This is a genomic window from Pacificimonas aurantium, from assembly GCF_020092905.1.
In the GTDB taxonomy this organism is placed as follows: Bacteria; Pseudomonadota; Alphaproteobacteria; order Sphingomonadales; family Sphingomonadaceae; genus Pacificimonas; species Pacificimonas aurantium.
The window spans coordinates 172,585-226,945 of the sequence record NZ_JAGSGB010000003.1; the positions used below are offsets into that span (position 1 = coordinate 172,585).

59 protein-coding genes and 1 riboswitch (2 of these 60 running past the window's edge) are annotated in these 54,361 nt (G+C 65.8%); of the genes, 32 read left to right on the forward strand and 27 right to left on the reverse strand.

What is annotated here, in order from left to right:
* Positions 1 to 638: the 5' portion of a DnaJ C-terminal domain-containing protein gene (locus tag KCN53_RS13915; protein ID WP_088713621.1), read on the reverse strand. 367 nt of this gene lie to the left of the window's left edge; 638 of the gene's 1,005 nt are visible here — the first part of the coding sequence; its start codon is at positions 636 to 638; the stop codon falls past the left edge of the window.
* A gap of 169 nt (positions 639 to 807) precedes the next feature.
* On the opposite strand from KCN53_RS13915, the gene pdxH reads away from it, so the two are divergent.
* Genes pdxH through KCN53_RS13935 form a run of 4 tightly spaced genes read left to right on the forward strand, consistent with a single transcriptional unit; the run spans position 808 to position 3,824 of the window.
* Positions 808 to 1,398: a pyridoxamine 5'-phosphate oxidase gene (gene pdxH / locus KCN53_RS13920; RefSeq protein ID WP_088713620.1), complete on the forward strand. Its 591-nt coding sequence runs from the start codon at positions 808 to 810 to the stop codon at positions 1,396 to 1,398.
* Positions 1,395 to 2,327 (forward strand): cation diffusion facilitator family transporter, encoded by a 933-nt coding sequence (locus tag KCN53_RS13925; protein ID WP_088713619.1) that lies wholly within the window; start codon positions 1,395 to 1,397, stop codon positions 2,325 to 2,327. Before pdxH ends, KCN53_RS13925 begins: the two co-directional genes overlap by 4 nt.
* Entirely contained in the window at positions 2,297 to 3,121 is an 825-nt protein-coding gene (locus tag KCN53_RS13930; RefSeq protein ID WP_088713618.1) for a PhzF family phenazine biosynthesis protein, read from the forward strand. Before KCN53_RS13925 ends, KCN53_RS13930 begins: the two co-directional genes overlap by 31 nt.
* A gap of 13 nt (positions 3,122 to 3,134) precedes the next feature.
* Positions 3,135 to 3,824 (forward strand): endonuclease/exonuclease/phosphatase family protein, encoded by a 690-nt coding sequence (locus tag KCN53_RS13935; protein WP_088713617.1) that lies wholly within the window; start codon positions 3,135 to 3,137, stop codon positions 3,822 to 3,824.
* A 9-nt stretch (positions 3,825 to 3,833) separates the two neighbouring features.
* Here KCN53_RS13935 and mnmA read toward each other — a convergent pair whose 3' ends face one another.
* Positions 3,834 to 4,952, reverse strand: a complete 1,119-nt coding sequence (gene mnmA, locus KCN53_RS13940) for a tRNA 2-thiouridine(34) synthase MnmA (protein ID WP_088713616.1) — start codon at positions 4,950 to 4,952, stop codon at positions 3,834 to 3,836.
* Between the two features lie 178 nt (positions 4,953 to 5,130).
* On the opposite strand from mnmA, the gene sciP reads away from it, so the two are divergent.
* Both sciP and aroC read left to right on the forward strand, forming a co-directional pair.
* Positions 5,131 to 5,427, forward strand: a complete 297-nt coding sequence (gene sciP / locus KCN53_RS13945; RefSeq protein ID WP_088713615.1) for a CtrA inhibitor SciP — start codon at positions 5,131 to 5,133, stop codon at positions 5,425 to 5,427.
* An 88-nt stretch (positions 5,428 to 5,515) separates the two neighbouring features.
* A complete protein-coding gene (gene aroC / locus KCN53_RS13950) occupies positions 5,516 to 6,586 on the forward strand; it encodes a chorismate synthase (RefSeq protein ID WP_088713754.1) in 1,071 nt (356 codons plus the stop codon).
* On the opposite strand, the gene KCN53_RS13955 is transcribed toward aroC, so the two are convergent.
* The gene (locus KCN53_RS13955) at positions 6,583 to 7,239 is read right to left on the reverse strand and encodes a hypothetical protein (RefSeq protein ID WP_088713614.1); all 657 of its coding nucleotides are present in this window, start codon (positions 7,237 to 7,239) and stop codon (positions 6,583 to 6,585) included. The genes aroC and KCN53_RS13955 overlap by 4 nt on opposite strands.
* Positions 7,240 to 7,350: 111 nt before the next feature.
* On the opposite strand from KCN53_RS13955, the gene KCN53_RS13960 reads away from it, so the two are divergent.
* The 3 genes from KCN53_RS13960 to KCN53_RS13970 all read left to right on the forward strand — a co-directional run bounded on the left by KCN53_RS13960 (position 7,351) and on the right by KCN53_RS13970 (position 11,862).
* Positions 7,351 to 10,062, forward strand: a complete 2,712-nt coding sequence (locus KCN53_RS13960; protein ID WP_088713613.1) for a valine--tRNA ligase — start codon at positions 7,351 to 7,353, stop codon at positions 10,060 to 10,062.
* On the forward strand, positions 10,059 to 10,436 hold the full coding sequence (locus KCN53_RS13965; protein ID WP_088713612.1) for a VOC family protein: 378 nt from the start codon (positions 10,059 to 10,061) through the stop codon (positions 10,434 to 10,436). Before KCN53_RS13960 ends, KCN53_RS13965 begins: the two co-directional genes overlap by 4 nt.
* Before the next feature lie 343 nt (positions 10,437 to 10,779).
* Positions 10,780 to 11,862 carry a collagen-binding domain-containing protein gene (locus KCN53_RS13970; RefSeq protein ID WP_172406323.1) on the forward strand — a complete coding sequence of 361 codons (1,083 nt, stop codon included), beginning with the start codon at positions 10,780 to 10,782 and terminating at the stop codon, positions 11,860 to 11,862.
* An 85-nt stretch (positions 11,863 to 11,947) separates the two neighbouring features.
* On the opposite strand, the gene KCN53_RS13975 is transcribed toward KCN53_RS13970, so the two are convergent.
* Positions 11,948 to 12,238: a hypothetical protein gene (locus KCN53_RS13975; protein WP_088713611.1), complete on the reverse strand. Its 291-nt coding sequence runs from the start codon at positions 12,236 to 12,238 to the stop codon at positions 11,948 to 11,950.
* On the reverse strand, positions 12,235 to 13,077 hold the full coding sequence (gene ygfZ / locus KCN53_RS13980; protein ID WP_088713610.1) for a CAF17-like 4Fe-4S cluster assembly/insertion protein YgfZ: 843 nt from the start codon (positions 13,075 to 13,077) through the stop codon (positions 12,235 to 12,237). The genes KCN53_RS13975 and ygfZ overlap by 4 nt, the downstream gene beginning before the upstream one ends.
* A 293-nt stretch (positions 13,078 to 13,370) precedes the next feature.
* Between ygfZ and KCN53_RS13985 the strand changes: the two genes are divergently transcribed.
* Positions 13,371 to 13,859, forward strand: coding sequence for a YaiI/YqxD family protein (locus tag KCN53_RS13985; protein WP_088713609.1), 489 nt, complete (start codon positions 13,371 to 13,373; stop codon positions 13,857 to 13,859).
* 64 nt (positions 13,860 to 13,923) lie between these two features.
* On the opposite strand, the gene pyrC is transcribed toward KCN53_RS13985, so the two are convergent.
* Positions 13,924 to 15,024, reverse strand: coding sequence for a dihydroorotase (gene pyrC / locus KCN53_RS13990; protein WP_088713608.1), 1,101 nt, complete (start codon positions 15,022 to 15,024; stop codon positions 13,924 to 13,926).
* Between the two features lie 186 nt (positions 15,025 to 15,210).
* On the opposite strand from pyrC, the gene KCN53_RS13995 reads away from it, so the two are divergent.
* The 8 genes from KCN53_RS13995 to KCN53_RS14030 all read left to right on the forward strand — a co-directional run bounded on the left by KCN53_RS13995 (position 15,211) and on the right by KCN53_RS14030 (position 22,290).
* The gene (locus KCN53_RS13995; RefSeq protein ID WP_088713607.1) at positions 15,211 to 16,815 is read left to right on the forward strand and encodes an MFS transporter; all 1,605 of its coding nucleotides are present in this window, start codon (positions 15,211 to 15,213) and stop codon (positions 16,813 to 16,815) included.
* A gap of 274 nt (positions 16,816 to 17,089) precedes the next feature.
* Positions 17,090 to 18,238, forward strand: coding sequence for a CaiB/BaiF CoA transferase family protein (locus tag KCN53_RS14000; RefSeq protein ID WP_088713606.1), 1,149 nt, complete (start codon positions 17,090 to 17,092; stop codon positions 18,236 to 18,238).
* A complete protein-coding gene (locus KCN53_RS14005; protein WP_088713605.1) occupies positions 18,228 to 18,557 on the forward strand; it encodes a hypothetical protein in 330 nt (109 codons plus the stop codon). Before KCN53_RS14000 ends, KCN53_RS14005 begins: the two co-directional genes overlap by 11 nt.
* A gap of 2 nt (positions 18,558 to 18,559) precedes the next feature.
* Positions 18,560 to 19,183, forward strand: coding sequence for a class I SAM-dependent methyltransferase (locus KCN53_RS14010; protein ID WP_088713604.1), 624 nt, complete (start codon positions 18,560 to 18,562; stop codon positions 19,181 to 19,183).
* A gap of 138 nt (positions 19,184 to 19,321) precedes the next feature.
* Positions 19,322 to 20,005, forward strand: coding sequence for a guanitoxin biosynthesis heme-dependent pre-guanitoxin N-hydroxylase GntA (gntA, locus tag KCN53_RS14015; protein WP_088713603.1), 684 nt, complete (start codon positions 19,322 to 19,324; stop codon positions 20,003 to 20,005).
* Entirely contained in the window at positions 19,960 to 20,583 is a 624-nt protein-coding gene (locus KCN53_RS14020; RefSeq protein WP_224199746.1) for a DUF1989 domain-containing protein, read from the forward strand. Before gntA ends, KCN53_RS14020 begins: the two co-directional genes overlap by 46 nt.
* Before the next feature lie 36 nt (positions 20,584 to 20,619).
* A complete protein-coding gene (locus KCN53_RS14025; protein ID WP_088713602.1) occupies positions 20,620 to 21,792 on the forward strand; it encodes an acyl-CoA dehydrogenase family protein in 1,173 nt (390 codons plus the stop codon).
* A 60-nt stretch (positions 21,793 to 21,852) separates the two neighbouring features.
* Entirely contained in the window at positions 21,853 to 22,290 is a 438-nt protein-coding gene (locus KCN53_RS14030; protein WP_088713601.1) for an ABA4-like family protein, read from the forward strand.
* Between the two features lie 29 nt (positions 22,291 to 22,319).
* Here the strand turns inward: KCN53_RS14030 and KCN53_RS14035 are convergent, their stop codons facing one another.
* From KCN53_RS14035 to KCN53_RS14045, 3 genes are all read right to left on the reverse strand, one after another.
* Positions 22,320 to 24,431, reverse strand: coding sequence for a TonB-dependent receptor plug domain-containing protein (locus KCN53_RS14035; protein WP_143712283.1), 2,112 nt, complete (start codon positions 24,429 to 24,431; stop codon positions 22,320 to 22,322).
* Between the two features lie 155 nt (positions 24,432 to 24,586).
* Positions 24,587 to 25,459, reverse strand: coding sequence for a hypothetical protein (locus KCN53_RS14040; protein WP_088713599.1), 873 nt, complete (start codon positions 25,457 to 25,459; stop codon positions 24,587 to 24,589).
* Between the two features lie 195 nt (positions 25,460 to 25,654).
* Positions 25,655 to 25,912 (reverse strand): SWIB/MDM2 domain-containing protein, encoded by a 258-nt coding sequence (locus KCN53_RS14045; RefSeq protein WP_088713598.1) that lies wholly within the window; start codon positions 25,910 to 25,912, stop codon positions 25,655 to 25,657.
* Between the two features lie 180 nt (positions 25,913 to 26,092).
* Between KCN53_RS14045 and KCN53_RS14050 the strand changes: the two genes are divergently transcribed.
* The 4 genes from KCN53_RS14050 to KCN53_RS14065 are packed head-to-tail and all read left to right on the forward strand — an operon-like array spanning position 26,093 to position 29,994.
* Positions 26,093 to 27,325: a threonine synthase gene (locus tag KCN53_RS14050; RefSeq protein WP_088713597.1), complete on the forward strand. Its 1,233-nt coding sequence runs from the start codon at positions 26,093 to 26,095 to the stop codon at positions 27,323 to 27,325.
* On the forward strand, positions 27,322 to 27,750 hold the full coding sequence (locus KCN53_RS14055; protein WP_088713596.1) for a cupin domain-containing protein: 429 nt from the start codon (positions 27,322 to 27,324) through the stop codon (positions 27,748 to 27,750). Before KCN53_RS14050 ends, KCN53_RS14055 begins: the two co-directional genes overlap by 4 nt.
* Positions 27,743 to 28,777 carry a sodium:calcium antiporter gene (locus KCN53_RS14060; protein WP_224199748.1) on the forward strand — a complete coding sequence of 345 codons (1,035 nt, stop codon included), beginning with the start codon at positions 27,743 to 27,745 and terminating at the stop codon, positions 28,775 to 28,777. Before KCN53_RS14055 ends, KCN53_RS14060 begins: the two co-directional genes overlap by 8 nt.
* Positions 28,774 to 29,994, forward strand: a complete 1,221-nt coding sequence (locus KCN53_RS14065) for an Nramp family divalent metal transporter (RefSeq protein ID WP_088713595.1) — start codon at positions 28,774 to 28,776, stop codon at positions 29,992 to 29,994. Before KCN53_RS14060 ends, KCN53_RS14065 begins: the two co-directional genes overlap by 4 nt.
* An 8-nt stretch (positions 29,995 to 30,002) precedes the next feature.
* On the opposite strand, the gene KCN53_RS14070 is transcribed toward KCN53_RS14065, so the two are convergent.
* Together KCN53_RS14070 and KCN53_RS14075 are read right to left on the reverse strand one after the other, a co-directional pair.
* Positions 30,003 to 30,791 carry a DUF72 domain-containing protein gene (locus KCN53_RS14070; protein WP_088713594.1) on the reverse strand — a complete coding sequence of 263 codons (789 nt, stop codon included), beginning with the start codon at positions 30,789 to 30,791 and terminating at the stop codon, positions 30,003 to 30,005.
* Complete coding sequence (locus KCN53_RS14075) at positions 30,788 to 31,117, reverse strand: antibiotic biosynthesis monooxygenase family protein (protein ID WP_088713593.1); 330 nt, start codon at positions 31,115 to 31,117, stop codon at positions 30,788 to 30,790. The genes KCN53_RS14070 and KCN53_RS14075 overlap by 4 nt, the downstream gene beginning before the upstream one ends.
* Before the next feature lie 93 nt (positions 31,118 to 31,210).
* On the opposite strand from KCN53_RS14075, the gene KCN53_RS14080 reads away from it, so the two are divergent.
* Entirely contained in the window at positions 31,211 to 31,816 is a 606-nt protein-coding gene (locus tag KCN53_RS14080; protein WP_172406322.1) for a pyroglutamyl-peptidase I family protein, read from the forward strand.
* 56 nt (positions 31,817 to 31,872) lie between these two features.
* Positions 31,873 to 32,328, forward strand: a complete 456-nt coding sequence (locus KCN53_RS14085; RefSeq protein WP_088713591.1) for a hypothetical protein — start codon at positions 31,873 to 31,875, stop codon at positions 32,326 to 32,328.
* Here KCN53_RS14085 and KCN53_RS14090 read toward each other — a convergent pair.
* Positions 32,325 to 33,002, reverse strand: coding sequence for a hypothetical protein (locus KCN53_RS14090; protein ID WP_088713590.1), 678 nt, complete (start codon positions 33,000 to 33,002; stop codon positions 32,325 to 32,327). The genes KCN53_RS14085 and KCN53_RS14090 overlap by 4 nt on opposite strands.
* Before the next feature lie 189 nt (positions 33,003 to 33,191).
* Here KCN53_RS14090 and KCN53_RS14095 point away from each other — a divergent pair, with 189 nt between their 5' ends.
* Together KCN53_RS14095 and KCN53_RS14100 are read left to right on the forward strand one after the other, a co-directional pair.
* A complete protein-coding gene (locus KCN53_RS14095) occupies positions 33,192 to 34,670 on the forward strand; it encodes a S41 family peptidase (RefSeq protein WP_088713589.1) in 1,479 nt (492 codons plus the stop codon).
* Positions 34,671 to 34,777: 107 nt separating this feature from the next.
* Complete coding sequence (locus tag KCN53_RS14100) at positions 34,778 to 35,476, forward strand: glutathione S-transferase (protein ID WP_088713588.1); 699 nt, start codon at positions 34,778 to 34,780, stop codon at positions 35,474 to 35,476.
* Between the two features lie 124 nt (positions 35,477 to 35,600).
* Here the strand turns inward: KCN53_RS14100 and KCN53_RS14105 are convergent, their stop codons facing one another.
* Both KCN53_RS14105 and KCN53_RS14110 read right to left on the reverse strand, forming a co-directional pair.
* Positions 35,601 to 35,993 carry a hypothetical protein gene (locus tag KCN53_RS14105; RefSeq protein ID WP_088713587.1) on the reverse strand — a complete coding sequence of 131 codons (393 nt, stop codon included), beginning with the start codon at positions 35,991 to 35,993 and terminating at the stop codon, positions 35,601 to 35,603.
* Positions 35,990 to 36,448 (reverse strand): PaaI family thioesterase, encoded by a 459-nt coding sequence (locus KCN53_RS14110; protein WP_172406321.1) that lies wholly within the window; start codon positions 36,446 to 36,448, stop codon positions 35,990 to 35,992. The genes KCN53_RS14105 and KCN53_RS14110 overlap by 4 nt, the downstream gene beginning before the upstream one ends.
* A gap of 180 nt (positions 36,449 to 36,628) precedes the next feature.
* Between KCN53_RS14110 and KCN53_RS14115 the strand changes: the two genes are divergently transcribed.
* Positions 36,629 to 37,018, forward strand: a complete 390-nt coding sequence (locus KCN53_RS14115) for a hypothetical protein (protein WP_088713585.1) — start codon at positions 36,629 to 36,631, stop codon at positions 37,016 to 37,018.
* A gap of 98 nt (positions 37,019 to 37,116) precedes the next feature.
* The gene (locus KCN53_RS14120) at positions 37,117 to 38,355 is read left to right on the forward strand and encodes a GGDEF domain-containing protein (protein ID WP_172406320.1); all 1,239 of its coding nucleotides are present in this window, start codon (positions 37,117 to 37,119) and stop codon (positions 38,353 to 38,355) included.
* A 116-nt stretch (positions 38,356 to 38,471) separates the two neighbouring features.
* On the opposite strand, the gene KCN53_RS14125 is transcribed toward KCN53_RS14120, so the two are convergent.
* The 12 genes from KCN53_RS14125 to KCN53_RS14180 all read right to left on the reverse strand — a co-directional run bounded on the left by KCN53_RS14125 (position 38,472) and on the right by KCN53_RS14180 (position 49,344).
* Positions 38,472 to 39,476 carry a terminase small subunit-like protein gene (locus tag KCN53_RS14125; RefSeq protein WP_143712282.1) on the reverse strand — a complete coding sequence of 335 codons (1,005 nt, stop codon included), beginning with the start codon at positions 39,474 to 39,476 and terminating at the stop codon, positions 38,472 to 38,474.
* Between the two features lie 340 nt (positions 39,477 to 39,816).
* Positions 39,817 to 40,779 (reverse strand): hypothetical protein, encoded by a 963-nt coding sequence (locus tag KCN53_RS14130; protein ID WP_143712281.1) that lies wholly within the window; start codon positions 40,777 to 40,779, stop codon positions 39,817 to 39,819.
* 6 nt (positions 40,780 to 40,785) lie between these two features.
* Entirely contained in the window at positions 40,786 to 41,790 is a 1,005-nt protein-coding gene (locus KCN53_RS14135; protein ID WP_207790655.1) for a DGQHR domain-containing protein, read from the reverse strand.
* Positions 41,791 to 41,874: 84 nt separating this feature from the next.
* Positions 41,875 to 42,270, reverse strand: coding sequence for an EthD domain-containing protein (locus KCN53_RS14140; RefSeq protein WP_088713581.1), 396 nt, complete (start codon positions 42,268 to 42,270; stop codon positions 41,875 to 41,877).
* Between the two features lie 82 nt (positions 42,271 to 42,352).
* Positions 42,353 to 42,709 (reverse strand): hypothetical protein, encoded by a 357-nt coding sequence (locus tag KCN53_RS14145; protein WP_224199750.1) that lies wholly within the window; start codon positions 42,707 to 42,709, stop codon positions 42,353 to 42,355.
* A gap of 66 nt (positions 42,710 to 42,775) precedes the next feature.
* Entirely contained in the window at positions 42,776 to 43,177 is a 402-nt protein-coding gene (locus KCN53_RS14150; protein WP_172406319.1) for a nuclear transport factor 2 family protein, read from the reverse strand.
* 13 nt (positions 43,178 to 43,190) lie between these two features.
* Positions 43,191 to 45,083: a phosphomethylpyrimidine synthase ThiC gene (thiC, locus tag KCN53_RS14155; RefSeq protein WP_088713579.1), complete on the reverse strand. Its 1,893-nt coding sequence runs from the start codon at positions 45,081 to 45,083 to the stop codon at positions 43,191 to 43,193.
* Between the two features lie 45 nt (positions 45,084 to 45,128).
* A riboswitch (TPP riboswitch) is annotated at positions 45,129 to 45,244 on the reverse strand.
* A gap of 114 nt (positions 45,245 to 45,358) precedes the next feature.
* Complete coding sequence (locus tag KCN53_RS14160; protein ID WP_088713578.1) at positions 45,359 to 46,876, reverse strand: flavin-containing monooxygenase; 1,518 nt, start codon at positions 46,874 to 46,876, stop codon at positions 45,359 to 45,361.
* Positions 46,877 to 47,072: 196 nt separating this feature from the next.
* On the reverse strand, positions 47,073 to 47,681 hold the full coding sequence (locus KCN53_RS14165) for a hypothetical protein (RefSeq protein ID WP_088713577.1): 609 nt from the start codon (positions 47,679 to 47,681) through the stop codon (positions 47,073 to 47,075).
* Positions 47,682 to 47,801: 120 nt separating this feature from the next.
* Positions 47,802 to 48,236: a DUF2141 domain-containing protein gene (locus tag KCN53_RS14170; RefSeq protein ID WP_088713576.1), complete on the reverse strand. Its 435-nt coding sequence runs from the start codon at positions 48,234 to 48,236 to the stop codon at positions 47,802 to 47,804.
* Entirely contained in the window at positions 48,184 to 49,023 is an 840-nt protein-coding gene (locus tag KCN53_RS14175) for a sterol desaturase family protein (RefSeq protein ID WP_088713575.1), read from the reverse strand. Before KCN53_RS14175 ends, KCN53_RS14170 begins: the two co-directional genes overlap by 53 nt.
* Positions 49,024 to 49,026: 3 nt before the next feature.
* Positions 49,027 to 49,344 (reverse strand): hypothetical protein, encoded by a 318-nt coding sequence (locus KCN53_RS14180; protein ID WP_088713574.1) that lies wholly within the window; start codon positions 49,342 to 49,344, stop codon positions 49,027 to 49,029.
* 101 nt (positions 49,345 to 49,445) lie between these two features.
* On the opposite strand from KCN53_RS14180, the gene crtY reads away from it, so the two are divergent.
* The 4 genes from crtY to KCN53_RS14200 all read left to right on the forward strand — a co-directional run bounded on the left by crtY (position 49,446) and on the right by KCN53_RS14200 (position 54,019).
* A complete protein-coding gene (gene crtY / locus KCN53_RS14185) occupies positions 49,446 to 50,639 on the forward strand; it encodes a lycopene beta-cyclase CrtY (RefSeq protein WP_088713573.1) in 1,194 nt (397 codons plus the stop codon).
* Positions 50,640 to 50,641: 2 nt separating this feature from the next.
* Complete coding sequence (locus tag KCN53_RS14190) at positions 50,642 to 52,120, forward strand: phytoene desaturase (protein WP_088713751.1); 1,479 nt, start codon at positions 50,642 to 50,644, stop codon at positions 52,118 to 52,120.
* A gap of 103 nt (positions 52,121 to 52,223) precedes the next feature.
* Complete coding sequence (locus KCN53_RS14195; RefSeq protein ID WP_088713572.1) at positions 52,224 to 53,249, forward strand: phytoene/squalene synthase family protein; 1,026 nt, start codon at positions 52,224 to 52,226, stop codon at positions 53,247 to 53,249.
* A complete protein-coding gene (locus KCN53_RS14200; RefSeq protein ID WP_224199752.1) occupies positions 53,246 to 54,019 on the forward strand; it encodes a fatty acid desaturase in 774 nt (257 codons plus the stop codon). Before KCN53_RS14195 ends, KCN53_RS14200 begins: the two co-directional genes overlap by 4 nt.
* Here KCN53_RS14200 and KCN53_RS14205 read toward each other — a convergent pair.
* Positions 53,956 to 54,361 carry the 3' portion of a sulfotransferase family protein gene (locus tag KCN53_RS14205; protein ID WP_143712280.1) on the reverse strand. It continues 821 nt past the right edge of the window, so only the last 406 of its 1,227 coding nucleotides appear in the window; its start codon lies off the right edge, out of view; its stop codon occupies positions 53,956 to 53,958. The two genes, KCN53_RS14200 and KCN53_RS14205, sit on opposite strands and share 64 nt — an antisense overlap.

Below are 54,361 nucleotides of genomic sequence, written 5' to 3' on the forward strand. Positions count from 1 at the left end.
TCGCCCTGGCCGGTGAGGCGAATGGTCTGGCCGTCTTCGAAGCCCTGAGGCAGCTTCACCTCGATCGTCTTGCCGCTGCGCAGCGTTACGCGCTGGGGTCTCAATTCGGCGGCATCGGTGAAGTCGACTGCCAGCCGGTATTTGACGTCGGTGCCCTTTTGCGGGCGCGCCTGCGTCTGCTGAAAGCCCGACGGTCCGCCTCCCGGCCCGGAGCCGGGCCGCGTGCGCGCCCGGCCGCCGCCGAAAAGTTCGTTCAGCAGGTCTTCGGGATCGAAGCCGCCGTCGCCGCCAAAGGGGCGGCTGCCGCCATAATTGCCGCCGCCGAAGTCGCGACTGGAAAAGCCGCCACCGCCGCCCCCGCGAAATGGATTACCCGCTTTTCCGGACCCGCCGCCAAAGCCGAAAGGCGACTTGGGGTCGCCCTTTTCGTCGATCTCTCCGCGGTCATACTGGGCGCGTTTATCCTTGTCGGCGAGGATATCGTAGGCCTGTGTGACTTCCGAGAAGCGGTCGGCCGCCTTCGGATTGTCCTTGTTGCGGTCGGGATGCAGTTCCTTCGCCAGCGTGCGGTAGGCGCGTTTGATCGCCGCCTCGTCGGCGCCGCGCTTCAACCCAAGCCGCTCGTAAAGATCCGCCATTATCTCGTTTCCGTCACACAATTAGGTTGGGGAATCCACTGTTGCACTAGGGCAACACACCGGGGATGTAGGACTTGCCGGAGCCCGCTGCAAGCGGTCGCGTGGCTTCGGACCTGCCCAGCGAGAAGTCGGTTGAGGGACGCCTGCCGCGCGCATACATGCTGATGGCATGACCAGCGACAGCCTGCCGACCGATCCGTTTCGCCTGTTCGATGAGTGGATGAGGGAGGCGGAAGACGGTGAACCGCACGATCCCAACGCCATGGCGCTCGCGACGACAGGACCTTCCGGTCCCTCGGTCCGGATGGTGCTGCTGAAGGATGTCAGCGAGGGCGGCTTCGTTTTCTATACCAACGCCGAAAGCCGCAAGGGCGAGGAGCTGAAGGCGGGGAGCAAGGCGGCCCTGCTGTTCTACTGGAAATCTCTGCGCCGGCAGATCCGTATCGAAGGACCGGTAACGCGCGTTTCGGAGGCCGAGTCCGATGCCTATTTCGACAGCCGTCCGCGCGCCTCGCAGATCGGCGCCTGGGCGAGCCTGCAGTCCCGTCCGCTGACCGAGCGTCAAGAACTTGAGCGGCGCGTCGACCTGATCGAGCGGGAATATGAAGACGCCGCGGTGCCGCGCCCGCCGCACTGGTTCGGCTGGCGCGTGACGCCGCGTCACTTCGAGTTCTGGATCGACCGCCGCGACCGGCTGCACGAACGCTATACCTTCGACGCGGCCGAAGAAGGCTGGCGGCGCGGCATGCTCTACCCGTGAGCAAGGATGCCGCCTCGCTTGCCCGCCGGGCTGCGCTGGCGTCGGTTGCGGCCGCGATCCTTCTGGCAGGCGCGAAGATCTGGGCGGTGGCCGCGACCGGATCGATTTCCATGCTCGGCTCGCTGGCGGATACCGGGCTCGACCTGCTCGCCTCGCTCATTACTCTTTTCGCGGTGAGGGTCGCTGCCGAGCCCGCCGACCAGGAGCATCGCTTCGGTCATGGCAAGGCGGAGGCCGTCGCCGCGCTGATCCAGACCGTGCTGATTGTGATCAGCGGCCTTTACATCGCGCTTCAGGGCCTGCTTCGCCTGCTGGAAGGGGGCGGGGTAGCCGACCCGGAATATGGCGTCGTGGTGTCCGTGTTCGCGCTGATGGTGACGGCGGCGCTGGTTCTCTACCAGCGCAGTGTCATCGCGCGCACCGAATCGATTGCGATCCAGACCGACAGCCTGCACTATCAGAGCGACCTGCTCCTCAACCTCGCGGTCATCTCGGCGCTGCTGATCGAGGGGCTGTCGCGCTTTACCGGCGCCGATGCCGTCTTCGGGCTCGGGATCGCGGCATGGCTGCTGTGGAACGCGTACCGCGCCGGCCGGCGGGCGGTCGACATGCTGATGGACCGGGAGTGGCCCGAACTGAAGCGCCAGCAACTGCTCAACCTGGTGTCGCAGCTTCCGGATGTGGACGGCGTCCACGACCTGCGGACACGCCGCGCCGGACACCAGGATTTCGTCCAGTTCCACATCTGGGTCGATCCAGAACTCAGCGTCGCGTCCGCACATGACATCGCCGAACGGGCCGAAATCGCCGTTCGAGAGCGCTTTCCGGCAGCCGAGGTCTTGATCCATGTGGACCCGCGTGGCCATCTGGACGACTTACCCGTGAAGGAGGATCATTTTTGTCCCATCGAGCCCGGTTCAGGCACATAGACGCGTTCGCGAAGGTTCCGTTCGAAGGCAACAGCGCGGCGATCTACCGAGTGGAGGCATTCCCCGACGATGCGCTGATGCAGCGGATCGCGCGCGAACATAATCTCTCCGAAACCGCCTGGTACGTACCGGACGAGACCGGCGAAGCCGACTATGTCCTGCGCTGGTTCACGCCCGCCGTGGAAGTCGAGCTGTGCGGCCATGCCACCCTTGCTGCCGGCCATCACTGCCTGACCGACGAGCCCGAGCGAGACGCTGTACGCTTTCGCACCCTGAAGGGCGCGGGAGTCCTCGAAGTGCGGCGCGCCGACGATGGGCGTTACGTGATGAGCCTGCCGGCCTGGGTGTCGGTGAAGCAGATGAAAACCGACCTGGTCGCCGCGCTCGGCCGCATTCCGGAAGAAGTGCGGGTGACCACCGACGCGGCGGAGGACAGTTTCATGGCCGTCTTCGGCGATGAAGAGACGGTTCGCGCTCTCGCACCCGATTTCAAGGCCTTGGCGGCCATCGGCAATGTCCTCGTCATCGCGACGGCACCGGCGGCCGGTGGCAGCGAAGTGGACGTCGTCAGCCGCGTATTCGTGCCGGGGGCCGGGGTCGACGAGGATCCGGTCACCGGTTCCGCCCACGCCATGCTCACTCCCTACTGGGCCGAAAGACTGGGGCGCGACTCGTTCGAGGCCTTTCAGGCCAGCGAGCGCGGCGGGCGCCTGTCCTGCCGGCTCGAGGGCGACCGGGTGATCCTTGGCGGCAGCTGCGTCGACGTGATCGAGGGGGACCTTCTTCTCCCGTGACCGTTGTCACCTCGTGAAGGTTGCCAGCTACAATATTCACAAGGGCATCGGCCTCGACCGCCGCCGCGACCCCGACCGGATCCTGCACGTTCTGGACGAGGTCGGGGCGGACGTGGTCGCCCTGCAGGAGGCTGACCGGAGATTCTTCAGCCGCCGCGCAGTGATTACGCCCGAGCGGCTGGAAGCGTCGGGCTGGCGCCACGTTCCGTTCCATATGAAGCCCGAGTCGCTGGGATGGCACGGCAACGCCATTCTTGTGCGGGACGGGATCGGAGTTCGGCATGCGGAGCCGCTTTGGCTGGAAGGGCTCGAACCGCGCGGGGCGGTGCTGGCCGAACTCGATACGGCCCTTGGGCCGTTCCGGGTCGTGGGCATGCATCTCGACCTTTCCGGCCTCTACCGCGTGCGGCAGGTGCTGCGCCTTGTCGAGGTGATCGACGTGCGCAGCCCGCTACCGACCATCATCATGGGCGACACCAACGACTGGAACCGGGGCAGGCTCGCGGCGATGGACCGGGTGCCGAGCCATTTCCGCAGCGCGCCGTGCGGACCCAGTTTTCACACCCGCCGGCCCGTCCTTGCCCTCGATCGGATCCTCTACGACCGCGACCTCGAACTGGTGAATTGCGGCGTGCACCGAACCGCCCTGTCGCGGCGGGCAAGCGATCACTTGCCGATCTGGGCGGAGCTGAAGCTCGCCTGACGGGCGGCGTTAGGCTGCCGCGGCGAGGGCCGGCTGCGTGTCGGCGATCCATCCCCCGCCCATTACGCGGTCGCCATCATAAAGGACCGCTGCCTGCCCGGGCGAAACGCCATATTCAGGCGCGGCGAAGATAACCGACGTGCCGTCGAACCGGGCGGGGGCCGGCTTCGCCATCGAGCGGATCTTGGCCGTCAGCGGCCGCGCCGGATCGGGCCCGGCCGGGCCGAGCCAGTTCACGTCCGACAACCGGCAGGAGGCGACGCCGAGCGCCTCGCGCGGGCCGACAACCAAGGTCTTCGTGTCAGGGTCGAGCCGGACGACATAAAGCGGCTCCTTCTGGCCGCCGATATCGATGCCGCGGCGCTGTCCGACGGTATAGTGAACGAGGCCGCGGTGCTGCCCGAGGACATTGCCGTTCAGGTCGACGATATTCCCCGGCGCTTCCGTCTCGGGCCGCAATTTCTTCACAAGTCCGGCATAGTCGCCGCTCGGCACGAAACAGATGTCCTGGCTGTCGGGCTTCGTCGCGACGCCGAGGTTGAAGCGCGCGGCATGATCGCGCACGGCCGCCTTGTCCATGGCGCCCAGTGGAAAGCGCAGGAAGTCGAGCTGCTCGCGCGTGGTTGCGAACAGGAAATAGCTCTGGTCCCGCGCCGGGTCGGTACCGCGCAACAGCCGCGGCCCATCCTCGCTGTGGACGCGCCGCACATAATGCCCCGTCGCCAGCGCGTCTGCGCCGAGGTCCTTCGCCACCGAGAGGAGATCGCGAAACTTCACCGTCTGGTTACAGCGCACGCAGGGAATGGGGGTTTCGCCGCGCGCATAGCTGTCCGCGAAGTCGTCGATCACGCTTTCCCGGAACGAGCTTTCATAATCGAGGACATAGTGCGGGATGCCGAGCCCATCGGCGACTCGGCGGGCATCGCGGATATCGCTTCCCGCGCAGCAGGTGCCGGGGGTCTGTACCGCGGCCCCATGGTCGTAGAGCTGGAGCGTGATGCCGACCGTCTCATAGCCGGCTTCGCTGACCAGGGCGGCGACGACGGAACTGTCCACTCCGCCGGACATGGCGACGACGACGCGCCGGGAGGCGGCGGGTCCGGGAAGATTCAGGTCGATCTGGGACATCGTCCGACAAATAGGCGCGCCCGCCCCGGATTCCAAAGGGTCGTTATTTATGTCGTGACGTCGCAGGGGGTTAGCCGACGCGAGTGGATTTTTTAGCGGCCGGGTTAGGGCTTCCTTAGGTGATGGGGCTCTACAAGCGCTGGACCGGGGAAGTCAGTACGGACCGAACGAGAAGAGTATGCTTGAGAACCAGAGTTTCAGACCAGAATCCGTGATCGGCCCGCTGGGCGAGCCGCTGACGATGGAAACGCTTCCGTCGCCGAACACCCGCCGGTGGGTGGTCCGGCGGAAGGCTGAAGTCGTGGCGGCCGTAAAGGGCGGACTGCTGACCACGGACGAGGCCTGCGAACGTTACAGCCTCAGCCTTGAGGAGTTTACCAGCTGGCAGCGGGCGGTCGAGCGCGCCGGGCTGGCGGGGCTCCGCGTGACGCGCACGCAGCATTATCGGGCCCTCTTCGAACGCGGCAATGACTGAACGGCAGGTCCTTTAGGGAACGCAGCAAAGCCTCCGCCCGCAACGGCAGGCATTGCGCCGCCCGCGCGGGCGCGCCATCAGGGCGGTCATGTCCTGGAACAGTTTCGGCCGCATGTTTCGCTTCACGACCTGGGGGGAGTCGCACGGCCCCGCCCTGGGCGTGGTCGTCGACGGGTGTCCGCCCGGAATCGCGTTGGAGGAGGGCGACATCCAGCCCTTCCTCGATGCGCGCAGGCCGGGCCAGAACCGCTTCACCACGCAGCGCCGAGAGCCCGATCAGGTGCGCATCCTGTCGGGCGTTTTCGAGGGGCGAACGACGGGGACCTCCATCAGCCTGATGATCGAGAATGTCGACCAGCGCTCGAAGGACTATTCAGAGATCGCCGCCAAATACCGGCCGGGCCATGCTGATTATGCCTATGATGCGAAATACGGCTTTCGCGATTATCGCGGCGGGGGGCGCTCCTCTGCCCGCGAGACGGCGGCGCGTGTCGCGGCGGGAGCGATCGCGCGAAAAGTGATCCCCGGAGTCGGGCTGCTGGGTCATGTCGTCGAACTGGGCGGCGACCGGGCCGAGCGGTTTGCCGCCCAGCATCTGGAATCGAGCGAGTTGTGGTGCGCGGATCCGGAGGCGGAGGTGCGCTGGAAATCCCGGCTCGACGAGGTGCGCAAGGCCGGCTCCTCGGTCGGCGCGGTGGTCGAGGTTCTCGCCGACGGTGTCCCGGCAGGCTGGGGAAGTCCCATCTATGCCAAGCTCGACAGCGAGCTTGCCGCCGCCATGATGTCGATCAACGCTGCAAAGGGCGTCGAGATCGGCGATGGCTTTGCCGCGGCGCGCCTGACCGGCGAGGAAAATGCCGACCCGATGCGGCCCGGTCCGGCGCCCGGCGATCCACCCGTATTCACCGCCAACCATGCCGGCGGGACGGCGGGCGGCATTTCGACGGGGCAGCAGGTTGTGTGCCGCGTCGCCCTGAAACCGACGAGTTCGATCCTCAGCGAAGTCGAGAGCGTCACCCGCGACGGGGAAGCCACGACGGTCAGGACGAAGGGGCGTCACGACCCCTGTGTCGGTATTCGCGCGGTCCCGGTGGCCGAGGCCATGATGGCGCTGGTGCTGGCCGATGCGTTCCTGATGCACCGGGCGCAGTGCGGTTAGCGAACTGAAAACTCCAGAAGCGTGAACCGGGCCGGGCCGGTCGTGTAGACGCCGTGCCCGCGTGCCCCGGCCGAGCCGAATAGCAGGCCGAGCCGATCCGCTTCCCGCAGCGCCGAATCGAACGCATCCGGATGATCTTCCGCCGGCTTGCCAAGGACCGATATCCACCGCGGATCGTCCAGTGCGACGCGAACTTCGAACAGGCCGGCCTCGAGCTGCCGCACCGTCTCCGCCGGTGCGAACCAGCGATAGAACTCATAGTCGCCCTCTGCCGTCCAGTCGTCGCCGGATCGCTGCAGGTACAGCGAGACCGTCGCGGGCTTGCCCGGCCGTTCCTGCGGGGCGAAGCGGGTCCCGGGCGCCGCGTGGATGCGGTAACGAACCACTAGCTCGCGCGCATGGTTGAGAGGCTCGGCCTCGCGCGTGACATAATGGACATGGCCATCCTCCCGTGTCGGTCCGGGAAAGGTGAAGCGCCATCCCTCCTTCCACGCTTCGGGATGGAGCGGCATGCCGCGAGAGCTATTCTCACCGCGAACCACCGGACCGATCCGCCAGTCCACCGCCGGACCGGCGGTCGCAGCGGTTTCGACCAGGCACAGGGCGATGGGGAGTGCGATAAGTGCGGCAAGGGAAGGGCGTCCGGAACTCATGTGGCTCACCTAACGTCCCGCAGCTTGCTGTGCATTGAACGGGTGAAGTGCGGCCATTGGCCGAGCATTCGTCTTGCCGCCTTCGTGGACCGCTGGCATTGAGCCGCCCCTATGAGCGACCAGCAGATTCCGAAGACGTTCGATCCGGCCGACATCGAGGGCCGGTGGTATCCCCATTGGGAAGAGAAGGGCCTGTTCCGTCCGGAACGGCCGAACGCCGACCCGTGGACGCTGGTCAATCCGCCGCCCAACGTCACCGGCAGCCTGCATATCGGCCATGCGCTCGACAATACGTTGCAGGACGTTCTCGTCCGCTACGAGCGGCTACGCGGCAAGGATGCCAAATGGGTTGTCGGCGTCGACCATGCGGGCATCGCGACGCAGATGGTCGTGGAGCGGCAGCTGGGCCAGAAGGGGCAGAAGCGCACCGATTTCAGCCGTGAGGAGTTCGTCGCCAAGGTCTGGGAATGGAAAGAGGAATCGGGCGGCCAGATCACCGGCCAGCTCCGCCGCCTCGGCTGTTCGATGGACTGGTCGAACGAGCAGTTCACCATGGACCCGCACTTCGTGAAGGCGGTGACGAAGGTCTTCGTCGATCTTCACAAGGACGGGCTGATCTACCGCGACAAGCGCTTGGTGAACTGGGATCCGGGGCTGAAGACGGCCATTTCCGACCTTGAGGTCGAGCAGGCGGAAATAAAGGGCCACTTCTGGCATTTCCGCTATCCGCTCGCGGACGGGGCGACGCTGGCCGACGGGCGCGACTATATCGAGGTGGCGACCACACGCCCCGAGACCATGCTCGCCGACATGGCGGTCGCGGTGCATCCCGATGACGAGCGCTACAGCTCGGTCGTCGGGAAGATGGTCGAGCTGCCCATCACCGGGCGCCGTATTCCGGTGGTCGCCGACGAGCATGCCGATCCCGAACTCGGCTCCGGCGCGGTCAAGATCACGCCGGGCCACGACTTCAACGACTTCGAGGTCGGCAAGCGCGCCGGCATCGCCCCGGCGGACATGCTCAATATGCTCGATGCCGATGCCCATGTCGTGCAGACTGCGGACGGCCTGATCCCGGACGAATTTCTCGGCCTCGAACGCTTCTCGGCGCGCGAGGCTGTGGTGGCGAAGATGAAGGAACTGGGCTTCCTGATCCCTCACAGCGTGACAACGAAGGAGGGCGAGACAGAAGAGCTCGACGCCGAGCCGCGGAAGATCATGACGCCCTACGGCGACCGCTCCAACGCGGTCATCGAGCCCTGGCTGACCGACCAATGGTATGTCGATGCGGAAAAGCTGGCCGAGGCCCCGATCGCGGCGGTGAAGAACGGCGATATCGGCATCGTCCCGGAAACCTGGAAGAAGACCTTCTTCAACTGGATGGAGAACATCCAGCCCTGGTGTGTCTCGCGCCAGCTGTGGTGGGGACACCGGATTCCGGCCTGGTATGACGACAACGGCAATGCCTATGTCGCGATGACCGAACAGGAAGCATCCGAGCAGGCTGGCGGCGTTCCCCTGACCCGCGACGAGGACGTCCTCGACACCTGGTTCTCCTCCGCCCTCTGGCCCTTTGCGACGCAGGGCTGGCCCGACACCGATGTGAAGGGCGAGGGGCGCTACCCCAACGACGTGCTCGTGTCGGGCTTCGATATTCTGTTCTTCTGGGATGCCCGCATGATGATGATGGGCATGCACCTCCTTGGCGACGTGCCCTTCCGCGATCTCTATCTCCACGGCCTCGTCCGCGCGGCCGACGGCCAGAAGATGTCGAAGTCGAAGGGGAATACGGTCGACCCGCTGGGCCTGATCGACATGTACGGCGCCGACGCGCTGCGCTTCTTCATGACGGCGATGGAAAGCCAGGGCCGCGACATCAAGATGGACGAAGGGCGGATCGAGGGATACCGCAATTTCGCCACCAAGCTGTGGAACGCCGCCCGCTTCGCCCAGGGCTATGGCATCGGTGCCTCGGAGAGCGTCGCACCGCCCGCCGCGACGACGGCGGTCAACAAGTGGATCGTCGGCGAGACGATCCGGACGGCGCAGGCGCTCGACCTCGCCATGGCGGACTACCGCTTCGACGCCTACGCCGCGGCCATCTACCAGTTCACCTGGAACCGGTTCTGCGACTGGTATCTGGAGCTGATCAAGCCGGTCCTGCAGGAAGAGGGCCATACCGACGCGGCCGAAACCAAGGCTGTCGCGGGCTGGGTGCTCGATCAGATTCTCGTCATGCTGCACCCGGTCATGCCGTTCATCACCGAGGAACTGTGGCATAAGCTCGGCGCGCGGCCCTACGACCTGATTGTCTCAAAATGGGTCAGTTCCGACAGTCGCTCGCTCGATCCCGAGGCCGCAGCCGAAGTCGACTGGCTGATCGAACTGGTTACTGCGATCCGGTCGAGCCGCAGCGAACTCAACGTTCCGGCAGGTGCGCGGCTGCCTCTATATGTCCGCGACGCCTCCACCGAGACAACCGCACGCCTCGACCGCAACGAGGCCGCGCTCGAGCGGCTGGCCCGGGTCGACGGCATCTCCGCCTCTCCAGCGCCGGAAGGCGGGTCCGCCCAGATCGTCGTCGGCGAGGCGACCTTCGTTATCCCGCTGGAAGGCGTGATCGACCTCGACGCCGAGCGCGCTCGCCTCAAGAAGAATGCCGATGCGGCAGGCAAGGAAGTTCGTGCGCTCGAAGGGCGCCTCTCAAACGAAAACTTCCTCGCCAAGGCCCCCGAGGCTGCCGTCGAGGAAGCCAGGCAGAAGCTTGCGGACCGCAAGGCCGAGAAGCAGCGCCTCGACGCCGCGCTGGAACGGCTGGGGTGAGCGCGGGCGTAAAGCTCGACCACGCCGTCGTCCTCGTGCGGTCGCTGGCGGAAAGCCTGCCCTGGTACGAAGTCCTCCTTGGCGGTTGCGGCTTCGAGAAAATGCGGGACCATGTCTTCGCGGGACCGGGCGGGTTCGCCATCGACATCAAGCAGGCGAAGGCGACGGCTCCCGATTATGACCGGTACGCCCCCGGGTTGAATCATCTGGGCCTCGCCGCTGACCGCGAGACCCATGAAGCGGTGCGTTCGGCCATGCGCGCTGCCCGCTTCGACGTGCCGGAACCGCAGCATTTCGACGGCGAGGTCGCGACATTCTTCAAGGATCCGGACGGACTGCGGATCGAAATCATCACCTACGATGCGGAAGCCTGACCGCGCTGGCCGCTCGGCGCGAATGACGCCGACCGTGGAGCCCTACACCGAGATATAGATCATGAAGCCCAGCAAGAGGATGGTCGCCAGGCCCAGCATCATGAGCAGGCGCCGGTCGTTCTTCGGCTTTATCGGACGTTTCGGAATGGTAACCCTCCCTTAGGACCCGGCCATGTATTGCCTGAAACGACCGGGCCCGGCCATGCGTTCTTTGTGTCGGAATAATTTACAACAGCCCCGGGCAAGTACCAGTTTCCGCTCGGGAATTGAATTGGCACGCATCGTGCTTACATTTTAACAAAGAGGGAGCATCTCGCTCCCGCCGATGCAAAGACGAGGTAATATGCTGTCCCTTCGCAAGTCCATAGTTTCGCGTACTGCCGTTGCGGCTGCGGTTGCTGCCGCGTTCGCGGCGCCTGCCGCCGCGACGCCGATCGAGGGCCTGCAGATCATGCGCGAACTGAACCTCGTTGCGCTGGGCAATGCGAGCACGAACCATGATGTCGAGGGCCGCACCTATGTTGGCGGCAACCTGACCGGCGGCGGCACCTTCAACAAGGGCGGCCAGGGGAATGAGACGGCCTCGAACCGTCCGGTCCTTCAGGTCGGCGGCAACATCACCGGCATGAAGAATATCCAGTCGAACGGCCTGTCCAACCCGGTCGTCGAAGCGGGCGGCCATGTCGGCAACATGAACCTGAACGGTACCTTCACCGTTCGCGCCGGCGGATCGATCGGCATCCAGAACAAGAACCAGAGCACCTTCGAGGAAGGCGCGCAGGTCAGCATCCCCTATTTCGGCGATACGTTTAACGATCTCTCCTTCCAGCTCGCCCAGCTCTCCGACACCGGCGGCAGCTATCATCTGGACGGCCAGACGCTGGTGGTCGATCCGGTCGCCGACATGAGCGGCGTTGCCGTCATGGATCTGGGCGACGTCAATTCGATGCTGCAGAGCGGCGGTTCCTATTTCTCGTCGATCGCCTTCAACGACGATGCCGAGGCGATGGACACGATCGTGATGAATGTGGGCGGCAGCAGCTTCTCGTTCGACGACAATTTCCTCGGCGGCGGCATCTACGCCGACCTGATGTCGCTGTCCTCCAACGTCATCTGGAATTTCTACGAAGCCGTCACGCTCGATTTCAACCGCGAGTTCTTCGGCTCGATCCTGGCCCCGCTCGCGACCATCACGAACCAGAACGCGCTGAACGGTTCGGTCGTCGTCAACACCGCCCAGCTGAACGGCGAGGTTCACCTGTCGACCTATGGCGGCCAGAACCTGACCTTCTCCGATCCGCCCGGCCCCATCGGCGGCAACCCCGGTGGCGGCAGCGAATCCGTTCCGGCGCCCGCCGCGCTCGGCCTGCTGGCCTTCGGTCTTGCCGGCGCCGGCATTGCGCGCCGCCGCCGCAAGGCCGGCTGAACTTGCCTCCCGGGCTAAAAGCTCCCTTGATTTAAAGGCTCCGGACTTGATTCGGAGCGCTCGGGGCGCAGACACGGCCGCCCGGTCAACCGATCCCGGAGGCCGGGTCGTTCGCCTTCAGGTGATCGGCGACGGCCTTCGACTCCTTTAGACCGAGTCCCGTTCGCTGGCGGATTTCCTTCACGGCCTCGGCCGACCGTCCCTGTTTCAGGCATGTCGCGGCGGCGAGCCGGTCTTCGGTCGACATCTGCGCCGCCAGCTTCGCCGGCCGTTCGGGGTCGAGCGGCGCCCGGTCGACCTTCGGTGCGCTCAGCCGTCCGATGACGATGCCGATGGCGAGCGCCGCGAGGGCAAGGACCAGCGCACCGGTCGTCATGCCTCCGCCTCGCCTGTCTCTCCAAGCGCCGTTTCCCGCGGGAACCAGTGCGGCCAGGCGATTTCGCACGCCGCGCCGCCCACGCGCAGCGGCTCGTCGGCATATTCCAGCCTGAGCTGCGCCATGCCGCGCACGCCGTCCTCGGTCTCCGCGACGCTGACCAGCGTTCCGGCGCTCTTGCCGCCTGCGGTGACGACATCGGTAGCCTCGCCCGGTCCGGTCGAGAGCGAGACGGGAAGGACGCGCTTTCTCACCTTCCCGCGATAATTCATGCGCGCGGTATTCTCCTGACCAACGAAACAGCCCTTGGTGAAGCTGACGCCGTTCAGGCGGTCGGCGTTCGATTCCAGCCACATCAGCTTTTCCGGCTCGAAGTCGGGCGAATCGGGCACGCCCAGCCGGATGCGCCGGGCATGGAAGTCGGCAAGGTCGCCGGTCACATGCGCCGTTGCGGCGAGCCAGCGCTGGCCCAGGGCGGGATCGCGCGGATCGTCGGGTGCCACGACCAGCGGCTCGTCCCACGCGGCGAAGACGCGCTGTTCGACCTCGGCGATGTCGAGCGGGCGGCGCAGGCGATAGCGCTTCAGCGCAGCCAGCAGCGGCTCGGTGCGGTCCGCCGGGACGTCGAGCAGCAACTCCTCATTCCCGTCGCCCCCGGTCCCGCCCTGCCAGACGATCATGTCGGCGATCAGCTTGCCCTGCGCTGTAAGCAGCGCGGCCCAGGCCGGTGCCCCTTCCGCGACGGCACCGATGTCGTTGGTAAGGAGGTTGTTCAGGAAGTCGCGGGCGTCCTCGCCGTGGACGCGGATGACGGAGCGGTCGCTGAGGTGAATGATCATGGGGCCTGTCTAGCGGATCGGGCGGAGTGAAGGAAACGGAGAGCGGAAGAGGCTGTAGGTCACAGTAGGTCACACCTCAGCGCGCGCGTGCGCGCATGTACGCGTGCGCGAGGCGCGCGTCCTAGCTTCCGATCGCGGATCGGGGGGCAAGAATTGAGCGGACGGATCGGGCGTTTGTCGGGCAGGAGTGTGGGGCATGAGCGGGACCATGCTCACCGAAAGCCCTATTTTGCCAGAGCCCCATTTGCCAGACGGGAATTGCGCCGCCGCTGCCGAGCGGCGAAGCAGGGCGCGTGACCGAATCCCTTCCTGCTGCGGCGCGGCCGCGTATTCTCGTCGACGGCGATGCCTGTCCGGTGAAGGACGAAATCTACAAGGTAGCGTGGCGGGTCGGCGTCCCTGTGCTCGTCGTCGCCAATGCCTGGCTGCGCATTCCGGACCATGAGCTTCTGTCGTTCGAGCTGGTCGGCGGCGGCTTCGACGAGGCCGACGACCGGATCGTCGCGCTGGTCGCCGAGGGCACGCACCGGGAACTGGTCGTAACCGCCGATATCGAGCTGGCCGACCGCAGCCTGAAGGCAGGGGCGGGGGCCGTGCTCGCGCCGACGGGAAAGCCCTTCACGGAGGCGAATATCGGCAGCGCCATGGCGACGCGGGCGATCATGGCGGACCTGCGCGCGGACGGGTCGCAGCTGGGCGGGCCGCCGCCCTTCAGCGCGCGCGACCGGTCAACCTTCCTGCAGGCGCTGGACCGGGAGGTGATGCGGCTGGGACGGACGTGAGGCCAGCGCGAAGCGACGGTCATGAACCGCCCTCGCGGAAGCGCCGTCTCGCCGGTTCGGCTGGTCAGCCTACCATGCGCCAGCTCGTGCGCTCGCCGGCGCGGAATGGGACGACGGGTTCTACGCCCGTGGTCAGCACGTCCGGCACCTCGACTTCGGCGCGGGCGAGCGTGACGGTCCCTTCGTTGAGCGGCAGGCCGTAGAATCGGGGCCCGTTCTCGCTGGTGAAGGCCTCGAACCGGTCCAGCGCCTCTTCTTCTTCGAACACCTGCGCATAGCTTTCGAGTGCATGCGGCGCGTTGAAGATACCGGCGCAGCCGCAACCGCTCTCCTTCGCCGGGCGGGCATGAGGCGCGGTGTCTGTTCCGAGGAAGAAGCGTGCGTCGCCGCTGGTGGCTGCGCGGCGGAGCGCCAAACGGTGCCGCTCGCGCTTGGCGATCGGCAGGCAGTAGAAATGCGGACGGATGCCGCCGGCGAAAATCGCGTTGCGGCTGAACATCAGATGATGCGGCGTGATGGTCGCGGCGATCCGGGGGCTGCCGTCGATCTCTGGCTGCGCCGTCACGAACTGAACGGCGTCCTCGGTCGTGGCATGTTCGAAGACGACCTTGAGCGACGGGAAATCAGCGAGAACAGGCGTCAGTACCTTTTCGAGAAAGACAGCCTCCCGGTCGAAAATGTCGATCTCGGGGTCGGTGACCTCGCCGTGCACGAGCAGAGGCATGCCGACCTGCTGCATGCGCTCGAGCACCGGGTAGATGTTCGCCACGTCGGTCACACCGTGCGCGGAGTTGGTGGTCGCGCCTGCAGGGTAGAGCTTTGCGGCAGTAAAGACGCCCTCCTCATGTCCCCGCGCAAGCTCTTCGGGCTCGACTTCGTCGGTGAGGTAGGCCGTCATCAGCGGCTGGAAGTCCGCATGATCGGGAAGCGCCGTCATGATGCGGTCGCGATAGCCGCGGGCGGCGGCCACCGTCGTGACCGGCGGAGCGAGATTGGGCATGATGATCGCCCGCGCGAACTGGCGCGCGGTGTAATGGGCAACGGCGCGCAGCATATCGCCGTCGCGCAGGTGGACATGCCAGTCGTCCGGACGGCGGATGGTGAGGGAGGCCGGGACGGATCGCGAAGAGTCCTCGCCGGAGAGCGGGCGATACGGGCTGGTCATGTGGTGCGACTTAGGGCCGGTCGCCCGATTTCGCTACCGGGCAGGGCGCGTCCCGGTTTGTCGGAAGCGGGCGAAGCCAACCGGCGTGCAGACGGTCGGGACGAGGTGGTGCCGCGCCTCCATTGCGGCGGGGGCAAGCCTGCCCTAACAACCGGAAAAACGGACAATCCGGGGGGAGAGGTGCGCATGGGTTCGGGCGCCGCATCAGATGTACATGTCGAGGATCCGATCGATCCGCAGCGCGACCGGCTGGTCATCACCGCCAGTTCGCTCGGCACCGTGTTCGAATGGTATGACTTCTTCGTCTACGGCACGCTGGCGGCGCTGCTCGGCCGCATGTTCTTCCAGGTCGAATCCGAGACGCTGGGCTTCCTGCTGTCGCTGCTGACCTTTGCGGCCGGCTTCCTCGTCCGGCCGCTCGGTGCGGTCGTGTTCGGCTATCTGGGCGACCGGATCGGCCGCAAATATACTTTCCTCGTCACCATCACGCTGATGGGCCTGGCGACCGCGGGTGTCGGCATCTTGCCCACATACGCGTCCATCGGCGTGTGGGCGCCGTTCATCCTGGTAGCGCTGCGCGTGATCCAGGGGCTGGCGCTGGGCGGCGAATATGGCGGTGCGGCCATCTATGTGGCCGAACATGCACCGCCCGAGAAGCGAGGTTTCTACACCGGCTTCATCCAGGTCAGCGTGACGGGCGGTTTCCTGCTGGCGCTGGCGGTGGTGATCGGTTCGACCTGGCTGGTCGGAGAGGAGGCGTTCAACGCCTGGGGGTGGCGCATCCCGTTCCTCTTCTCGATCCTGCTGCTCGCGATCAGCCTCTATATCCGCCTGAAGCTGAACGAGAGCCCGGTCTTCCAGAAGATGAAGGCGGAGGGCCGTTCGGCCGAGAACCCGCTGCGCGAAAGCTTCGACAGCTGGGGCAATGTGAAGCTGATCCTGATCGCGCTGTTCGGCATCGCTGCCGGTTTGACGGTGATCTGGTATAATGCGCAGTTCTACACGCTCTATTTCCTGCAAGGGGCGAGCCAGGTGTCGGAAGCGGACGCGCGCAACATCATCGCCTTCGGCGTCGTGGTGGCCGCACCGAGCTTCGTCTTCTTCGGCTGGCTGTCCGACAAGCTGGGGCGGCGGAAAGTGATCTGCACCGGATATCTTGCGACGCTGATCCTGCTGTTCCCGATCTACTGGATGATGGCGGACGCAGCGAACCCGGAGCTGATGCAGGCGATGGACGAACAGCCGGTCACGGTCGCGGTCCCCGCGGACTGCAACTACGAACCCTTTGCCGACGTGCAGCAGGGCGACTGCGAAAACGCGCTTGGCTGGCTGGCCGCGAACGGCATCGACTATTCGACCGTCCCCGCCGAAACCTTCCAGGTAAATGTCGGCGAGCGGCTGGCGGTGCAGGGCTTCGACCCCGACGCTCTGCGCGCCGCGCTCGACGAGGCGGGCTATCCGCGCGCCAGCAATCCGGAGACGCGCAGCCTGCTGCCCGTGCTGTTCGGAGTGATGCTGCTGGGGATCCTTGCCGGCGCCACTTATGGACCGGTCGCGGCGACGCTGGTCGAGCTGTTCCCAGCGAAGATCCGCTATACCAGCCTCAGCATTCCCTACCATTTCGGCGCGGGCGTCTTCGGCGGCCTCCTGCCGGCGATCAGCCAGTATATCGTCGTATCGACGGGCGGCATTTTCGCCGGCCTGTGGTACACATGGGTGATCACCGCTGTGGCGCTGTTCACGGCCTTCTTCTTCCTGCCCGAACGCACCGGATCGGACATCTCGGGCTAGCGGGCCCGGGGAAGAGGTTGCGGAGAAAAAGAGATGCGCCGCGGCCAGGGGGGAAGACCGCGGCGCAGGGAATGGCGGCGCCATTCCCGGGGGGGATCGTGGCCCACCAAAGCCTTGTCCTGGAAAACGTTCCTCAAATAGTTGATAACAAAAGGTAATTTACCTTTGTTATGATGCCGCGAGGACGGAAATCCTTCGGCTTTTGAGGAGGTTGCCGCTGGTCGCGGGCACGCGCAGGGTGCAGCCGCAATTTGCGGACAGTGAAAGGACGCCCATGCAGGCGAATGCGCATCAATCCGGATCGGGGCCGCTGGCGGGGGTGAAGGTGCTCGACTTCGGGCAGGTCGTGTCGGCGCCGATGGGCGCGATGTGGCTGGCCGAGCAGGGCGCGGACGTCGTCAAGGTCGAGCCGCCCGCAGGCGACCCGCTTCACCTGTCGGGGCCGACGGTGAACGGCTACAGCGCGCTCTATGCCGGGGTGAACCGCGCGAAGCGGCTGGAGGTGCTGGACCTGTCGGATGCGGACAGCCGTCCGCGGCTGGAAGAGCTGATTCGCTGGGCCGACGTCCTGATCCAGAATTTCCGTCCGGGCGTCGCGGAGCGGCTGGGTCTGGGCTGGGAGGATGCGAAAGCGCTGAACGACCGGCTGATCTACGTCTCCGTATCGGGTTTCGGCCCCGACGGCCCCTATGCCGGCCAGCGCGTCTACGACATGGCGGTGCAGGCGGTGACGGGCATGGCCGATGCGCAGTCGATCGCCAGCGGAAAGCCCACGCTGATGGCCGATATCGTCGTCGACAAGGTCACCAGCCTGACCGTGGCGCAGGCGGCGACCGCTGCGCTGTTCGAGCGTGAGCGCAGCGGAAAGGGGCAGCATATCGAGATTGCGATGCTCGACGCCGCGCTCGCCTGGCACTGGCCTGAGGGGCTGTGGCACGAGACCTTCCCCGATGCCGAGAGCGACTATCCGCCCTATGCGAAGCTGAACAAGCCCGTGCCGGCAAAGGACGGCGCGGTGGTTCAGGGCGCGATGCAGTATAAGGAGGCGACCGCGCTGGCGAAGGCGGTGGGCATGGGCCACCTGCTGGCCGAAGAGCGCTTCTCGACCCTGGAAACATGGCGCGAGAATGGCCGCGAATTCTGGCGCGCCCTCAATGCGAAAGTCGCCGAAACGCCGGTGGCGGAGCTGCGCGAAGGGTTCATCCGCGAAGAGGCCATCGGCGCGGTCATCAACCCGGCAGAGGCGGTGAAGGACGATCCGCAGGTGAAACATCGCGACCTGATCCGCGACATCGAGCTGGAGGGCGTCGGGCGCGTGCGGGCGCCGCGCCATCCCGCCCGTTTCAGCCGGACGCCGGCGGGCGATCCGAAGGCGCCCCCTCCGAAGCCGGCGGCGACGCCGTCCAAGCCCGGTGGCGGCTGACCCGCAAAGAACGCCCGACGGCCGCTACATTATCGTCGACGGCCGGTTGTGGCGCGCCGCCAATCCGGACCTGTCCCGGGACGACCATAGCCGCCTTGTCAGCGAGTTGATGTCCGCGCGGCGGGCAGTCGGTTCGGCCACCCGCAGCGGCGACGAAACTGCCGAGCGCGAGGCCCGTGGCAGGGTTCATGCGGCAAAGGTCGCGCTCGGCGAGCGCGGGCCCGTCTGGTGGGCTGACGGCGCTCGCGACGAAACGCGGACCTTGGTAAGAAACTCAAGCTACGCGCGCTGGTGGGAAACGCGGAGGGGGGAGGAATAGCCATGGGGCTTTATGGCAAGCATGTGCTGCCGCGGCTGATCGACGTTGCCTGCGGCACGACCGAATTCAGCGAACAGCGGGCGGACATCCTGCCGGCCGCCGAAGGCGTGGTTCTCGACATCGGCATCGGGACGGGCCTGAACCTGAAATTCTACGACCCGCGCCGGGTGACGAGGTTGATCGGCCTCGATCCGTGCGAGACGAGCCTGAAGCTGGCGCATAAGGCCGCGAGCGATTGCACTATCCCCTTCGAAACGCTGGCCGCAGGAGGGGAGGCGATCCCGCTTCCCGACGACAGCGTGGATACGGTCGTCCTGACCTATACCTTGTGCACAGTCCCCGACGTGGCCCCGGTGCTGGCGGAGGTGCGCCGCGTACTGAAGGAGGACGGCCTTCTCCTCTATGCCGAACATGTGCGCGCCCCGGAGCGGAAGCTCGCGCGCTGGCAGGACCGGCTCGTCAAGCCTTGGGCGGCAGCCTTCGGCGGATGCCAGCTGAACCGAGACACCGAGGCGCTATTGCGGCAAGCCGGATTCCGCAGCGGCGACATGACGCTGGAGAAGGTCCAGCGGCAGCTTCCGCTCGTGGCCTGGCAGGCCAAGGGCAGGGTACGCGCCTCGGCCTGACCGCGCAGACCCGCCGAAAGGTTCAGGGTCAAACGATTTTGCAGGAACCAAAGCCGCCTCCGAAGGTTGGACGCGAACAATGTGTTTCTTCATAAATAACAATAATATACCTATGTATATTGCAGCGCGGAAGTCCTGATGCCCAGGCAGGATTTTCTCCAGACCCAGTTCGAACGCTTCCTGAAGCGGAGGGAGTTTCCCTGCGTCGGCGCCAAAAGCGCGCTCGGCAAGGGCCAGATCGATTATTTCTTCGGGCGCGATATCCGCTCGGCGTGGAACGACCTTCCGCTGCGGCAGGCGTTGGCGCAGTTCGGTGCCCGGTATCGCCAGAAACCCACGCTGTTCCGCAGCTTCGTGGCGATCTTCGCCCGGCCGCTCGCGCTGGAGGAAGAAGAGTTCGAAGCGGCGCTGTGGAAGCGCTGCCAGTCCTTGCACGAAAAGGATATCTGGCTCGGCGCGAAGTGGGACAGGGCGGTCGATCCCGATCCGAACAGCCCGCATTTCGGCCTGTCCATCGGCGGCTCGGCCTTCTTCGTGGTGGGGCTGCATTCGGCGTCCAGCCGCCGCGCCCGCCGTTTCCGTTACCCGACCCTGGTGTTCAACCTGCACGACCAGTTCGAGCAGCTTCGTGAACAGGGCCGTTACATCAAGCTGAGGACAACGATCCTGGAACGGGACGAAGCCTGGAGCGGCTCGGTCAATCCGATGCTCAGCACCTTCGGGGAGGAGTCGGAAGCGCGGCAATATTCCGGCCGCCAAGTAGGAGATGAGTGGACATGTCCGTTCAAACCGCGGCTCTTGCCTTCGAACGCCCCATCATGACGTACCGCATCCCCCCGAGATCGGGGACGGCCTTCGCGCTGGAAAAGGGGCAGCGACTGACGGTGATCGATCCCGAAGGCGAGCAGGTCGCCGACCTTGCCGCCTTTTCCGCAGCCGACCCGCGCGAGGCGATCTCCAACGGCCGCACGATCGACTATGCTTCCAAACTGTTCTTCACCACCGGGGACCTGATCTATTCCAACCGGTCGAGCGTGATGTTCGAGATCGTCCACGACGATGTCGGCCGGCACGATTTCCTGCTGACGCCCTGTTCGGCGGAGATGTTCAGGAAGCTGTACGGCGAGGACGAACCGCATCGCGGCTGCTTCGGAAACCTGGCGGCGGCGCTTGAGCCCTATGGCATCCAGCCGGACCAGATTCCGGTCGCGTTCAACGTGTTCATGAACGTACCCGTCGACGGAAAGACCGGCGAGATCCGCGTGGATCCGCCGCTGTCGAAGCCGGGCGACACCTTCACCATAGAGGCGAAGATGGACCTGATCGTGGGGCTCACGGCCTGCTCCGCGGGTCAGTCGAACAACTTCACCTACAAACCCATCGACTACCGTATCGAATAGGCGGGCCGGCTCCGCCGTGCCTGATAGGCTGGCGGTATGGAATTCGAACTTGCCGAAGAGCACCGGATGCTCGCCGACCTCGCGCAGCGGTTCGTGCGCGAGCATCTATATCCCCTGGAAGCGGCTGTGCTGGAGCGCGATGCGGAGGGCCAGGGATCCTATTTGACCGCCGAGGAAAAGGAGCGGCTCGACAAGGTCTCGCAAGAGATGGGCCTCTGGTCGCTCGACGCGCCGGAGGAGGTGGGCGGCATGGCGCTGCCCTATGTCGCGCTGGTCGCCGTCAACGAGGCGATGGGATCGAGCGCGATCCAGTATCACCTGCCGCCCGACAGTCCCAATCTGCGGATGCTGGTCGCAACGGCAAAGGGACAGCAGGTCGAGGCCTATCTGCAGCCCTATGCTCGCGGCGAAACGGTCTCCGCCATCGGCATTTCAGAGCCCGGCGCTGGCGCCGATCCGCGCGGCATGAAGACCAAGGCCGTCTATGACGAAGCGGCGGACGAGTGGGTGATCAACGGCCGCAAGATCTGGATCACGCGCGCCGCCGAGGCAGACTTCACCATATTGATGGCGGTCACCGATCCCGAGACGCGGGCAATGTCCGCCTTCCTGGTCGACCGCGATGCGCCGGGCTTCAACGTCCTTCGCCGCATCCCCATGCTGGGCGGCGAATATACCTATGAAGTGACGCTGGAGGACTGCCGGGTCCCGGGCTGGAAGCTGCTGGGCGAGGAAGGCGGCGGATTCGCGCCGATGCAGGTGCGGCTCGGCACGCGCCGCATGGAGATGGCGGCATGGTCCATCGGAGCGGCGCAGCGCGCGCTCGACATGATGACCGACTATGCGCCGCAGCGAACCGTCTTCGGCGAAACGCTGGCGCAGAAGCAGGCCGTGCAATGGTGGGTGGCCGACGGCGCCACGAAGATCCACGCCGCGCGGCTGATGGCCTATGACTGTGCGTGGAAACTGGACGAGGGCAGGGACGTGCGGACCGAGATTTCCATGCTGAAGGTCTTCGCGACCGAGATGGCGCAGGAGATCATCGACCAGGCGATGCAGGTCCACGGCGCCATGGGGGTGACGAAGGAGTTGCCGCTGCAGATGCTGGCAGGGAAAATCCGCAACATGCGCATCTATGACGGGCCGAGTGAGGTGCACCGTATGGTCGTTGCGCGAAACCTGATGAACACGAGGGGCCAGACGCGTTAGGATGAGCGCTGCGGCCGTGCAGGAGGTCCTGCGGGCCGGACGTAGCAGCGGGAGGGCAGGATGAACGCGGACCTGATATTCCAGGCGGGCAACCTGGGCGCCCTGTTCGCCTGGGCGGTGCTGATCCTGCTGCCGCGCTGGCAGGGGACGCAGTGGATCGCGGGGCTGGCCGGCCCGGCCCTGCTGGCAGCGGCCTACGTCATTCTCCTGTCTTGCAGCGTGGCCACCGAACCGGGCGGCGGCGGCGGGTTCGGCTCCATCGCCGAGGTGAGGGCACTGCTGTCGACCGACATCGCCTTCACGGCCGGGTGGTTTCATTATCTGGCCTTCGACCTGTTCGTCGGCGCCTGGGAAGTACGCGAGGCGCAGCGGCGGGGTCTGACCCATTGGGCGGTCATTCCCTGCCTGCTGCTGACCTTCATGGCGGGTCCGGCGGGGCTGCTCCTGTTCCTGATCCTGCGGGCGATGCGCATGGGCAAGGTCGCCGCGCCCGCCTGAAACATGCCGCTGGAGGACGTGAAGGGCGGCTAGAAGCTGCCCTCGATAGTCAGCGTGAAGACCGTCCCGAAGGTGCGGTAGCGGTCCTCTCTCCTGTCGATGAGGCCGGCCTCCTTGTCGGCGTAGATGGTCCGGAAGGCGTTTTCCTCCAGGTCGAAGGCATTGCCGACGGTGCCGCGCAGCGTGAGGCCCATCACATCCTTGTTCTCTATGAAGAATTCCGGGAAGGGCGCGTTCGTGAAGATGCTGCGCTCGGTCAGCCGTTCATAGGGCGAATATTGCTCGTAATAGACGCCCCCGCCGACGGCCCAGTCGCTGCCTGCGAAGTCGTGACGCAGACTGACTTCCACATCGGTCTGAAGCTCGTCCGAGATGGGACGGCCGAGGCCGGTCAGCGGATCGTCGACGTCCGTCTCGCGGAAATTGAGATAGAGTTCGAGCCGCGTCCCCGGCCAGCCAAGCGGTTCTGACAGGAAGGTGCCGTCGAGTTCCACGCCGTAGCGGGTGGCCTTCCCGGCATTGCCCGGCGCCTCGCCGCCGCCGTCGATGGGAATCTGGTCGACAATGTCCTCGATGGCCTCGCCGAACAGCGAGAGGGTGACGGAGCCGAAGGCGCCGAGATCGCGCGTGCCCTCGACTTCGAGGAGCCAGCTTTGCGGCGGTACGAGGTTCGCGTTGGTCACATCCTCGCGGTCGTCATTGATGTTCACCCCGGCGATGAAGTCGTAAAAGTCGAGCTGGCCGACCTTGCGCTCCAGCTTCGCGGAGAGATCGAGCCGCGGCCCGGCGTCCCAGTCGAGCGAGACCGATCCCTTCGGTCGCCAGAAGGTGCGGACCTGTCCGCCCGCGCCGACCTGGCTGAGCCGGGAATATTCGACGCCGCCCACAGCCTGGATCTGGAACGCGGGCGAAAGGGCGCGGCTATGGCTGAGCAGGGTTTCGCCGCGCTCTTCTTCGACCCGGTCGTCGCTGCCGTCGAGAGCGACAGGGACGTAGACACCGTCGCCGTCGAGGCGCTCCAGATCGCTCTCTATGTCGAGGATGTTCTTCGCCGCTTCCGCCGAGAGCTGGAACTCCCCTCCCAGTCCGGTCCAGCTATATTCCGCGCGCGCGATCGTCTCGGCCTCGTTCGCTTGCTGGCGGTAGCGTTCGCCGTCGGGAGGGCTGCCGTCCGCGAACAGCTGGTCGAGCCCGAACCTGAACTTGCTGTTCTCATAGCGCCTGAGCCCGATCAGCTTCAGGCGGCCGCCTAGCAGCGCGAACTCATAGTCGCCGCCGAGTTCGTAATTATACTCCTCCTCGCGCTCGAAAAAGCTGCGCGTCCGGTCGACGTCGATACTGCCGCTGCGCAGCGAGATCTCGTCGCCGCGAAACCAGTAAAGCTGCCCCTCGGCGTTGAGATTGAGGATGTTTCCGTTGTCGGCGCGGTAGGTATAGGCCCCCGACAGGATGGGACGGTCGCCGTAATAGGTGCCCTTTTCCTCGCGCGTGTCGATAAGGACGCCGCTTCCGGTCGTGACATATTCGGTGCCGGCATTGCCGCTGCGGTTGGCCTGATTTTCCAGGCTGAGGGTCCAGTCGGTCTTTGCCCCGCCGCCTGCGACGGAAATTTCGGCGGAGCCGAGGCGCGCCTGCGTACCGCTGGTGCGGAATTGCGGCGACCAGCGCCACTGGCCGCTGACCCGGCCCGCGCGGGTGACCGCGTTCAGCACCTGTCCCGACAGGCCGGGCACGTCGAGGCTGGCACCGTCGACGATCTCCAGCCGGATCACATTGCCGGCCGGGATGCGGCTGAGCGCGTCCACCGGACCGTTCGACTTGCCGGAGATGCGCTCGCCATTGATGAGTACGTTGCTGGTGGCCTGGCCGAGGCCGCGCCGGCTTTCCACCTGGTCGATCGAGAAGCCGGGAATGCGGCGTACCATGTCGAGCGCCGTACGCGGCGCGAACTGCACGAAGTCGGCCGGCGTGAAGGTGCGGCGCCCGTCCGCTTGCAGCGGATCGGGGGCAGTCGCGTCAGGTGAGGGTACGGAGGTTGCATCCGGGGTGGGCGGCGGCGGCGAAACCTCCTGTGCGAAGGCGGCGCCGGACCACAGGGACAGCATCCCCGTCCCGGCCAAAATCAAGGGCTTAATGTTCATGCAGACTGGTTAGGCTACGTTTGTAGCATAGCCTAGCCGGTCCCCCAGCCGCTCGTCTAAGGGGCTTTACCGTTCGTCGAAACGGGGTGCGGCGGCGCCGGTCACCGCTGTGCGATCAGGCTGCTCGCGAGTGCAGGCCGGCGCCGGGCCGGCTATCAGTCCGGGACTTCGTGCCGGTTGCGCGGCTCTCTCCGGTCGCGGGAGCCGGACGAGGACGCGCGACGTGCATCGCGGCGCTCATTCCTCACTGCCGCACGCGCGGCCTCCTGCCGGGCCTGCGCGGCGCGCTGCTGAGCCGCTCTTTGCTGCTGGGCTGCCCTCTGCTGCTGGGCTGCCCTCTGCTGCTGGGCTGCCCTCTGCTGTGCAGCCCGTTGCTGTGCAGCCTGCTGCTGGGCGGCGCGCTCGCTGTGCTGCCTGCGCGTCCGGTCGCCGGCCTCTGCGGCGCGGCGGCGGTCTGCCCGCTCGCGGTCATCAGACCGGTCCGTGCGGTCGGCGCGGACACGTCGCTCGTCTCTGCGATCGCGCTCGTAGCGGTCACGATCATCGCGGTCGTAACGGTCCCGGTTATCTCGGCCGTAACGGTCGCGGTCGTAGCGCTCGCGGCGCGTGTCGCCGTAGCGGCTGTCTCGCTGCTCGAGGCGGGCGATGCGCCGGTCGATCCGCCCCAAATCTACGCGCGGATGCTCGTGCCGCCAGCGCCGGAAGCGGTCGTGCCGCGCCTGCCAGTAGCGCTGGTGATGCGGACGCCAGTGATAGCGGCTCCCGCGCCGGTCGTAGACGTAGATGCCGTAGCCCGGATAATAGAAGTCGTCGTACCAGCCATAATAGACCGGGATGCCGTAGCGAACTGCCGAGCGGTAGCCATAGCCATAGCCATAATCGTCCCGCCAGGGTTCGTAATAGCCGCCGGGATAGCTGGAGCCATAGTGCACCGACGCGCTGCCATAACCGTCATAGTCGCCCATCGAGCAGGCGCCCAACGCGAGGGCAGCAGCGGCGGTCAGCCCGGCCTTCATCAGGATTTTCATGAGTTTGCGCCTCCCTCGTACATCTTGCGACAAATGTAGCGAGGGCGCATTGAACGGGTCATGAACCCGCCGCAGGGGCGCGGTTCATCTTTCCGCTCTGTGATCGGATAGGCGGGACCAGAGGCGCAGCTCCGGACGCGCGGGAGGCGGCGGCAGGGCACGGGGGCCCCGCCGGTCACCAAGTCGTACGGCCGCTCAGGCCTTCGTCATGTGCGGCGAGATCAGCTTGTTCATTTCGAACATGGTGACCTTGTCCTTGCCGAAGACCGGCTTCAGCAGGCCGTCGGACATGATTTCCCGTTTATTTTCGGGGTTCTGAAGGTCGTGCTTCTTGATATAGTCCCACATGGCGCTGACGACCTCGGCGCGGGTCATCGTGGATTTGCCGGTAACCGCGCTGAGTTCGGGCGACAGGTTCATCGGCTGCTGCAGCGCGTTGGTCGATTTGGCCATGGGTAACTCCCTTTTGTCGCGGTGCCGGAGGAGTGGGTCTCACCGCTGGTTTCACTGGCGCGACTAGAGCGCGGGATTCGCCTATGGTCAATGCGGAAACTGGCGGAAATCCACGTTTTCCACGCTAGTTTTCGGCCATTGCAACGTGACGCTGTGTCGCTGGACCGGTAAGGCGACGTCATGACAGCGCAAAATATACCGAATTTCGTTTCGCACCTTGAATGTTCTTGGACCGGCGAGCGCGCCGAGGCGGGCGTCCCGCAGCAGCTGTCGCCCGCCGGAAAGCCCTATCTCGTCCGCTACGATCTCGAGGGAGCGGCGGCTGCCCTGACCAAGGAGACGGTGGCGGCGCGGGGCGGCGGCATGTGGGCCTGGCGCGAATTGCTGCCGGTCAGCCGCGCCGAGAATGTGGTCAGCCTGGGCGAGGCGGCGACGCCGCTTATCGACCTGCCACGTTTTGGCAGCGCTCACGGCGCGCGTGCGCCTGTGGTCAAGGACGAAGGGCGGCTGCCGACGGGAAGCTTCAAGGCGCGCGGCCTCGGCATGGCCGTCTCCATGGCGAAGGAACTGGGCATCGGGCGGATCGCCATGCCGACGAACGGCAATGCCGGCGCGGCGCTTGCCGCCTATGGCAGCGCGGCGGGGATGGAGACCTATGTCTTCTGCCCGGCCGACACGCCCGAGGTGAACGTCCGCGAGATTGCGCTGCAGGGCGCGAAGGTCTGGCGCGTAAACGGCCTGATCAACGATTGCGGCAAAATCGTCGGGGAGGGCCGCAAGCGCATGGGCTGGTTCGACATGTCGACGCTGAAGGAGCCCTACCGGATCGAAGGCAAGAAGACGATGGGCCTGGAGCTCTTGTGGCAGCTGGGCTGGCAGGTCCCTGATGCGATCTTCTACCCGACCGGAGGCGGCACCGGCCTGATCGGCATGTGGAAGGCCTTCGACGAGCTGGAGCGGATAGGCTGGATCGGGTCAGAGCGCCCCCGCATGATCGCGGTCCAGGCGTCGGGCTGCGCACCGATTGTGCGCGCCTATGAGCGCGGCGAGCGCACCGCCGAGCCGTGGCAGGATGCGCATACGGAGGCTGCCGGCATCCGCGTTCCTGCCGCAGTGGGCGACTTCCTGATTCTCGACGCGGTGAGGGACAGCGGCGGGTTCGCCATGGCCGTGGACGATGCCGAGATCATGGCGGTACGCGACCGCATTGCGAAGGAGGACGGCCTGCTCCTGTGCCCCGAAGGCGCAGCGACGGCAGCGGCCTGGGCGCGCGCGCTCGATGAAGGCAAGGTGGGCAAGCAGGACCGTGCGGTGCTGTTCAACTGCGCAACGGGCCTGAAATATCCCATGCCGCCTGCACCGCAGGCCCTCGACAAAGCGGCCGTGGACTGGGAAGCCATTGCGGAGGCATGACCGACGCGCGCACCATCATCGAAACGCTCGGCCTGGAACGGCATCCCGAGGGAGGCTGGTACCGCGAGACCTGGCGGCGCGAGTCGGACGAGGGTGGCCGCGGAACCGCGACCGGCATCTACTATCTGCTGCCCGGTGACGAGCGCTCGCATTGGCACCGCGTCGATGCCGACGAAATGTGGCTGTGGCATGCGGGCGCGCCGCTGGTCCTGAGTTTGGCGGAAACCGACGAGGGGCCGGCGCGAGACCATGTGCTCGGCGCGGACCTGACGGCCGGACAGCGGCCGCAAGTTCTGGTTCCGGCGCAAAGCTGGGAGGCGGCGCGGCCCGACGGCGGCTGGAGCCTAGTCAGCTGCATCGTGTCGCCCGCCTTCGACTTCGAGGGCTTCATCCTCGCCCCCGCCGCCTGGCGTCCGGGTGCCTGACATTTCCCAGTTCGGCACGCCGGCGCTCGCCGGCCTGCTGGGAGCAGCCGCGCTGCTGATTGCCTATGTGGGAACCCGGCTTGCGCGCATGGCGGATACCATTGCCGACCGGACCGGACTCGGCGAGGCGCTGATCGGATCCGTGCTTCTGGGGGCGGGGACGTCGATGTCGGGCATCGTCACCTCGATCTCCACCGCGGCGGGCGGCGCCCCCGATCTGAGCGTTGCCAATGCGCAGGGCGGCATTGCGGCGCAGACCATGTTTCTCGCACTCGCCGACATCGCCTATCGCCGCGTGAACCTGGAGCATGCCGCCGCGAGCGCGGTGAACCTGGCGCAGGCCAATGTCCTCATCATCCTCACCATCCTGCCGATCCTCGCCTGGTCGCTGCCCGAGGTGGCCTTCTTCGGCGTCCATCCCATCACCCTCGTCCTGATCGCCGCCTATGGCATCGGCCTGAAGAACGCGCACAGCGTGAAGCGGCATCCCATGTGGGTGCCGCGCCAGACCGACGCCACGCGCGACGAGGACGCGGACGAGACGCCGAACAAGCATTCGAACCTGTTCCTCGGTCTCGCCTTCTTCGCGCTGACTGCAGTCGTCGGCGTGGCCGGCTGGGCCGTGGGCCAGGCGGGCATCGAGCTGTCCACGCGGTCCGGAATTTCCGAAGGCGTCGTCGGCGCGCTGATCACCGCGGTCATCACCTCGCTGCCCGAGCTGGTCACGACCATCGCGGCCGTGCGGGCCGGCGCGCTGCAGCTTGCGGTAGGCGGGATCATTGGCGGCAACATGTTCGACGCGCTGTTCGTCGCCGCGAGCGACGTGGCCTATCAGGAAGGGTCGATCTATCACGCCATAGATAGCCGGACGATCTTCTGGTTCATGCTGGTTCTGCTGATGACCGCGGTCCTCCTGATGGGCCTCCTGCGACGGGAACGGCAGGGGCCGGCAGGGATCGGCTGGGAGTCCGTGCTGCTGCTGGGCCTGTGGGCCGGCGGCGCGGCGGTGCAGGGCGCTCTGGGATGACGGCACAGCGCTCGCGCATCCGCTTCGGTCCCGGCCTGCTGGTGGCGGCGGCGTTTATCGGGCCCGGAACCGTGACCACATGTACGGTGGCGGGCGCCTCCTTCGGCTATGCCCTGTTATGGGCGCTGCTGTTCGCTACGGCTGCGACCATGGGCCTGCAGGAAATGGCCGCGCGGTTAGGCGCAGCGGGCCGGATGGGCCTGGGCGAGGCGCTGAGGGCCGACTTCGATGCCTCGGCGCTGAAATGGCCGCTGGCAGCGCTCGTCGTCCTCGCGATCTTTGCGGGAAATGCCGCCTATGAGGGCGGAAACCTGGCCGGCGCGGCTCTCGGCGCCGAGGCGCTGGGTCTGGGCGATGGCGCGCACTCCGCGATCATCCTTGGCTGCGCGGTCCTTGCCGCCCTGCTGCTTCTTACCGGCAGCTACCGCCATATCGAACGGGCGCTTATCGGTCTCGTGCTGGTGATGGCAGTCGCCTTCATCGGCGCGGCAATCCTCGTTCGCCCGGACTTCGGCGAGATCGCCGCCGGGCTGTTCGTGCCCGAGCTGCCCGCCGCGGGGACGATGACCGCGCTCGCGCTGATCGGCACGACCGTCGTTCCCTACAATCTGTTCCTCCACGCCTCTGCATCGAAAGCGCGCTGGTCTGGCCCTGAGGATCTGGGCGCGGCGCGCAGCGACACAATCCTGTCGGTCGGACTGGGCGGCGTCGTTTCCATGATGATCGTCGCCACCGCCGCTGCCAGCCTGTTTCGCTATAGCCTGGAGGCGGACAGCGCCGCCGCGATGGCGGCGCAGCTGGAGCCGGTAGCCGGGCGGTTCGCGCCCCTGCTGCTGGGCGGCGGGCTGCTCGCGGCCGGCCTGACCAGCAGCATCACCGCGCCGCTGGCGACCGGTTATGCCGTCGCAGGCCTGTTCGGCTGGCGCGCCGACGCGTCCGCACGCGGGGTGAAGGGCGTTGCGGTGACGGTCATCCTGGTGGGCGCGGTGCTGGGGACAAGCGGGACGCGCCCGGTCGACCTGATCCTGGCGGCGCAGGTGGCAAACGGCCTGCTGCTGCCGATCATCGCCATCTTCCTCCTGTGGGCGATGAACCGGAGGGCGCGGCTCGGCGCCCATGCGAACGGCCTGTTTGCGAATGTGGTGGGCGTGATCGTCGTTGCCGTGACGCTGCTGCTTGGCGCGCGGCTGGTGGGGCTTGCGCTCGGCCTGCTTTGAACGCTCTCTCAGCAGCGTGATATCAGCGCCTGCGCAGCGGCAGGATTTCGGAGCTTTGCCGCGCCGATGAAGAACAGGAAAACGTCTCGCCCGTCAGCCGCCGGTTCGCGCGGCTTAACATAGTCGAGGCCGTCGGGGGCGTGGCCCCCGGCCCAGCTGTCGACGCGCCGCACCCATTCGTCCAGCGCCCCCTCTGTATAACCGGCGTCGAGACCTTCTTCGGCGCGCATGACGCGCACATAGGCGAAGTCGGCGGTCAGGTCGGCGATCTGCGGATAGTCCGGATGGTCGGCGATGACGATCGCGGCACCGCGACCGCGCATCAGGTCGACGAACTCGGCGCAGGCGAAGCTCTCATGGCGCGCCTCGACCGCGTGCCGCAGCTTCAGGCCGTCGACCTCGTCCGGTAGCAAATCCAGAAAGGCGGCGATCTCGTCCCGGTCGAAGTGTTTGGTGGGCGCGAGCTGCCAGTTGATCGGCCCCAGCGTCGGACCGAGTTCGGCAATCCCCTGGCGGCAGAAATTTTCGGCGGCCTCGCCAGCTTCGGCGAGGTTCTTGCGGTTGGTGGCGTAACGGGACGCCTTCAGCGCATAGCGGAATCCTTCGGCCGGCGCCGCGCCGCGCCACTTTTCGAAGGTCTCGGGCTTCTGGCGGCGATAGAAGGTGCCATTGACCTCTATGCCCGACAGCTGCTTTGCGGCGTAGTTCAGCTCGTCCTTCTGCCGCAGGTCGCCGGGGTAAAAGGTCCCACGCCACGGCGCGAAGGTCCAGCCGCCAATGCCGATATGGACGCTCATCGCCCTGCGTCGCCGTCGCGGTCGAGCAGGTCGTCGGTGACCTCCATCAGCAGCAACGGCTCGTCCGCCGCCTCGGCGATCGCATCGACGAAGGCCGCGCGGGTGTCCGGGTCGTCATAGACCATCTTCTGGTCGAACGCGGCCCGCCACGTGTCTTCGTCCGGCCATTCCGCGACACCGATGAAGCGCTCCTGCTTGTCGCGATGAAGGCGCGAGCCGAGGCTGCCATATCTCTCCTGGATCAGCTCGGTGCCGCGCCTCCAGGCGGTCCGGAACTGCTCCTCCTTGCCGGGGTGCACTCTCCACCAATAGGCTGCGACGAACATAGGGCCTCCGTTTTCGAACCGGGTTTGCCGAAACAACGGCGGCGCCCACTCCGTTCATGACGCGTGAGCGCTTCTCTACGACCCCGAACCCGCGTGACGGTAACCGCGTTCCGCGACTTCCTGCATGTTCGCGGCAATCCGTCCGAGGCGCTGCTGACCGCGCTGCAAATGCAGACCCCGGAAGCGAATGAGGGATGGGCATTCAGGCTGCTCGATACCGTCTATGCCGACGTCGAAGCGAACCTTCTGGCGGTCCTGTCGGACCCGCCCGACCTGCTGCTGATGACCGGCTACAGCGCACAGGCACGCGGCCTGAAGCTGGAAACCGGAGCGAGCGACCTGATGTCGCCGAAATTCGCCGATGCGGCAGGTCATGTTCCGGGACCGGCGGCGGGCACCGGAACCCGCATCGAGAACGAACGCATAGACTTCGCTGCCTTGCGAGCGCGGCTGGGCGAGGCCGGGGTCGCGCACCACGCGTCGGGCGATGCGGGGGAGTTCGTCTGCAACCATCTCTACTATCGCGCCCTTCGGCTGATCGCGCGCCAGGACGCTGCCACGACGGCGCTGTTCGTCCATGTACCCGCCATTGCCGGAACGACGCTGGAAGAAAGCAGCGCCAGTGCCATGACGCTGGAGGAGATGGTGCGTGGCGTGCGGGCGGTGGCCGCCGCGCTCTCTACCGCGAGTGCGATGTAGCGCGACTGGACGGTCGATATCTGCTATAGGCCTCCCGCCAAAATGGGGAGGATCATATGGCAACCGTGAATGAAGACCTGGCCGGCCCGCCGCCTACGGCGCGGCCGTGGCACCTGCTGTTCGTCGGTATCGTTTCGCTGCTGTGGAACGCTTTCGGCGCATTCGACTATGTCATGACGCAGCTTCGAAACGAGGCCTATATGAGCGGCTTTCCCGAGGAACAGCTGGCCTATTTCTACGGCATGCCGGTATGGGCCGACATCGGCTGGGCACTGGGCGTCTGGGGCGCGGTTGCCGGGTCCGTCTTGCTGCTGTTGAAGAGCCGCTGGGCGCTTGCCGCCTTCCTGCTGTCTCTGGCCGGGCTGCTGGTGTCGGCGCTGCACCAGATCGTCAATCCACCGCCTGCAAGCCTGTCGGGCGGCATGATGTGGTTTGCGGCGCTGATCTGGGCCTTCACTCTGTTCCTGATCTGGTACTCCGCCGCCATGCGGAAGCGCGGCGTCCTGCGCTAGGAGCAGCCCTCCACATAGCCGAGAGACGGGTCGATGCCGGCATGGAGTTCGCCGACCCGTCCGTCGGGGCCGATCTCGAAACGCAGGCCGGTGTCGCTGCCGTCGGGCCGCCAGAACAGGTCCTTCGCTGGGGGCGGGGCATATTTGTGCGGGCTTTCTTCCAATTTCGGATAGGCCGCGCGCACCGCCTGCTCGCTGGAGCCTACCTGGACGCCGCGCAGGCTGTGTACGTCCTCGGCGTCGGGCGAATATGCCGTGATCCGGGTGACCACCGGTGTGCGGGCGCCGGCCAGTCGCTCTACCATTAGCGCGACCCCCGGCGACGCCGTCGAGGTCCAGGTCCGGCAAGCATCGGTATAATTGCCATTGTCGGCAAAGCCCCAGTCTCGCGCGGCGCCGCCTGGTGGTTCGCCGATGCGGATGCCCTTCCAGCCGCGCAGCGTCAGTGCGCTCTCTACGTCGATGCCCGGCGCCGGCTCTTCGCGGTAGCCCGTTTCGGGCGCGGCGGGCGTGACGCCCCCGGCGGGCGGTTCGGAAGGCCGGGCGGACGAGGCATTCCCCGCCACCTCGGAGTCCGAGCCGGCGGGATCCTCCGTGGGGGCTTCGTCGGCGCCCCGGCAGCCTGCGATCAGGAGGAAAACGGCGCTGTAGGCGGCAAGCTTGCGGGGTTTCATGACGTGAAGAACGAGCGGCCGCGGGCTCGGTTGCGGTCGGGCTGCACGATGAGCGGCCCCGCGACGAGCTGCGGATTCCACGCGACGGGACGCGGCAGAAGGAGCGGCTTGCGCGGGAAGCTGTCGTTGACAGGCTGCGCGCGCATTCCGACATTGCCGCTACAGTTTCTGCGTATTCGGGGGAAGTTCATGGGGTTGCGGACATCCGCGAGCCTGGTCGGCATTGCCGTCCTGGCACTCGTTTCATGCGGCGGCGATGGATCGTCGCCCAACATCGTCAGTGCTCCGGGCAGCGAAACACCAACGCCCACTCCTACGCCGACGCCCACACCACCCACGGGCGGAACCTGCTCCCTGTCCTCGCGCCAGGCCTGGGTGCTTGAGGAGCTGCGCGAATGGTATCTGTTCCCGGAGCTTCTGAACGAAAGCGCCGATCCGGCGGACTACGCCACGCTGGAAACCTATATCGATGCCCTGACCGCGCCGGCGCGCGCGGCCTCGCGCGACCGCGGCTTCACCTATCTGACCTCGATCGAGCAAGAAAACGCCTATTATGCCTCCGGCGAGACCGCAGGCTTTGGCATGCGCGTCGACTTTTCGCGCTCCGACGCCATCGTCATCACGGACGCGTTCGAGGGAGCGCCCGCCTTTGAAGCAGGCATAGACCGGGGCACGCTGATCACCGCCATCGGAAGGAGCTCGTCGAGCTTGCGGCAGGTGTCGGATATTATCGCAGATCAGGGCATTGCCGGCGTCTACGATGCTCTCGGCCCTTCGACCCCCGGAACGACACGCTATTTCCGGCTGGACAATTCCCAGCGCCTCGCTGGCGGCGCGGCGGGGGAGGTCGTCGCGGTGACCAAGCAGAATTACGAGATTCCTCCGGTTTCGCCGCGCTTCGGCAGCGAGATCCTGACCGCCGCCGACGGGTCGCGCTTTGGCTATGTGCATCTGCGCACCTTCATCGATACGGCGGAGGCACCGCTGCTGGAGGCGTTCGCGGAGTTCGAGGAACAGGGCATCGACCGGGTGGCCGTGGATGTCCGCAGCAATGGCGGTGGGCTCGTCGCGGTCGGAGAGCTGTTCGGCGACCTTCTGGGGGGCGGCAAGGCGGGCGAGGTCTTCACGCGCATCACGTTCCGGCCCTCCAAGTCCTCGAGCAACGAAGTGCGCCGCTTCCTGCCGCTGATGCAGTCCATCGAACCGACGCGCATCGCCTTCCTCGGAAATGAACGCACGGCGTCTGCCAGCGAAATGGTCGCGAATGCGATGCCGCCCTATCTCGGGGCCGACAGCGCACTGATCGGCGCGAACACCTATGGCAAACCGGTGGGCCAGATCGCCGTCGACCGCGCCGATTGCGACGACCGGCTGCGTATTGTTGCCTTCCAGGTGGAAAATGCGGATGCGGAGGGCGAGTATTTCGAGGGGCTGGCGGAAACCATGCCCGTCTTCTGCCCCATCGGCGAGAACCCCTTTGCGCCGCTCGGATCAACTCAGGAGCCGCTGATCGCCGAGGCGGGCCGGTTCCTGTCGGGCGGTCAGGCAGCCTGTACCGGGTCGCTTGCCGCTGCGGCCAGGGCCCCGCAATCGCTGACGCTCAATCCGCCTGCGGTCCTGCCACCCGATGCGACGGCGGCGCAGCGCGAGATGCCGGGCTTGTTCTAGCAAAGGGTATTGCGGCAGCGACGATTAGCCCTTCCCAAGACCGCTGCCGAAACTCCGCCGTCGCCGCCCCGTTGGGGGGGAGGGCAATCGGCGGAGACTTCGAGTTCATGACTTACGACTTCTGGTACTGGCCCGGCATTCCCGGTCGCGGTGAGTTTGCACGTATCGCCCTGGAGGCGGGCGGAATTCCCTATCGCGAGCGCGGGCGCGACGAAGGTGCCGATGTCTGGGCCAAGCGCGACAGCTATGACGCGACGCCGCCCTACGCCCCGCCCTGGCTCGATACCGGAGAGCTGGTAATCGCGCAGACGGCGAACATCTGTCTGTTTCTGGGTGATGAGCATGGCCTCGCGCCCGACGGGCGAAAAGGCCGGCTGTGGACCCACCAGCTGATGCTGACGATCATGGACGTCACTGCCGAGGCGCACGATACGCATCATCCGATCGCAAGCAGCGCCTATTATGACGAGCAGAAGGATGCGGCGGCGCGGCGGGCCGAACAGTTTCGCAAGGAGCGCATTCCGAAATTCCTGGTTCACTTTCAGAAGGCACTGGGTACCGACCTTTTGTTCGGCGGAGTGACGTGGAGCTATGCCGATACGGGCTTCTATGTCCTGATGAGCGGGCTGTGCCATGCCTTCCCGAAAAGGATGGCGGCGCTGGAAGATGAGTTCCGGCCCCTGTTCGCACACCGCGACCGGATCGCGAAGCTACCGGAATTGCAGGATTATTTCAAAAGCGAACGCTGCCTGCCCTTTGGGGAGGGCATCTTTCGTCATTACCCTGAACTGGACGGAGCGGACTGAATGACGCCAGACGGACGGACCGGCCGAGGGGGTCAGGGAAGGCCGGCCCGCCCGAATGGCGGACGCCGAAGCACGCGTCGCAATTCTGGATAGGCGCCTTTTCCTCGTCCCGCCGTGACCCGGGTCACACCGTTCGTTTTTTCCTCGCTCGGCTGAGAAGGAAGGCCAGGAACGCTAGCCCGAACAGCGCGTCTCCGGCGATGATCGCGCTTGTGCCTGGCGGCGCGCGTCCGGCCAGTATCTCAGGCAGGATGAGGGCGACGATCCCCGCCTTTCCCGCGACCGCCGGCCACAGCGCAGGGCCGAGACGGGCGGGCTGCCAGGCTATGAGCGCATAGAGAAGCCCGAAACAGGCCACGAGCAGGCTGGTGGTGCGCGCCATCAGCTCGGCATCCGGCGCGGCGATCCCCGGAATGCCAATGACAAGATTATAGGCAGCGGCAGCGGCCAGCATCCACCGCCAGCCAGAAGCGACCCGGTCCGCGGCCAAGCCTGCTTGTTCGTTCCTGCCGGTCATGCAGCGCGGTTTCCGTCGGTCGGCGGCCAGTTCTTCGACAGCAGCTTCACCGTCACGCGCGCGCCGCACACTTCGGTACCGTCGGTATCGAGGATGGGGAATTCGGCGACATAGCCAGCCGACCCCTTGCGTTCGAGGTCGGCGCCCAGCGCGGCCAGCTGCTCGTCCGAAAGGGCATAGTCTGCCGTGACGTCGCTGGTCGCCGGCCGCTTGAAGTCGACATAGAGGTCCTTGATGATCGGAAAGTGCCTGTCGGGATCGCAGAGGGTGATGCCCGGGGTCGCGGCCACTGCCTCTGCCAGGACTGTGTAGGCGCCCATGTAAAGAACGCCGACATGATTTTCGTTGCCCGCCAGGGGCATGAGCAGCTTTGCGCGCCCTCCCTCGGCAGCGAGCGTGCGCATGCCGGTCCGCTCAACGAAGGGCACGCGGTATTTCGGCTGCTGTTCGGTCATGGCTGGCATCTCCCCCCGCAGATTGCAGTGCGGTGGGACCATAGACCGCTCGCACCGCCGCGCACCTGTCGGAGGGGGGAGGGCGCCGCCAAGCCATTTCGCTTGACGGGAGCCCTGTATTATCTAACCAACACAGCGATCATCCCGACCGGTCCCCCGCCGCCATCTATGGAGCACCAAGTGAACGACGAACTTGCCACCATCCTGATCACCTTCGGCGCGGGCACGTTCATCGTTCACGGCCTGTACGGCGTCATTACGGCCTGGCAGCGCGAGCGGACGCTGCGCGCGGCGCTGAAGGAGGGCGGCGGCGCGGTTCCCGCGCTGCTCGACCGGCCGGACCTGCCGTCGGGCGCGCGGCTGATGCTGTCCGGCGCGCTGCTGACCGCGCTGGCGGCGGCCTTTGCCGGCGCCCGCGCCTGGAACGGCCAGACCTATGACGAGGCGGCGCCGCTGCTGCTGTTCGCGCTGCTGCCGGGCCTCGTCTATCTGGGCGCGGGCTGGTGGGCCGTGCGCCGCAAGGCGAAGCTGGCCCGCCAGCGGGACGAGGGCACCGCCGCCGCCAAATAGACTTCGCGCCCGGAACGATGTAATCGCGGGGGAGCGAGGAGTTGCGCGCCCGGGTCCCCGGCCGGTGGGGCAGGGCGCCGTTTATGGGAGGGGTGCCCATGCCCACAGCCGAGAGCATCACCGGAACCGACCGGACGCCAGCCGACCGGACGCCAGCTGGACGAAAGGCAGCCGCACGAACGACAGCCGCACGCCCGCCGATCCCGGACCGGCTGAGTGCGCCCTTTCGCGCCCCCTTTCGCACCGACGTGCCGCCCGCCATCGCCGACGAGCTGGCGCTGCGGCAAAGCGAGCGGCTGTACGCCTTCCTCCCGCTCCTGTGCATCTTGGTCGCGGCCAATTCGCTGGTCATGGCCTATGCCATCATGGGCGACCTCCCCTGGTGGCAGCAGGCCGCGCCGCCCGTCATCCTGACCTGCACCTGCCTGACCGTCCTTGTCCTCAGCCGCGTCCGCCCGCGCCCGAAGACGGCGGAGGCGGCGCGGCGCCAGCACAGGACCGCGGCGTGGATCGCCGGCGGCCTCGGCCTCGTCTCGGCGGCGTGGTGCATCAACGCCTTCAGCGAGACCGAAGAATATTACTGCATGACCGCGCCGGTCTTTACCGGAATTGCCGCGATCATCGCGTCCACCTGCCTTCTGAGCGTCCCGCGCGCGGCGATCGCGGGCATGGTCTGTGCGCTGCTGCCGGTGACGGCGATGCTGCTGACATATGAATATGCCTCGCTGCGGGCGATGGCGCTGATGCTGATGCTGCTGACGCTGATGCAGGCGGGCGTCGTGATGGGGAAGTTCCGCGAGACGGTGGCCGCGCTGATGCTCGAGACGCGGCTGGACCGGCTGGCCAAGGCCGACGCGCTGACCGGCCTGGACAACCGGCTGGCGTTCGAGGCGAAGGCCGAGGCCGAACTGGAGCGCGGCGCTGCGCTGCGGCTGGTGCTGGCCGACCTCGACGGGTTCAAGCTGGTCAACGACACGCACGGCCACCAGGCGGGCGACGCGGTGCTGATCATGCTGGCCGCGCGCATGCGCGCCGCGGCGCCCGGGGCCCTGTCGATCGCGCGCATCGGCGGCGACGAATTCGCGCTGCTCCTCCCCGCCGGGGACGCCCCGCGGGCGGAGGCGGAGATCGCCGCACTGTCCGCCGCCATCCGCCCGCCCGTCGTGCATGAGGGCAGACGCCTGCATGTCGGCGCGAGCTTCGGCGCGGCCTCTTCGCCCGAAGACGGGCAAACGGTCGCGAAGCTGCTCCACGCCGCCGATATGCGGCTTTACGAGCGCAAGCCCGGCTCACGCGGGGAGGCCCGCGCCCCGCTGCGGCACGCCGCGCTCGCCTGACCCCGACAGCGACGGCGGGTTTCGGCGCGGCGAGTTCCGGTGCCTGCCCGCACGAAGGTCACGCGGCCGGGCCGAAGGTCACACGCACGCCCTTTCTCCCCGGAAAGTCACGAAGGTCACACTCGCTCCCCGTGCGGGCGGGGGTGCGGGCGCGCATGTGAGCGCGCATGCGGGCGGGAGCGCGCGCGGGCGATCCCGCGCATGAGGCCGTTGAGCAGCCCGGCAAAGCGGCCGGCACGGCGTTTGCGATACTCACCGCCGAGGGGCTCTCTCACCAGATCGCCGTAGCGCACGGGGTCGTGATATCTCAGCAGCCACATGGCGAGCCGGTTGTCGTGGCGGCGGCGCACCGTCTGGCTGCCGTCGGGATGGTAGGTGACGTCCTCCTGCCCCTCGAGCGCGCGGTCCCACAGCCGGTCGGAGAGAAGGAGCGCGGCCTGGTCGAGCGCGGCCTCCCACGCCTCGGCAAAGCCCTGTGCGTCGGTGCGGCGGCGCAGCCGGTATGCGGTCGAGGGCGAGCGGTGGACACGCTGGCACGCCGCGCGCACCGAGCCGGTTTCGGCCAGCGCCTCGAGGAAGGCGCGCTGCACCTGCGGCGACCAGCCATCGGCGCGCGGGGCGGTGCGCACGGGGGTGAAGTCGGCGACCGCCCGCAGCCGCCGCGCGCGCCTGTCGCGCCGCTGCCGCTCGCCAGGCTGGCGAGTCCGCTGCGGGCTGCCCTGCCCGGGAGCGTCGGGAGAGGAGGCGTCGTCGCCGTTCCCGTCATCCTCCCCGCCAGCCTCCCAGTCCTCCCCCCAGTCCTCCTGCTCGTCTTCGTCGTCGACCGTGTCGTCGTCACCTATGTCGGCGTCATCCGTGTGGGCGGTATGGGGGGCGCCTTCGCGGGCCTGCGCGTGCGGATCGAACCGGGCGGAGTCGTTGGCATCGTCAGGAGTGTGGCCGCCCGGCGCGGCGTAACCCGGGTCCGGCCTCAGCCAGAAGGGCAGATCGGGCATGCCGGGCGGGATGTCGGCATCATGGAGGTCGGGATCGGGAACGTGCGGATCGGGCATATGCGGGTCGGGGATTTCTGGCCCGGACACTTCCGGCCCAACCTCGGGACGGGGGAGGTGATCGGTCATATGGGCTCCATCGCTGCAAAGAGGAGCCGCCGTCAGTAGACACGGATTTTCCAATTAGGAAAGCGAAGGTTTCGGAAGCGATTCGATAGTTTGCAGAGTCTTCAGCTTTTGCTGCGACGGTTGCGCCGACTCGAACCAGTTACCGGAGCCGGTCATGTCCGGAGATTCCGCTTCATTGATCGCCCTGGCCGTGGGCCTTGCGGTGTTCATGGGGCTATGGAACCTGTTGCTCCCGAAACGGCGGCGCCGGCGGCGCAAGGCTGGCGCGTCGGGCCGCGCAGCATGGCGGCCCCGTGTCGTTGCAAAGGCGACGCCTCTTTTTCGGCCGCTCTGGAAAATGTTAACCGAGCGCGACCGTGCTGTTTGTTGCTAGTAAGCGTCGCCATTTCTGGCCAAAGGCGCCGCCGACGGTAGAGCGACTCGCGATGAAGTCCCCGAACTCTTTATTCAGACACGATAGAAAGTTAGTTACACTAACGAAATCTTCGATCGACCTTGACGCACTACCTCGATCGAAACGAAAAGAGGTTGGTGAACGTACTTGGATTCTGTCGACAACGTCCTTTTTACTGCCGCGTCTTGTTTCGGGAAACCAAACGTTGTGTTTGTGCTGGTAATTTAGCTCATTTCGTATCTTCGCTAACCAAGAGCTCGTTCCCAATCCCCCAACAAGGATTTTTTGAGATAATAAACGAATACCTTTCACGTATATATCAGAGTCAGGATCACCAGACTTTTTAGCATCACTCGATGCCTCGGAAAGTAGTTGACAAAAGTCCCGCCAAAAACCGTCGTGAACCCCAGATGCTGAAACCGATGGACGAAGCATCATGAAGCCGTTGTCAAACTCATCAACAAAGATTTTATACATTGCCGTGCCCGTCTCCAATTGCCCGGAAACGTCATAAGTATCCATGACGGCGTTTACGTGAGCAGACAATCTTTGATTTACAAAAAATGATCCAAAGCCTTGACTTCTAATAATGGCATGTGCCGAATAAAAAGCGGAATAGTAGCTGGTTAACAATTGCCAACTAGTTGAAGGAAAAGGGGCTTCTTGCAATTCAATGCAATTAAGAAGACTTTGAAGCGAAGAAAACGAAAATCTTTCAAAATCAAAATTTACGTAAGGTATTATTTGTGGCAATGACGATAACTTTAAAACGATCCCCGTTTCTTGTGCGGCGGCTTCGGGCTCGTATGCGGCAGTTAGAAGATATTGCTGAATTCCGCCTTCTCTGCTCTTTTCCCGACCAAGCAAAGATAAAGCACCAGCCTGCAGGCTTGGAATCAGATCGATCATCGATGATTAAAGAGTAAGCTTGCTTGATAAGCGGGACTCGAGATAATCTCGAAGATTAGACCAACTGGTGCCCGGCTTTTCCAACCGATTTATCTGCATGTTCATAAAAACGGGAGAGATTATTTCTTGGAAGTTTTTAGGAGAATAATTATTACCATGCTTGTCGACCACGCGTTGTGCGACAGATCGGAAGAGTGCCATAAACGCTCTAAATACTACTGGTCTATGAAGTAAAGGTTGATCCGTCTTTTTTGAGATCTCCGCTGAAATGGACTTCAAGTATGAATTTAATATATTGAAAATCTCCAGAGCAGTCTTACTGCCAAAGAGAGGAAGGAGGGGTTTTACCGCATGATTAAAGGTAACCCTAGTAAGCTTAGTTTTGGACGCTTCGGCTGGTGATAGGTATCCTTTTAGTACACTTTTACTAGAGTTATCAAAATGGTCAAATATATCTCGAAGTATCTGTTCAGAATCGCTTTCTATATCCGCGAGTCTCTTTATGTCTAGTAGTAGTTGTGACGGAACCGGCTTTTGTTTTGTATTTATATCTATGAATAGGCGCGTTTCGTCGCGTCTAGAGAGTCCATTGTAGATCACAACAGGGATACGGAGAGATGTTTTAGCAAGAGAAAAGCCATATACACGATGCTGGCCGTCAAGTATCAGGAAGGCACCGGCTACATTTGTAAATTCTAAGGTCTTGCCGCGACCAACGATCTTCAAGTCAGCTTTCTGCTGAGCGGAGAGTACAATCGAGTTGGGAATAGTGCCCACGTCCTCGTCGATATAATGGGCAATTTCTTTCGCGCGATTTTCATCTAGCTCTCTCTGAAAACCCTTTATTGGATTTTCTTTTCTGCTTGTAACAACGCAAGTAGCAGCAAGAACCTCGCTCGGCATAGTGAGGGTATAAAATTGATGTTTTCCCTGCGTGACAAGGGAAACGCTAAACCGCAGTCGATCAGAATTGTCTAAATCAGCGGTCCCGGGTTTGGGTGGCTTGGACAATGTAGCTTCCCTTGATTTCTCTTGAAGTGAAGCTAATCGAGATTTTGTTTATCGTAAACCTACATCTGCGATTCAGGTGGCCCTCTACTTTTCTCTACTCTCCTCGCCCTCCGCCACCACATGCTCCCGCGCCATGATCATCCGCGAGCGGGTGAAGTCGATGAAGTTGGCCTCGTCTTCGGCGAGGAGGGCGGCGTGGCGCTGCGCCTCCGGCGTCGGGTCCCGGCCCGGCGCGGCCTCCTCGATCCAGAGTTCGGCGATGCCGTCATAGTCCTCGCCGTCCCCCGACGGGATGCCGCGCGAGGCCGCGGTGGCCGCGGCCAGCGGATGATCGACAGTGTGGCTTTGCACGTACCGGTGAATGCCGAGATGCGGCGCGGCGGCGGCAACCAGCGGCGCGTGGGTGCCGCGCCAATAGTCCTGGAATTCTTCGCGCGTCATCGAGGGGAGCCGGTGAAGGCAGTAGCTGAGCTTTAGCATGATGGCCCGAGCGTAACGCGCACGGGCGGACGGCGAGAGTGGCGAAATCGGGAGGACGCGCGCGGCGTGTCGGCGCGTCCGTTCAGCCGCGTTCGTCGAGCGTACGCCGCATCTCGCGCGCCTGCAGGTGCAGCGCCTGGCCGGACAGGCGGATCTCGCGGCTTTGCTGGAAGAAGCCGAGGACGAGCCACAGGAAGGCCAGCGGGCTGGAGACGCCGCCGAGAAAATCGCCCAGCTCGTTCAGCTTGAGGTCGGCGGGGTTCTGGCCCTGCACGATCAGGTAGACGACGAGGCCGAAGACGTAGAGCGCCGACAGGACGAGGCCGATGCGCGGCAGGTGGCGCCTCTGCCGGTCGCCGGCGTCGAGCGCCCGTTCGAGCTCGGCCCCTTTCGGGTCCGCACGGTTCGGGTCCGCACGGGTCGGATCGGGGGTTTGCATGCAGGCGGGCTCCCTGGTTCGTGTGTGGCGGCCGTGCCCTGAAGCGGCGTTGGGCGCTTGCCTGCCCTACCGCCCCAGCGCTCGGTCGGCGAGGATGGTGTCGAGATATTCGCGCACCTCGACGATCCTGCCGCCCGCCATGCGGAACACGAAGCAATAGTCGTTGTCGTAGCGCCCGCCCTCCACTGTCTCGGCATCGCCGCGCGCCAGCACCACGACATGATCGCCGTCCGCCAGGATCAGTTCGGGGATGTTGCGATAGGGACCGGAGATGCGCGCGAGCAGCGGGCCGACGAGCTTCCGCTCGACATCGGCAAGGCCGCGCTCATGCTTCGACCAGGCGCTGGAGCCCATAACGCGCCATTCGATATCCTCGGCGAAGAGGGGCAGGAAGTCGGACGGGTCGCCGCGTTCCAGCCCCGCAAAGGCCTTTGCGATGAGCGCGCGGTTGGTTTCGGTGGCGGTCATGCGGGGGGCGTGCTCACTCCTCGGCGCGGACATAGAGGCGGCCGCCCTCCTCTCGGTATTTCTCGCTCATCTCCTCCATGCCCTCGCGCGCCTGCCGCGCCTGTTCGGGGCTGGTTTCGCGGCGGATATTCTCGCTGGCGAGATAGCTGTCGGTATTCTGCTTCGCGGCGAACTCGCGCACTTCCTGCGTGATCTTCATCGAGCAGAATTTGGGCCCGCACATCGAGCAGAAGTGCGCGGTCTTCGCGCCCTCCGCCGGCAGGGTCTGGTCGTGGAACTGCTCCGCCGTCTCGGGGTCGAGCGAGAGGTTGAACTGATCGCGCCAGCGGAAGTCGAAGCGCGCGCGGCTGAGTGCGTCGTCGCGCAGCTTCGCCGCGGGGTGCCCCTTGGCAAGGTCGGCGGCATGGGCGGCGATCTTGTAGGTGACGACGCCGGTCTTCACATCGTCGCGGTCGGGAAGGCCCAGATGCTCCTTCGGCGTGACGTAGCAGAGCATCGCGGTGCCGTACCAGCCGATCTGCGCGGCGCCGATGGCGCTGGTGATATGGTCGTAGCCCGGCGCGATGTCGGTGGTGAGCGGCCCGAGCGTGTAGAAGGGCGCCTCGTGACACGCCTCGAGCTGCTTGGTCATATTCTCCTGGATGCGGTGCATGGGAACGTGGCCCGGCCCCTCGATCATCACCTGGCAGTCATGCGCCCACGCGGTCTTGGTCAGCTCGCCCAGCGTGTAGAGTTCGGCGAACTGCGCCTCGTCATTCGCGTCGGCGATCGACCCCGGGCGCAGGCCGTCGCCGAGCGAGAAGGAGACGTCATAGGCCTTGCAGATCTCGCAGATCTCCTCGAACCGCTCGTAGAGGAAGCTCTCCTTGTGATGCGCGAGGCACCATTTCGCCATGATCGAGCCGCCGCGGCTGACGATGCCGGTGACGCGCTTCGCGGTCATCGGGACGTAGGGCAGGCGCACGCCCGCATGGATGGTGAAATAGTCGACGCCCTGCTCGGCCTGCTCGATCAGCGTGTCGCGGAAGATCTCCCATGTCAGGTCCTCGGCGATGCCGCCGACCTTCTCGAGCGCCTGGTAGATGGGGACGGTGCCGATGGGGACGGGCGAATTGCGCATGATCCATTCGCGCGTCGTGTGGATGTCGTCGCCGGTCGAGAGGTCCATCACCGTGTCGGCGCCCCAGCGGATGGCCCAGACCATCTTGTCGACCTCGGCCGCGACGTCGGAGGCGACCGCCGAATTGCCGATATTGGCATTGATCTTCACGAGGAAATTGCGCCCGATCGCCATGGGCTCGAGCTCGGGATGGTTGATGTTCGCCGGGATGATGGCACGCCCGCGCGCCACCTCGTCGCGGACGAATTCGGGGGTGATGAGATCGGGGATTTCGGCGCCGAAGGGCTGGCCGTGGTCGCGGTTCTCGATCAGCCGCTCGCGGCCGAGATTCTCGCGGATGGCGACATATTCCATCTCGGGCGTGACGATGCCGCGGCGGGCATAGTGCATCTGCGTGACGTTTCCGCCGGCCCTGGCCCGCAGCGGGCGCGTCACGACGTTGGGAAAGGTGGGGGCGGCGGAGGCGCGCTTCGAACCGCGCTGGCCGTTATCCTCGGGGCGGACGGCGCGGCCCTCATAGGCCTCCACGTCGCCGCGGGCCGCGATCCAGTCGCCGCGCACCGAGGCGAGGCCCTTCATGATATCGATGTTCGCGTCGGGGTCGGTGTAGGGGCCAGTGGGGTCGTAAACGCGAACGGGCGGTTCGAGGGCGCTTTTTTCCAGCTCGATCTCGCGCACGGGGACGCGCAGGCCGTCATGCAGCGTGCCGGAGAGGTAGAGTTTGCGGCTGGCGGGCAGCGGCCCGGTGGTGACCTGAAGCTCGGTACGCGCGTTGATTTCGGCCATGAAGAAGGTCCTCGTCACTAAGGGGACGTGGACGGCGCTGAAGACGGCCCTCTCAGGCTCCCATCCCTACGCCGGCACGACCCGGGTCAGGTTCGAAGGGCCCCGCCGGCGGCTCCGGCAATCTCAGCCCGCGCGTCGAGCGGGCACCCCTGGGAACGAAATGCTGCGAGAGAGGGTGAGGGCGCCGAGCCGCGCTGTCAATGAGCCGAGTCGGCGCGGGGTGGCGGGGACCCGGAACGGCTGGGCATTCACGAACGCCGAACGGCGGCGAGCCCTCAGGCGGCGCGGCGCGCCTTCGCCCCGTCGCCGGTATAGACGAACTCCTCACCGTCGAGGTCGATGGCGGGGAACTCCTCCTTCTCTTTCCAGTAATCCTGGTTGTGCTGCCATTCGGGCTTGTCGCCGCGCAGCGGAAGCTCGTCCATGCCGCGCATCAGATAGCCCGGATTGAAATTGTCGGAGTCTATCCACGGCAGGAGCTTCATGTCCTTGTCCTCGTCGCGCAGCGCAACTTCGACCCGGTCGGCGCCGCGCTCGTCCATATGGTGGAGGAGGCGCGCGACGAAATCGCCGAGCATGTCGACGCGCAGGGTCCAGCTGGCGCGGAAATAGCCCATGACCCAGATCATGTTGGGAACGCCGGTGAACATCATGCCGCGATAGTTGACGGTTTCGTGCCAGTCGACCTGCTTGCCGTCGACATAGAAGGGGATGCCGCCCATCATCAGGAGGTTAAAGCCCGTCGCGGCGACGACCATGTCGGCCTTCAGCTCCTCGCCGGACGAGGTGACGATGCCGTCCTTCGTGAAATGGTCGATCGTGTCGGTAACGACCGAAGCCTTGCCGGCGCTGACCGCCTGGAAGATGTCGCCGTCGGGGCAATAAGCGAGGCGCTGCTGCCACACGCGGTAGCTGGGCGTGAAGTGCGGTTCGAATTCGAAATCCTCGCCGGCATAGGCGCGTACGGCCTCTTTCAGCTCCTCGAAGACGGCGTCGGGCTCTTCCTTGCAGCGGCGGGTGAGCTCGTCCTGATCGTACATGAGCTGCTGGCGCACGACACGGTGCACGGTGGGCTCATCGACCCCGACCTGGCGCAGGCGGTCGGCCAGTTCATTCTCGTTCGGTGCGCAGTAGAAATAGGTGGGCGAGCGCTGCAGCATCGTCACATGTTCGGCTTTCTCGGCGAACGCCGGGATGACCGTGGCGGCCGTCGCGCCCGAACCGATCACGACGATGCGCTTGCCGCTATAGTCGGTGTCCGGGTCCCAGAGCTGGGCGTGGACGAACTCGCCCTGGTAATCCGCCAGCCCCTTCCAGTCGGGGACGTAGGGTTCTTCATGGTCGTAATAGCCCTGGCACATCCACAGGAAGTTGCAGGTGAAGGTGACAGGTCCATCCTTCGTCTTCGCCTCGACGGTCCAGAGGTTCGTGTCGCGCGAAAAGGAACAGCGGGTGATGTAGTGGCCGTAGCGGATATGCTCGTCGATGCCGTTGTCGGCGATCACCTCGCCCATATATTTGAGGATCTCCTCACCCGAGGCGACCGGTGCGCCGACCCACGGCTTGAAGCGGTAGCCGAAGGTGTAGAGGTCCGAATCGGACCGGACCCCGGGATATTTGTGCGTTTCCCAGGTGCCTCCGAAAGTCTCCTTCGCCTCCAGCACGACATAGCTTTTCTCAGGACACTGGTCCTGCAGGTGATAGGCCGATCCGATACCGGAAATGCCGGCGCCGACAATCAGGACATCTACATGCTGGGTGGTTCCGGCGCTCTGCGCCTGCTGCTGGGTCATGGCTGCTTCCTCCTCTGCCGATACGGCCGGTATTGCGGCCCGGCGATTTGCGGCGATGGTGCGCCGACCGTGCGGGCCCGATCTTGACCGAAATCAAAACCAGTTGCCGACCTATTGGCTTGGGGAGGAGGCGCACGAAACTCCGCCTACCGCTAGTGTCGGCGCCAGCAGTGGGTCGTTCGCAGAGCTGCGTCCGTCAGGCCGACGCATCGCCGCGCGGACCGGCACCGAAGCGGAGGATGAGCGCCAGGAAGAACATGGCCGCCGTCCCGCTGGCGCCGGGCGCCGCCTCGATCGCGGAGCGGCCGAAGGCCATGGCGACGGTGGTGAAAAGGAGCGCGGCGGCACCGGAAATCGCTGCGAGGATGCCGGCAATCCTGGTCAGCCCTGCGCCCTCCCTGGCAGCGGCCGAGCCGATGAGAAGGGCAGCGAGTCCGAACAGGAACTTGCCTGCGTAGAGAATGAAGAAGGCGGCGGCTGCGACGGTCTGCGCGACCGGGGCGAGCGGCTGGCCCCCGCCGAATAGCGGGCCGAACATGGCGATGCCCATGGCGAGCTGGATCACATTGAGAAGTCCCGCACCTGAAATCGCCGCCCAGGCGGCGGCGAAGCGACTGCCGTGCGCCAAGGGACCTGCGGCGAAGGCGACGATCAGGAGGGAGAAGACCGTCTCCGCGCCCCAGATGATGCGGCGATCGATATCGGCGCCCGACGCCGACAGCGCCACATAGACGATCTGCGTCGCGACGAGCGAGACGAGAAGCACGGCGGTCAGCTGGGCCGCGCGTCCGGCAGACATGTCCATCAAAGCTCTCCTACTCGCTCTTCGCCCAGACGTCAGGTTCGAGCGCGGGTACGAAAGGGTTACCGGACAGGAGAGTTGGGTGCGGCGAAATTAGGGGGCAGGGTTGGCGCGCAGGGCGGCCTAGAGATAATATTTGAGCCGGATAGTCTGCGCGGTATCGCCCGCGACGTCGAAGCGGACGCGCCGGAAGGACGGCGGCCCGAAGGGCGCGGAGGCGTCGTTGGAAAAGCCGACGCCCTCTGTCGGCAGGCCGAACAGCGCCTTGTCGAGGCGGCGATTGTCATTCTCGTCATGGATGATCGAGATGCCGTAGCTGCCCGAGTGGAGAGACTCGATGTCCAATTCGACGGTCTCGTCGGCGGCCTTCACCGCGATGCGGCGCGCGTTCACGCCGGGCTTGCATTCGGGAAACCCTTCGGCGCTGTCCCACACACAAAGGCGAAGCGTCCCGCGCGGTGCGCGCAGCCCTTCGACCGTCAGGTGCAGCGTGGCGTCTGCGAGGTCACTCGGCCGGGGCGGGGCCGGGTTCGGACCCGGCGCCGGAGCCAGTCCCATCGCCAACGTCCCCACCGCCAAGGCGGCGGCGGTCCGCACGGCTGCGCGCTTCGCGTTCTTCACGGCCAAAATCCCCCGATACCCCCGTATCCGTTCGCATGAGCCGGTCCCAGAACCGGAAATAGAGCCCGAAATTCGACCCATAGTCCTTGTGGTGCCTGTGGTGATGTGACGCAGTTATCACGATCTTTCCAAACGATCCATGAACAAGGCGCCGTGGGAAAATCTCCCATCCCAGGTGATTGGTCGTGCCGAACAGCGTCATGACGGCCAGAACGACGGCGAGCGCGCCCAGATGGATGGGGATGACGAAGCTGAGCGCAGGGATGAGGAACGCGCCCGAAAGGCTTTCGGTCCAGTGGAAGCTCATCGCCGCCCACGCCGTCGGCGGGCGGCTGTCATGATGAACCTTGTGCATGACCGGGAACAGGCGCCGCGCATGCATGGCCCGGTGCGTCCAGTAGAACCATGTATCGTGCAGGAACAGATAGACGAGGACGGAGAGCGGCAGCCACCAGAGTGGATAGGCGTTGGCGTCGGCATAAATGGCGGTGCCGCCGCTGCGATAGGCCGCCAGAGCAGCAGCGGCAGGCACGGCATAGATAAGGGCGCTGAGAAGCGACCAGCGCCGCTCGCGCCGCTGCTGACGCCGCGACCGTTCGGAGCCGTGAAGGCCCGGACGCCTGCGCGCGGTCAGCCAGGCGAACACGCCCGCCACGGCGAGGTAGCGCAGACCGATCACCAGCGTCAGGAACACCGCCGCGGCAAGGAAGAGAGACAGCTGCACGGGTTACCAGTCGACCGGATTGAATTCCGCGAACATCTCCGCCGCCTCCGGCAGCTCCTTCAGAGGGACATAGTCGCAAACCTGCGCATAGCGGTCCCAGAGGCGCTGGACATCGGGATCTTCGTGGGCGCGGTCGATGCCGCCGTCGCGCCACTCGAAGACCTCCACGAACACATCGCGTCTGGCCTCCATGAGAAGAGGCTTCCGCTCCGTGGCGAGGCCGTGGCGGCGCAGGAAGGGCACATGATCCTCGAGCAGCCCGAGCAGCCTGTCCCGGCAGCCGGGCTTTGCGCGGTAGGCGACGATGACCATGCGGCCCATGGCGAGCGATCCTCCAGCCGCCGCGGCATGCGGCGTTTCGCGCGACTCTAGCCGCGCACCAGCCATTTGTCAGGCGGGACAAACCGGCTAGGCGGGCAGCGATGCACGATTTCGATATCCTTCTCGCCGGCGGCGGCCTTGCGGCCGGTCTGATCGCGCTGCGTCTGGCCGATACGCGCCCCAACCTTAGCGTCGGGATCGTCGAGGGCGGCAGCCCGCTCGGGGGAGACAAGATCTGGTCGAGCTTCGCGACCGACGTGCGCGGGCCGCAGGCGATGTGGACGCGCGAACTGCAGGACCATCGCTGGGAGGGCGGCTACAAGGTCCGCTTTCCCGCCTATGCCCGCGAAGTTTCGACGCCCTATGCGAGTGTGCGCTCGGCATCTCTCGACAGCGCCGTCAGGGCGCGCCTGCCGGCAGAGGCGGTCATGACCGACACGCAGATCGACAAGCTGACGCCGACGCTGGTGCGGCTGGCGGACGGGCGGGTGCTGGAAGCGAGGGCGGTGATCGACTGCCGCGGGCATGAAAGCTCGCGCCACCTGAAGCTGGCCTATCAGAAATTCCTCGGGGTCGAGATCGAGTGCCGCGTGCCGCATGGCCGGACGAAGCCGGTCATCATGGACGCCTCGGTCCCGCAGATCGGCGGCTACCGCTTCGTCTACGTCCTTCCGTTCAGCGAAACGCGCCTGCTGGTCGAGGACACCTATTATGCCGACGGCCCGGAGCTGCACGAAGCCGAGGTCATGGGGCGCATCGACGACTATATCGCGGGCATGGACATCGGCGCGTTCGAGCGGGTGCGCACCGAAAGCGGCATCCTGCCGATCGCGCTGGACGGCGACATCGAAGCCTTCTGGAACGACGAGCCCGCGCCCGTCCCGCGCGCCGGTATGGCGGCGGCGCTGTTCCATCCGGTCACGGGCTATAGCTGGCCCGACGCGGTCGATGTCGCCGATATGGTGAAGTCGCAGCCGCGCCTCGACGCGCGCGCGCTCTACCGTACGCTGCGCGATCACAGCGTCGAGCGCTGGAACGAGCGCGGCTTCTACCGTCTGCTCAACCGCATGATGTTCGAGGCGGCGTCGCCCGCCGAGCGCTACCGCACCCTGCAGCATTTCTACGCACTCGACGAAGGCGTGGTGGAGCGGTTCTATGCGGCGCGGTCGACGGCCGGGGACAAGGCGCGCATCCTGTCGGGCCGGCCCCCGGTGCCGGTCGGCAAGGCGCTCGGTGTGCTGGCAAAGTCGATCCCGAGCATCAGATGGCGGCCGCGCTGGCGGGCGAAAGGATAAACATGGCGAAACTGGCGGTAATCGGGGCGGGGTTCGGCGGCCTTGCCCTTGCCATCCGGCTGCAGACGAATGGGCATGAGGTGACGCTGGTCGAGCGGCGCGAGAAGATCGGCGGCCGCGCCTATGTCTGGGAGCGGGAGGGCTACGTCTTCGACGCCGGGCCGACGGTCATCACCGACCCGCCCTGCCTGGAGGAGCTGTTCGCCGGCGCCGGGCGCAGCATGGCGGACTATGTCGACATGCTGCCCGTCCAGCCCTTCTACCGGCTGTTCTGGGAAGACGGCACGACCTTCGACTATACCAATGACGAGGAGCTGCTGTTCAGCGAGATCGGCAAGCTGAACCCCGCCGATGTCGAAGGCTATGCGAAGTTCCTGGACTATGCCGGGCATGTCTACCGCGAAGGCTATGAGAAGCTGGGGCACGAGGCGTTTCTCGACTTCAAGTCGATGATCTCGGCGGCGCCCGCGCTGATGCGCTACGAAGCGTTCCGCAGCGTCTATGCGATGGTCTCGCGCTATATAAAGGACGAGAAGCTGCGCCAGGCGTTCAGCTTTCACACGCTGCTGGTCGGCGGCAATCCGTACAAGACGAGCGCGATCTATGCCCTCATCCACAAGCTGGAGAAGGAAGGCGGCGTGTGGTTCCCGAAGGGCGGAACCCATGCGCTGGTGCGCGGGCTCGCCAAGCTGTTCGAGGACCTGGGCGGAGAGCTGATCACCGGCAACGGTGCGGAGCGCTTCGAAACCGAAGGCGACCGGGTGAGCGCCGTCATCCTGGAGGACGGCACGCGGCTGCGCGTCGACGGGGTCGGATCGAATGCCGATATCGTCCACACCTATGCCGACCTGCTGAAGGACCACCCGCGCGGGATGAAGGCGGCGCGGGCGCTGGCGAAGCGCAGCTATTCGCCCAGCCTGTTCGTCCTCTATTTCGGCGTCGAGGATCCCTATCCCGACGTGCCGCACCACAGCATCCTGTTCGGCGAGCGCTACAAGGGCCTGCTGGACGAGATCTACGGCGCGAAGGAGCTGCCGGAGGACTTCTCGCTCTACCTGCACCATCCGACGGCCACGGATCCCGACCTGGCGCCGCCGGGCTGCTCGACCTTCTACGTGCTGGCGCCGGTGCCGCATATGGGCAACTTCACCGGCGACTGGGACGAGATGGCGGCACGCTACGGCGACACGATCCTCGCCTATCTGGAAGAGCATCTGCTGCCGGGCCTGAGACAGAAGATCGCCGTGCGGCACCATTTCACGCCGAAGGATTTCAGCCGCGAGCTGAACGCCCATCTGGGCAGCGCCTTCAGCCTGGAGCCGGTGCTGTGGCAGAGCGCCTATTTCCGCGTCCACAACCGCGACGACAAGCTGAAGAACCTGTATTTCTGCGGCGCCGGTACCCATCCGGGTGCGGGCATTCCGGGTGTTGTGGGCAGCGCGAAGGCGACCGCCAAGCTGATGCGCAGCGACTTCGCCTGAGCCGCAGCCGGCGGGCTGCCGGGCCGCGCCGCGGTCTGCCCGCACCGCGCCGGGGCGGATTTGCCCCCTCGCTGAGAGGCGGGCCTCTTGCTAGGGCCGAAGGATGACGTCCGCCGATCTCGACAAATGGGCCGCTCGCTCGATCGCGAAGGGGTCGAAGAGCTTCGCCCTCGCCTCCCGCCTGTTCGATGCGGAGACCAAACGCCGCGTGCGCCTGCTCTATGCCTGGTGCCGCCACTGCGACGACGTGATCGACGGCCAGCATCTGGGCATGGGAGAGGTCGAAAGCGACCTGGAGCCGGCGGAGCGGCTGGACATCCTGCGCCGGCGCACGAAGGCGGGACTGGACGACCCGGCAAGCGAAACGGGAGCCTTTGCCGCGATCGGCGCGGTCGCGCTGGAGTGCGGCCTGCCCCACCAGCTGCCCCTGCGCCACCTGCACGGCTTTGCCATGGACGTTCACGACCGGCGCTACCGCACGATCGAGGACGTGCTCGACTATTGCGAGCATGTCGCCGGCGTCGTGGGCCGCATGATGGCGATCGTCATGGGAGTAGAGGCTGACAACAAGGAGGTGCTGGCCCGCGCCGCCGATCTGGGCATCGCCTTCCAGCTGACGAATATCTGCCGCGACGTGGTCGAGGATGCCGCGCGCGACCGGTGCTACCTGCCGACCGAGTGGCTGGTGCGGGAAAACCTGTCGCCCGGCGAACATGCGCGCCCGGAGAACCGGCTGGCGCTGAGCCATGTGACCGAGCGGATGCTCGGCCTTGCCGACCGCTATTATGCCAGCGCGAAGGCGGGCGCCACGCATCTGCCCTTCGAGGCCGCGTGGGCCGTGCTGACGGCCAAGAAAGTGTACCGCGCCATCGGCGACCATATCCGCGATGCGGGGCCGGAAGCCTGGGACGAGCGCCAGCGGACCGGCCTGTTCGAGAAGCTGGGCATGCTCGCAGCGGCGCGGCAGGACGCGAAGGCGGACCCGGTGCCGGTGCCGCTGAGCGGGCGCGGCGACCTGTGGCGCTTCGAGACGTCCGAACATTGGCGCGAGCCCGCGCCGCTGATGGCGGCTGCGGAAGCCGAGCAGGGCGGCGGTATCGAGAGCGCGGCCGGACGCGGGACACCGTGAGCCGGACGGCACAGACGCGGATCGGGCTCGCCATCGCGGCGGCGATCATCACCGGCTGGCTGGCGGTGCATCTCCTCGCCATCTTCGCCTTCGACCTGCGCGCCGAGCCGGCGGGTCTCGCAGCGGCGCTGATCCTGTTGCAGGCCTGGCTGTCGACGGGACTGTTCATTACTGCCCATGACGCGATGCACGGGTCGCTGGCGCCCGGCCTTCCCCATATGCAGCGGGGCATCGGCCGGATCGCGCTGATGATCTATGCCGGCCTGAGCTACGACCGGCTGGCGCCCAAGCATTTCGCCCATCACAAGCATGTCGGCACCGCGCACGACCCGGATTTCAACGCGGACAATCCGCGCCGATTCTGGCCCTGGCTGAAGCGTTTCTTCGCAACCTATTACACCCATGGTCAGATCGGGCGGATCACGCTGGTCGCGCTGGCCTATCTGGCGCTGGGCGCGCGGCTGGAGAATATCGTGCTGTTCTGGGCCGTGCCGGCGCTGCTGGCGCTGTTGCAGCTGTTCACCTTCGGCACCTATCTGCCGCATCGGCAAGGCCGCAGCGCATTTCCCGACCGGCACCGTGCACGGTCGAGCGAGCTGCCCGACTGGCTGTCGGCACTGACCTGCTTTCACTTCGGCGGCTATCATCACGAGCATCACCTGTACCCCGGCGAGCCGTGGTGGCGGCTGCCGGCGCGGCGGCGCAGTCAGGCAGGGCTGCGCGAGGGGAAAGCCGCAGCAATGTCGCGCTCGGTCAGGCCGAATTCCTGAAGCGAATAGCGGTGCCGGCCATGATCGCCGCGCCGCCGGGATCTTGCGAGCCAGGACTGCTGCCGGCGTTCGACCTCTTCGGACCAGCCGAGACCCAGAAAGCCGTAGACGCGCCGCATGACCTCGATCGGGTCCGCGTTCATGTCCGCGAAGCTGACGTCGATCGCGGGCACATGCGGATTGGCCGCGCGTACCGCGGCGGCCGTGCGTTCGCGATAGGCGGTCTTGTGCAGCCATTCGTGTCCGCACCAGTCCTTCGTGACCGTGCCCGAGACGAGCGCCATGACGTTCCAGGCCAGCGAGGCGGCGGACGCCGTCATGCGCGCCGGATCTCGGTGAATG

Bases quoted from the DNA above. Each gene is read 5' to 3' on its own strand.
- KCN53_RS14040 (WP_088713599.1), bottom strand. From the start codon at position 25,459: ATGAAAATCCTGATGAAGGCCGGGCTGACCGCCGCTGCTGCCCTCGCG.
- KCN53_RS14045 (WP_088713598.1), bottom strand. From the start codon at position 25,912: ATGGCCAAATCGACCAACGCGCTGCAGCAGCCGATGAACCTGTCGCCC.
- gntA (WP_088713603.1), top strand. From the start codon at position 19,322: ATGCCCAGGCAGGATTTTCTCCAGACCCAGTTCGAACGCTTCCTGAAG.
- KCN53_RS14030 (WP_088713601.1), top strand. From the start codon at position 21,853: ATGAACGCGGACCTGATATTCCAGGCGGGCAACCTGGGCGCCCTGTTC.
- KCN53_RS14170 (WP_088713576.1), bottom strand. From the start codon at position 48,236: ATGGGACTGGCTCCGGCGCCGGGTCCGAACCCGGCCCCGCCCCGGCCG.
- KCN53_RS13955 (WP_088713614.1), bottom strand. From the start codon at position 7,239: ATGAGTTCCGGACGCCCTTCCCTTGCCGCACTTATCGCACTCCCCATC.
- sciP (WP_088713615.1), top strand. From the start codon at position 5,131: ATGCTTGAGAACCAGAGTTTCAGACCAGAATCCGTGATCGGCCCGCTG.
- KCN53_RS14070 (WP_088713594.1), bottom strand. From the start codon at position 30,791: ATGAGCGTCCATATCGGCATTGGCGGCTGGACCTTCGCGCCGTGGCGT.
- KCN53_RS14165 (WP_088713577.1), bottom strand. From the start codon at position 47,681: ATGGACATGTCTGCCGGACGCGCGGCCCAGCTGACCGCCGTGCTTCTC.
- pyrC (WP_088713608.1), bottom strand. From the start codon at position 15,024: ATGACCAGCCCGTATCGCCCGCTCTCCGGCGAGGACTCTTCGCGATCC.
- KCN53_RS14095 (WP_088713589.1), top strand. From the start codon at position 33,192: ATGGGGTTGCGGACATCCGCGAGCCTGGTCGGCATTGCCGTCCTGGCA.
- KCN53_RS14195 (WP_088713572.1), top strand. From the start codon at position 52,224: ATGACGTCCGCCGATCTCGACAAATGGGCCGCTCGCTCGATCGCGAAG.
- KCN53_RS14110 (WP_172406321.1), bottom strand. From the start codon at position 36,448: ATGACCGAACAGCAGCCGAAATACCGCGTGCCCTTCGTTGAGCGGACC.
- mnmA (WP_088713616.1), bottom strand. From the start codon at position 4,952: ATGTCCCAGATCGACCTGAATCTTCCCGGACCCGCCGCCTCCCGGCGC.
- KCN53_RS13960 (WP_088713613.1), top strand. From the start codon at position 7,351: ATGAGCGACCAGCAGATTCCGAAGACGTTCGATCCGGCCGACATCGAG.
- aroC (WP_088713754.1), top strand. From the start codon at position 5,516: ATGTCCTGGAACAGTTTCGGCCGCATGTTTCGCTTCACGACCTGGGGG.
- KCN53_RS14090 (WP_088713590.1), bottom strand. From the start codon at position 33,002: ATGAAACCCCGCAAGCTTGCCGCCTACAGCGCCGTTTTCCTCCTGATC.
- KCN53_RS14130 (WP_143712281.1), bottom strand. From the start codon at position 40,779: ATGATCGATCTGATTCCAAGCCTGCAGGCTGGTGCTTTATCTTTGCTT.
- KCN53_RS14020 (WP_224199746.1), top strand. From the start codon at position 19,960: ATGTCCGTTCAAACCGCGGCTCTTGCCTTCGAACGCCCCATCATGACG.
- KCN53_RS14065 (WP_088713595.1), top strand. From the start codon at position 28,774: ATGACGGCACAGCGCTCGCGCATCCGCTTCGGTCCCGGCCTGCTGGTG.
- pdxH (WP_088713620.1), top strand. From the start codon at position 808: ATGACCAGCGACAGCCTGCCGACCGATCCGTTTCGCCTGTTCGATGAG.
- KCN53_RS14180 (WP_088713574.1), bottom strand. From the start codon at position 49,344: ATGGGCCGCATGGTCATCGTCGCCTACCGCGCAAAGCCCGGCTGCCGG.
- KCN53_RS14190 (WP_088713751.1), top strand. From the start codon at position 50,642: ATGGCGAAACTGGCGGTAATCGGGGCGGGGTTCGGCGGCCTTGCCCTT.
- KCN53_RS13995 (WP_088713607.1), top strand. From the start codon at position 15,211: ATGGGTTCGGGCGCCGCATCAGATGTACATGTCGAGGATCCGATCGAT.
- KCN53_RS14035 (WP_143712283.1), bottom strand. From the start codon at position 24,431: ATGAACATTAAGCCCTTGATTTTGGCCGGGACGGGGATGCTGTCCCTG.
- KCN53_RS14140 (WP_088713581.1), bottom strand. From the start codon at position 42,270: ATGCTAAAGCTCAGCTACTGCCTTCACCGGCTCCCCTCGATGACGCGC.
- KCN53_RS14145 (WP_224199750.1), bottom strand. From the start codon at position 42,709: ATGCAAACCCCCGATCCGACCCGTGCGGACCCGAACCGTGCGGACCCG.
- KCN53_RS14010 (WP_088713604.1), top strand. From the start codon at position 18,560: ATGGGGCTTTATGGCAAGCATGTGCTGCCGCGGCTGATCGACGTTGCC.
- KCN53_RS14160 (WP_088713578.1), bottom strand. From the start codon at position 46,876: ATGACCCAGCAGCAGGCGCAGAGCGCCGGAACCACCCAGCATGTAGAT.
- KCN53_RS14050 (WP_088713597.1), top strand. From the start codon at position 26,093: ATGACAGCGCAAAATATACCGAATTTCGTTTCGCACCTTGAATGTTCT.
- thiC (WP_088713579.1), bottom strand. From the start codon at position 45,083: ATGGCCGAAATCAACGCGCGTACCGAGCTTCAGGTCACCACCGGGCCG.
- KCN53_RS13975 (WP_088713611.1), bottom strand. From the start codon at position 12,238: ATGACGACCGGTGCGCTGGTCCTTGCCCTCGCGGCGCTCGCCATCGGC.
- crtY (WP_088713573.1), top strand. From the start codon at position 49,446: ATGCACGATTTCGATATCCTTCTCGCCGGCGGCGGCCTTGCGGCCGGT.
- KCN53_RS14025 (WP_088713602.1), top strand. From the start codon at position 20,620: ATGGAATTCGAACTTGCCGAAGAGCACCGGATGCTCGCCGACCTCGCG.
- KCN53_RS14105 (WP_088713587.1), bottom strand. From the start codon at position 35,993: ATGACCGGCAGGAACGAACAAGCAGGCTTGGCCGCGGACCGGGTCGCT.
- ygfZ (WP_088713610.1), bottom strand. From the start codon at position 13,077: ATGATCATTCACCTCAGCGACCGCTCCGTCATCCGCGTCCACGGCGAG.
- KCN53_RS14120 (WP_172406320.1), top strand. From the start codon at position 37,117: ATGCCCACAGCCGAGAGCATCACCGGAACCGACCGGACGCCAGCCGAC.
- KCN53_RS14100 (WP_088713588.1), top strand. From the start codon at position 34,778: ATGACTTACGACTTCTGGTACTGGCCCGGCATTCCCGGTCGCGGTGAG.
- KCN53_RS14075 (WP_088713593.1), bottom strand. From the start codon at position 31,117: ATGTTCGTCGCAGCCTATTGGTGGAGAGTGCACCCCGGCAAGGAGGAG.
- KCN53_RS13970 (WP_172406323.1), top strand. From the start codon at position 10,780: ATGCTGTCCCTTCGCAAGTCCATAGTTTCGCGTACTGCCGTTGCGGCT.
- KCN53_RS14000 (WP_088713606.1), top strand. From the start codon at position 17,090: ATGCAGGCGAATGCGCATCAATCCGGATCGGGGCCGCTGGCGGGGGTG.
- KCN53_RS14150 (WP_172406319.1), bottom strand. From the start codon at position 43,177: ATGACCGCCACCGAAACCAACCGCGCGCTCATCGCAAAGGCCTTTGCG.
- KCN53_RS14085 (WP_088713591.1), top strand. From the start codon at position 31,873: ATGGCAACCGTGAATGAAGACCTGGCCGGCCCGCCGCCTACGGCGCGG.
- KCN53_RS14125 (WP_143712282.1), bottom strand. From the start codon at position 39,476: ATGACCGATCACCTCCCCCGTCCCGAGGTTGGGCCGGAAGTGTCCGGG.
- KCN53_RS14055 (WP_088713596.1), top strand. From the start codon at position 27,322: ATGACCGACGCGCGCACCATCATCGAAACGCTCGGCCTGGAACGGCAT.